Here is a 57,223-nt window from a genome sequence, read left to right as displayed (position 1 = left end):
TGATATATAGTAATACAGAGAATTTTCATTTTCAATGATATTAAATTATTGAAGTATTCTTTAAACAAAAAGAAAAGGCTTGTTTTGTCAAACAAACCTTTAATATATTCAATTGGATTATGATTGTTGAAGATCTTTTTCAAATAAAACCCCTTAGTATAGGAATGATAAATTAGGTATACAGGTTAATAAATTATCTGTATATACCGGTATTCTCACACTTTCATTTGGAAAATTATTCGTATGTATTGTATAAACATATTACTAGTTAATTAGAAATAATTTAGTTTAAAAAAGGCTTAACTTTTCTTTTATTTCTTGAATGATTACAATGATACTAGCCTTTTCTGTATCTATATACTCTCCAAAATCATATTGATTGTAGGCCTCTAAACATTTATCGGTTTGTTGAAAACACCAGTTGCCTTCTTCCTCTCCACGTAATCTTAACCTTTCGTAAATTGTCTCTTTACTTGCACTCAAACAAAAATGATAGGTTTGATCATCAATACTTTTAAATCCGTTGTAAATGAAACGAAAGTATTCTATTTTCCTAATCGTCATTGGCACGATAAGATTAATCTTATATTTTGTAATTAACCTTTTTGCCACATCAACAGTTAACTCTTTCCATAATTCTAAATCTTGAAAGTCTCCTGTAATGGATTCTGTTCTCTTTATATCAATAGGAATAACATTTCTTAACATATAACCTATCTCTTCAGGGTCATATATCATACTATGTTCAATTTCGTTTTGAAGCGTATTTGCAATAGTGGTCTTACCCACACCAAATGCTCCATTTATCATTATAATCATTACATCATCTCCTCACTTTCTATTTGTTAATCAAATTATAATTATTTATAAAAATGAATACTAATCTTATTTAAGGCAGGTCTGCTTTTTTGCTTTTTAATTGCTGTTTCTGGGTACTTATTCTATAAATAAGTCCTTGGAAAAATAAATTTGTCCAATTTGTGAATGAATTGTTGACATTTTGTGTCCGACTAGCGTATTATATAGACATAAAGTTGTCACAATTGAACGTTTAAATTAAAGGGGGATGCCAAAATGAATTTTAATGATCTTATCCTAATAGCCGTATATTGCATGAGCATTCCGTTGGTTTGCGCAGTATTCTTCGATGCGTTTTACGCAGAGAAAAAGAGACGTAGCTTTTCATTGAAAAGAGTCTCTGGCTGGTATGCTTTATTCTTTGTTTTATCATTTGTTCCAACAGTTATGTTTTTTGCATCATAAATATGATTTTAAGTAGGGAGCCATTAAAAATGGCTCCTTTTTTAATGATTGTTACCTAAAACACTATGTAAATAGTGTAAAAAAACTAGATATAAAGTTGTATTAAAGTGGTGGGAACTCCATTATAATAAGGGGAATACGTTCCCTATAGACATAATTTCTTGTTGCTTTTGAATAAATATATAGGGTGTGTTGCTGAAAACCGAAGGAGGATCATCTTATGTTTCCAAAGTTAAAAAAACACTATCAATATTTCTCTTCCACACCTGGTACCGATCTTGTCGCCAATGAAAGATTTCAGCGCAAACTTGATTTTTTGGGACTTTCCTCTATTAGGAGGGAAGCGGTAAAAGATTTATGCGACCTGTATATTGAACATCACGAAAAAATCTTGACGAGCTTCTACGAACATTTAATGGCTATTCCAGAGTTTAAAGAAATAATCGATACGTATTCACATGTTGATCGTCTAAAAATAACCTTTGACCGGCACTTCCGTAGCCTTTTCCAGGACGACTTGGATTTACAATATATTTTTGATCGCCGTAAAATCGCGCATACACATGCGAAAATTGGTGTATTGCCAGATTGGATGATTTCAGCATATACCTATATCAATCAAATGATTATTCCACTGATTATTAAAAAGTATAGCCGAGACATTGAAAAGGCAATGGATGTCCTTTTAGCTTATGAAACGTTAGTAAGTATAGACCAGCAAATCATTGTTGAGACCTATATAGAAATACAAGCAAACTCTATTGTAGATGGATTAGGCGAGATTATTTCCTATAATACTAGGCTTGATCAGATTAAGGATTTGAGGGATTTTCAAGAAATTCAAATGCAAGACGTCATGGTTGTAAATGAAGCGATGGAACAATTAGAAGCGGGTATAGAAGAAGCATCTTCATCTATCCAACACATCACCTATGACACGCAAACAGCATTGAAGGAATTGAATAAAGGTATTAGCTCGTTACAATCAGTACAAGAGTTGCTAGCAGTAACAGATGAAGGTCAAGGAAGCGTTAATGAACATGTCTCAGATTTGGTTAGTACAGTCAATAATGTCTCTCAGCTGGTAAAATTTATTCAAGACCTAGCGGAACAGACAAACCTACTTGCATTAAATGCATCGATTGAAGCCGCAAGAGCAGGAGAGGCTGGTAAAGGTTTTGCCATTGTAGCAGAGGAAGTAAGAAAACTGGCAGATCATACAAAGACCTCTGTTAAGTCTGTGCATGAAGACATTCAAAAGCTCTTAATTACTACAAAAAAGATTAATGAATTAACAACTAAATCAGCAGAAGATTTACATATTGGCTCCCTTGAAGCAACAGGCATTACAAAGACATTAGCTGCTTTGAATGAAAACCTACAAGATCAAGGTGAAAATATCGAAGATGTCGCTTCAGCCTCTAAGCAGCAAGCTACCGCTGCTAATGAAATCGCGGACAGGATACGCAATATTGCTGAGCATGCTGTGAAAAGCAAAGAATTATCCCACACAACGGGAGAAATCATTTATACACTTAGCAAAATGATTATTGATTATCGTACAAATACCATTTCAAAGAACTTTATTATCAGCCAAGAAGATGTGATATCACTAGCTATTACCGATCATCTGCTCTGGCGTTGGCGTATCTACAATCTACTTAGCGGTTTTGAACAATTGAGCGTCGAGGATATTGGAACGCACAAAGAATCACGGCTTGGTGAATGGTATGATGGAATGGGCAGAGAATTGCTTGGAGATGAACCTGCATTTAAGGAATTAAAAGTACCACATGAACAAGTACATGAAATCGCAAAATTGGCCATAAATGCTTATAACGCTAACAAGAATCAACTTGCAGAAAAATATTTAGCTGAATTGGAAGCTTGTTCGCAAACTGTGATTGAAAAATTAGAATCACTTAAAGAGGTAATTCTTTCAAGAAAAGCCCCATACCTAACAAAATAAAATAGTAGGAAGTTAGTGCTGTAACGTAGGGAAGTAGTTCTATCTTTCTTAAAAATCCAATTTTATTAGAGATATTTATGGTGAGCACGCAACCTAATGTTATATAATTTGTCCTGTTAGATAGAGAGAAATGAGTGAAGAAGTTGTCTTATATACTTCAATACACACTTGATATGCTAATTGTTATGATGATTGCTGTACCCTTTGTTATTTTCATTCGTTTACGGATGAAAAGAAAACAAAAGGCCTCTCAACGTAATCCGCTTCGTGAAGCAGGAATAATTATTTTTGGGATTTATTTAGTGGGCTTGTTTTATGAAACCATAATCCCTAAAAATGGCGTTAGCTTTAGCTATGCGGAAAAGCGAATCACGGATACCGATTCTTTAGGAATCAATCTCCATTTGTTTCGTGTATTCACAGATGTATATAACGCCATCCATTATTTAGGTTTATGGCAACCGTTTTTTATTAACTTTCTCGGGAATATCGCTATTTTTATGCCCATTGGATTTCTTCTTCCGATGTTATGGCGGAAAATGGAAAAATTCTTCTATTTATTGATCGTCGGATTTTGTTTATCCCTTTTTATTGAAACGATGCAACTTCCCCAGTACCGAAGCACAGATGTTGATGATTTATGGCTTAATACGTTAGGCGCTCTATTGGGTTTTCTGGTTTATCACCAACTAGTTAAAAGAATGCCTTGGCTGAAAGAAAAATTCAAAAGAAGAGTTTAAATAAACTTCAAGATGGGGAAAGTTTAAATGGCATTAATGTTAAGAGGAGATACAGCATGAATAAGCAATCAACAATCGAAGAAGAACAAAAAAAAGATGATCTAATAGATAACCTAATGAAGCTTGGTGTATTCAAGCTGCAAGATCTGCAACTTTACCAAGTTTCATTGGAAGTTTTGAAGAAAGAATATAAAAAACGGACAAATTAACGGATTGCTACTCAGTGGCAATCTTTTTCGGTATGTAAGGGTACATATAAATGGAAAAATAGAGTATAATCAAGAGATGTCGAAAGTTGTCAATGACATTTGCTAAAACATGAATTAAAGTGAATTGATATAGATAGGAGATATTAAATATGTGTGGATTTACAGGATTTATCGGTGAGGTTTCAAACCCTGGCCTTGTACTAGAAAATATGATGAACCAAATTATACACCGCGGCCCGGATTCAGCGGGAGACTTTACAGATGGACTAGCAGCTCTTGGATTCCGTCGTCTTAGTATTATTGATGTAGAGCACGGCAGCCAACCGCTTTATAATGAAGACCAATCATTAGTATTAATTTTTAATGGTGAAATCTATAACTTCCAGGAAATTAGAGAAGATCTTCTTGCTTGTGGTCATACGTTTAAAACGGATACAGATAGTGAAGTATTGATCCATGGGTATGAAGAATACGGCCCTAAGCTTGTCCAAAAGCTACGTGGTATGTTTGCTTTTGTGATCTGGGATCGCAATAAAAAGCGCTTATTCGCTGCACGTGATATGTTCGGTATTAAACCTTTCTATTATGCACATATGAATGGAACGCTATTATTTGGCTCTGAAATTAAGAGTTTCTTGCCTCATCCGCATTTTGAGAAAACATTGAATGAAAAAGCATTAAAACCTTATTTAACATTCCAATTCCCTGTATTGAATGAAACTTTCTTTAAAGGTGTATTCAAATTGCCAGCAGCTCATTATTTGACTTTTGAAGATGGCAAGTTAGAAGTGACACGTTATTGGGAACCAAAATTCCATCCGGAAGAACGTCCTCTTGATGAGATTGTCGATGAGATCGATGACACTGTCCGCGACTCTATTAAAGCACATGAATTTTCAGATCCAAATGTTCAAGTGGGTTCATTCTTATCATCTGGTGTTGACTCAAGCTATGTAGCTTCTGTTTTAAAACCAGATAAAACATTCTCAGTTGGTTTCAGTGCACAAAACTTCTCTGAAATTGATAATGCAAAAGAATTATCAACTGAATTAGGCATCGAAAATATTAATGAAGTACTTGATCCTGAAGTTTGCTTCAATAAATTAGATGAAATTCAATATATGATGGATGAACCACATTCTAATCCATCTATCGTTCCACTTTATTTCTTAGCAGAATTAGCACGTAAACACGTGACAGTTGTATTGTCTGGGGAAGGTGCAGATGAATTATTCGGTGGTTATGCAGAGTATGATGAAACACCTTCTATGCGTAAATATAAAAAAATACCTCAATTAATTCGTCGTCCAATTGCAGAAGTAGCTAAAGTTTTGCCTGAACTTAGAGGCAAACACTTCTTAATGCGCGGAGGTCTACCAGTAGAGCAAACATTTATTGGACAAGCGCATATCTTTGAAGAAAAAGAAGCGACTGAGATATTGGCAGATCGTTACAATCATGCGCCTACTGTAGAAGACTTAGTAATGCCTGTTTATAAAAAAGCTGCGGGTGAAGATGATTTAACGAAAAAACAATTGCTAGATTTGAATTTATGGTTAGTAGACGACATTTTATTGAAAGCAGATAAAATGAGTATGGCGCATTCTATTGAATTGCGTGTACCATTCCTTGACCGTGAAGTTATGAAAGTAGCATCTAAAGTGCCATCACGCTACCGTGTCAATGAACAAGATACAAAATTTGCTTTCCGTAAAGCTTCAGAACGTGCATTACCATCAGAATGGGCAAACCGCAAAAAAATCGGGTTCCCTGTGCCTATCAGACTTTGGCTGCAAGAAGACAAATACTTCAACAAAATTAAAGAGGCTTTTGAATCGCCAGTTGCAGCACAATTCTTTGATCAACAAGCAATCGTTCAATTATTAACAGACCATTACGAAGGAAAAGCGAAAAACCAACGTAAAGTATGGACAATCTATATGTTCTTAGTATGGTACAACAAATATTTTGGCTAATATTCCCTTTCCCTATAAATTGCAATCTAATCAGTGTACCTGATTGAGTGTTCCAGTTGGGCATACAGGCAACAATTCACCGACCCTTATCATTAGCTTAAATGGTAGGGGTCGGTCCCTGATGCCTGTTATCCGGGATATAAAAGGATGTTATGCATGTTAAAGAGAAGTATAATGCCTCGGCATGTGCTCCTCTTTTGCTTTATATTGCTTTTTTCCGTTTATCTAAGCGGTTGCAGCAGTGTATTTCCAGCAAAAGAGGGAGAGCAGGATGAGGGCATAAAAGTGTTGACCGTCGCCTTTGGGAGCAGAGAACCCATACCCAATACAAAGGTAATCGTCCGTGACTTAGAAACAGACAAATTAATTACCACTGCAATTGGGAACAGTGAAGGCGAATTGACGTTACATTTGGAGAGGAATCGCAGGTATTTGTTCATCCCCTCACATGAGGATTTTAAGAACGAAGAAACAGCGAATGTCTCCAAAGTGATTAAGATTAAAGATGATACAACTTATGTGGTTCTGGAAACCTACAATCAAGAAGATAAAGCAATGGACGTGCCTGTTGTTCTGCAAAAACCTGAGCTTCCTCACGGATGTGAAATAACTGCAATGACCGCAGCATTCAATTATTATGGTCTAAACTTGTCTAAAGTAAAGATGGCTCGCAATTACTTGCCTACACAGCCATTAATTAATCGTGACGGCAAACGAATAGGCCCTGACCCGGCAAAAGCATATGCTGGTGATCCAGCTAATGTGAATACAGGTACCTATGTGTTTGCTAAAGTAATTGAAAAAGCAGCGAAGAAAGTATCAAAGGATTATCATGCAGATATTCAGGTACAAAACCTCACAGGCGCAAGCAAGCAGAAGATTATTGGTACTGTCAAACAGGGCATCCCTGTCATGATGTGGGTAACACTCGATTTAACTAAGCCACAAACAAAGGAAGGCTGGTATATCGAGGGAACCATGAAAAAAATGTCCATGTACCGTAATCTGCATGTTGTGGTGCTTACAGGTTACGATGATGGAAAGGTCATTGTAATGGATCCATTGCACGGTTATGTATCACATTCCGCGTCCAAGTTTTTTGCGAGTTATAAAGACTTAGGCAAGCAAGCAATAGCTCTTAAGAAACACTAAAGCAAATCTATTCGTATATTCGTGATATAAATGAAAATATGGTACACTAATGGCATTAAAATAAGAAATTAAGTGAGATGATCAGCGTTGGCAAAACAACCATTTTTACCTATATTAATCGGCTCAGATATGAACGCCTATGGCATGGCTCGCTCATTCTATGAAGCATACGGCATTAAGCCCATTGTGGTCGGCCGAGCACATTTAACAGCAACACAAAATAGCCGTATACTCCATTTCAGACAAGTTCCCAATCTAAAAGAGAACTTCCTAGAAGAGATGAAGAAAATTGCAAAAGAATATAGAGACCAAAAATTGCTTCTTATGGGATGCGGCGATGACTATGTCAAACTTATTATTAAAAATAAACCTGCCCTAGAGGAGCATTTTACCGTTCCATATATTGATGAAGCGTTGATGGACCGTATTTTGTTAAAAGAAAACTTTTATAAAATATGCGATCAATATCAATTTAGTTATCCGAAAACAGACACATGCACATATGAAACGCATGAAAACTTTGAAGTGAAATTCAACTACCCCATTATTATCAAGGCATCAAACTCAGTCGCATATTGGGCTTGCGAATTCCCGGGCAAAAAGAAAGTATTCTTAGCACAGGATGAAGCGGAAAAAGATGCGATTTTAAAAGCGATATACAGTTCGTCGTATAAAGATCATTTAATCATCCAAGAATACATTCCAGGTGATGATTCCTATATGCGTGTTTTAAATGCTTATGTTGCAACAGACGGCAAAGTAAAATTAATGTGTTTAGGAAATCCAATTTTAGAAGAGCATACACCAGAAGGAATTGGAAGCTATGCAGCAATCATTTCGACATATGATAAAGAGCTTCTTGACCAAGTGCGTTATTTCTTAGAGGATATCGGCTTTACTGGTATCGCCAACTTTGATATGAAGTATGATGAACGTGACGGCAAGTATAAATTATTTGAAATCAATTTACGTAACGGACGAAGCAGCTACTATGTGACTGCTGCTGGCTACAACTTAATGCAATATGTAGCAGATGACCGAATGCTGCATCTTGAACAAGAGTGCACATATGCGCAAAATGAGCATCTTTGGACCATTATTCCAAATGGCGTACTGTTCAAATATGCAGAAAATAAAGAGCTTAAAGCAAAAGCGCGTAAGCTAATCCAAGAGGGCAAATCAACCAACTCGCTGTTCTACAAAGAGGACATGAACTGGAAACGCTGGATCAAACTAACGTTGAACAGTCTGAATTATTATCGCAAGTACAAAAAATACTTTAACAAAAAAGGTTTGTCATAAGAAATGGACAAGTTAGTACTGGGGATTATTGGCGGGGTTGGGCCGCTTGCAACGATGCTACTCGGAGAAACCATTGTAAGAAGAACAAAGGCGTTTAGCGACCAAGAGCATATGCACTTTATTATCGATAATGATACGCGCATTCCAGACCGGACAGCATTTATCCTTGATCAGACACAGGCTAGTCCGCTTCCTTTTATGGCGGAAGATGCAAAAAAACTAGTGAATGCTGGAGCGGAACGAATTGTTATTCCTTGCAACACAGCACACTACTTTTACGATGAATTGCAAAAGGAAACAAAGGTACCGATTTTGCATATGATTCGGGAGACAGCTAAAAAGGCAAAGCAGCTTCAAGCAAAACGTGTGGGGATACTTGCTACAACAGGAACACTTTCGTCGAACTTATATCAAGAAGCTTTAGTCCAAGAAGGTCTTGAGCCGGTTGTTCCAGATGAAAAATTGCAAAAGCGCTTGATGTCTATTATCTACGATCATGTGAAAGCGGGCAAAATGATATCAAAATCAGTTTGGCAGCCAATCGAGGATGAGATGAAGAAAGCAGCTTGTGATTATATCATTCTAGGATGTACGGAGCTGTCGGTTGTAAACCGTTCTTTAGCGCTTGATAATCGATATATCGATGCGCTTGTCGTGCTTGCAGAGCGTGCAATCGAAAGCTGCGGTTATGAGTTAGCGGATTAGTATAAAACTTTTCTCAGGAATAAAGGGCCCGTCTACATAAGAGGCGGGCGTTACATACATTAGAAAAAGAAAGAAGGTGCAGGCATTATGGCATTTTTAGATTTATTAAATGAAGATTTACAGCAAAAATGGAAGTTTCCATCTACAATGCCCATTCAAGAGCAGATGGTAGAAGCATTTTTGGAGGGGAAAGATGTAGTAGCTGAGTCTCCTACAGGAACAGGTAAAACGTTAGCGTATCTGTTGCCGATTTTACAAAAGGTAGATGGTGCTAAAAAGGCAACTCAAGCCCTTATTGTAGCTCCATCGCAAGAGTTGTGCATGCAAATCGTAGAGGTGATCCGTACATGGATTGCTGGCACAAATATTACTGTAGTCCCTTTGATTGGCGGTGCAAATCCACAACGCCAAATTGAAAAGCTAAAGAAAAAGCCAACGATAGTTGTAGGAACGCCAGGACGTTTAAATGAACTTATTACAAGTAAAAAACTAAAACTGCATGAAATTAACATGATTGTTTTAGATGAAGGGGACCAACTATTAAGTCGGGATTATCGTGTTATCGTAAAAGGCTTTATAGATGGAGCAGCTCATGGCAGACAAGTAGCTGTGGTGTCTGCAACGGTAACAGAAGAAATTGAGCTTGTGGCGAATAGAATGCTTCATGATCCGGTACGCATTAAAATAGCAGCAACAGAGGTTCCAGCAAGCGGTAAGGTCGAACATTCCTTCATAAAAATAGAGGAACGAGATAAGACAGAACTATTGCGAAAACTGTCAAACCTTTCAGGGCTGCGTGGACTAGCTTTTATCAATAACTTAGACCAAGTGATGATGAAAGAATCAAAGCTAGGTTTTCGCAATGCGCCGATTGTAGCCTTGCATTCTGAGATGAAAAAAGAGGAAAGAAAATCAGCGATTGAACGTTTCCGCAAAGGTGACGCGCGCGTCCTTCTCGCTACAGATATTGCCGCAAGGGGCTTAGATATAGAGGGGCTAACACATGTTATTCATGTCAACGTGCCATTCACAAAAGAGCAGTATATCCACCGTTCAGGCAGAACAGGAAGAGCTGGCAATAGCGGGGAAGTACTTACATTACTTGCACATCATGAAGAACAGGCATATCTAAAACGCATGAGAGAATTAGAAATTGAGCCAGTTGAGAAAAATTGGGCAAATGGCCAATTAAAAGAGGGTAAGGCAGAAGCCAAACCTAACAAAGGGAATAAACGCTATTCAACGAATGGTACAAATGCAAACAGAAAAAACAAGGGCGATGGGAAGAAACCTTATCACGCAAAGAAAAGAGGGAAATAATATGACGTTTGAAGAGAAGCTAGAACAATTTGCTGAGCTTGCAGTAAGAGTGGGTGCAAATATCCAAAAAGGTCAAACCATGTTAATCAATACAACTACAGAGACAGTTGAATTTACAAGATTAGTGGCAAAAAAAGCGTATGAAGCAGGGGCTGCACGCGTAACGGTTAATTTTTCAGATGATGTGATTGACCGCGCTTTTTACGACAATGCACCAGCTGATGAATTTGCTAAATTTCCACGCTGGATCAGTGAACAACGAGATGAGTTGATTGAGCGCGGGGGTGCTCTTTTGTGGATTGATGCACAAGATCCGGATAACCTTACGGGAGTGCCAGTTGAAAAACTATCCGCACAGCAAAAAGCATCAGGCAAAGCGCTTGAAAACTATCGCGATGCAGTGATGAACGACAAGATTGCGTGGTCTATTATTGCTGTACCATCGAAGAAATGGGCTGCAAAAGTATTTTCTGATTTAAAAGAAGAAGAGCAGCTCCCAGCATTATGGGAAGCGATCTTCAAAACGGTTCATATTGGTGAAGGAAATGCTGTAGACAACTGGGAACAACATTTGAAAAACCTAGATGCGCGAGCAGATCTTTTAAACGCAAAACGTTATCAAAAGCTGCATTATAAAGCGCCTGGCACTGATTTAACAATTGAATTGCCAGATAAGCATATTTGGTGCACAGGTGCGAGCCATACACCTGCTGGTTCTTCGTTTGTAGCAAATATGCCAACAGAAGAAGTGTACACAATGCCATCAAAATACGGGGTGAACGGCTTTGTATCGAATACAAAACCGCTTGTTTTCCAAGGTAATGTTATCGATCAATTTAAGCTGACATTCGAAGGTGGAAAGATTGTAAAAGCTGAAGCAGAGGTTGGTCATGATTTGCTGCAAGAATTAGTCAAAGCGGATGAAGGTTCTAAGTACCTTGGCGAAGTTGCTCTTGTACCACATGAGTCGCCTATCTCTGCATCAAATATTCTTTACTACAATACGCTTTTCGATGAAAATGCCTCTAACCACCTGGCGATTGGCGAAGCTTATCCGACATGCTATGAAGGTGGAAGCAGCCTGACAAAAGAGGAGCTCGAAGAAAAAGGTATTAATACATCAATTACTCATGAAGACTTCATGATTGGTAGCGGAGAAATGGATATCGACGGCGTTCTAGCAGACGGTACAGTTGAGCCTATTTTCCGCAATGGCAGCTGGGCATTTTAAGTAGTCATGCTTATGTGTTGCTATACCTTTTAATCTCAACTTAAAGTTCATATAAAAAAACGCCGTATTCCACAGAGAATACGGCGTTTTTAGTGATTATTTTTTCATTGCTTTTTTATCATGTCTTGCATCAATCACTTTTAAGATGATTGGATAAACAACTGGTGCGATTTTGATTACAGTTTTTATTACTTTTCGTAATTGCATATAGTAGCACTCCATTCATTGATGAGCTTGTGTATATTTAACTAATAGCCATATTAACAGTATTTTAAACTTTGAGTACTTTAATTCCTTGTACAATATTCCAAATGAACACGCCTAGCGAAAGGATAGCTTCTACAACAATAAAGATAAGCCATGCTCCCATAATCCACATACCATCATTGGACGATGCATCTGGGCTCCCTGTTTCAAATGAATAACTGTAAAAACCGGCTCCAGCCACCACGGCCATAAATATAATGACGCCAATAATGGTAGGGACCAGAAGAAGAAGGTGAGAGAGTAAGGCGCGCTTAGCATGCCTTTTCACTTCTTGTTCCTTTACAGCAAAATACACGATGACGGGCAAGATAAATCCAGCAAAAAATATACTAAAATAACACAAAGAAGAGATTACACGGTTATTATTGTTTTCCAATTCCAATTTTGACACCTCCATATATCTATACATACGCACAGGGCTCACTGAAAGATTCAGAAAGATGAAAATTACCATGGCAATTTAAAATCAAATCAAGTACAATAAATGTGTTCAATTAAATACTGATGTATCGACCACGAGGGGAGCCGCAAATGGGCGGCTGAGAGTGAATCCGAAATTCTAACCCTTTGAACCTGTAAGTTAATGCTTGCGTAGGAATGTGGATAGAGACCGACTTATTTCGATGTTAGGGCTATCCTAATGTCGTTTTTTATTTGGGTGGAAATCTTCTGGAATACTTGTTTACGGGAATACGCTTTAGGCAAGAGTGGGCTGCATCGAAATACGGGAGGAAGTATATTGAATAAGAAACGTTTATTAATGATGATTGAAATCGCCATATTTGCAGCGATCGGATTTGTACTGGATAAGCTGTCCTTTAGTCTATGGCCACAGGGCGGTTCTATTAGCCTTGTAATGGTTCCGATTGTACTGATGGCATTTCGTTGGGGGACAATGGCTGGACTCGTTACAGGGCTATTAATTGGCGGATTGCAAGTGTTAATAGGGGGCGCCTATGTGTTAACGCCTTTGCAAGGCTTCATCGATTATTTCTTTGCATTTACAGCTGTAGGCTTAGCTGGTGTGATGCGAGGCATGATGATTGCTGCCAACCGACGTGGCCAAACTGGCAAAATGATCGTTGCTATAACAATTGGAACATTTATTGGCGGATTATTAAAATATGCAGCACATACATTGGCGGGAATCGTGTTCTTTGCTGAATATGCAGGAAAGCAAAATGTATATTGGTACTCTATTGTGTACAACGGCTCTTATATGATTCCTGCTATTATTTTAACGATTATTGTCGTTGCGCTGCTCTTTAAGTCTGCGCCACGAATAGCTAACCCGAAAAATTAATGAGGGAAGACTGCTAATTACATTAAGAATTCGTCTTGGTATTAGCAATACAATGAACAAACGCTCAGATACATTCTGAGCGTTTTTATTTATTAGGTTATTTTCCTAAAGAGAAGCCTTCAAATAATCTTCCACCAAATGGTTGAAGGACTTGATCAGTCAGGCATACAATCTTACAAATATCATTTGATTTATAATATGCGTCGAATGCTTCAACAAATTCGTTTGCAAGTTTCTTGTCATGATGAACTAATGAACGATAAACCCATTTTGATGTACCAATCCATTTGCCATTACTTCGAAGGATGAATTCACTAACTAATTCGCTGAGTGTGCTCGCAATAAAAATGCCTTCAGCTCTATTTTGACAACCAATTAAATCATCTAACACATCCGTAACAAAATATCGCTTTATGTCCATTGTTTCTTTTGTCCAATCTTCTGGCCCTTGTTCTATTAAGTCTTTGGCTTCCTTTCTAATAGCCGATAATACTCCTGTATCTTTTAAAATTTTGCCCTCACTTACCATTCTTGGCATTGTAGGCCTTCCTTCTTTACAATCACTTACAAAAAAGAAACGATAAGACTTCAAATTATGAACAAACAGTTCAATATTCCATCCAAATACAATAAGGGATTCACGATAAGAAAAAGGAAAACTTTTGTCAAATATGATGATATCTAAATCAGAAGTTTCAGTTGCTTGTCCTCGAACAACACTCCCAGCTAAGATAGCTCCCTGACAATTATGAAAATGTTTTTCAACAAACTGTAAGGCTGCTTCTAGTGGATCAAGTCTATTCTTCATATAATTTCCACCCTTCTTGTTTTAAGGTATCTTCTTCGGCAGAAGCTAAAAGTTTATAAGATTTGATTACCTAAAAATTCTATAACAATTTTATCGTATTTATTCCGATCTTCTTTAATATAGTTTGCTAATACTAGCGAATCGTAACGGAACTCAATTCGTTTTTTTAGTTTCATGACTGGGTATGGATTGTAATAAATCTACATACTAATAATTGATTGCGGGGTGAATCTGTTGGAGATGCTTTTACTAATTATTATTATCAATATTGTTTATATGACACTGGTAACATTGCGTATGATTCTTGTGATAAAAGGATATCGAATTGTAGCATCACTGATGTCTGTAGCTGAGGTCTTTATCTATTTGATGGGGTTGAAGATTGTGCTGGATAATTTAGACCGTCCGCTCAATATATTAGCTTATTGCGTAGGATGGGGATTAGGCGTTTATTCTGGTGGTCTCATTGAAAGCAAACTAGCGCTAGGTTATATGATCTTTGATGTGATTGTTGACAGAGAACAGCAGGGGTTGGTTAGCAAATTGAGGGATGAAGGCTTTGGCGTCACAGCATGGATTGGTAATGGTAAAGATGGGGAACGTCTCTGTTTGAAAGTGATTGCCAAGAGAAAAGAGGAAAGGTATTTCCGAGATTGCATTACAAAAATAGCCCCATCTGCTTTTGTTGTTTCCTATGAGCCGAACATTTTGAACGGCGGTTTTTTCTTAAAGCGCAAGCACTTATTTTTATAGAAACGCATATGTTAATTTAGAAAAGTACACTTAATTTACCTCGCATTTTCAAATTCTAAGTAGCTGTTTGGTTAGCAGGTTATGAGGGGGAATAGAGAAACCTCCACTGAGCCGGTTTTCACTTCATCACAGAATTTTGTGGTATAGTTAAATAGCGAGATTAATCAGAAGGGATCGTTTTACATGATTGCAAAAACGCAAGAAGAAATAGATGCTTTGATGAAAGCTGGCCGTGCTATGGCCGAAATTCGTGAGGCTTTAAAAGAAGCGGCTAAGCCAGGCGTAACGACTAAAGAATTGGATGATTTGGCTGGAAAGCTATTTGACGAGAAAGGTGCGGTTTCTGGACCTAAAGCAGAATATGATTTTCCAGGATACACATGCTTAAGCGTCAATGAACAAGTAGCACACGGCATCCCGAACAATTATAAATTAAAAGCAGGCGATTTGATTAACATTGATGTGTCTGGACATGTGGATGGTTATTATGCAGATACCGGCATTTCGTTTATCGTAGGAGATGTGGATAATGCAGATATCCAAAAAATCTGTGATGTAGCATCAAGTGCATTCGAACGTGCTATGACGAAAGTTAAAGCAGGTTCTAAACTAAACCAAATCGGCAAAGCAGTAGAGCGTGAGGCGCGTGATCACGGCTTAAACGTCATCATGAATCTGACAGGACATGGTATTGGACGCTCTCTTCATGAAGAACCACAACACGTTCTTAACTATTTTGATGCTTGGGAACGTACTATGTTGAAAGAAGGTATGGTTTTAGCTGTAGAACCATTTATCTCACAAAAAGCGGAGCATATTGTTGAAGCAGGTGATGGCTGGACATTTGTAACGCCAGACAAATCTCTTGTTGCTCAGCTTGAACATACTATTATTGTCACTAATGGCGTGCCTATTATTACAACAAAGTTAGATTAAAAAACAAAGCCCATCTGATTATTCAGAGGGCTTTGTTTTTTTAATTAGTAAAATTCCAACGAGCAGGACGCCACTTAAAAATAAAGCAGCAGTCGAAACGAGCAATTCATCAAAGCCGTTCTTAAATGCTATACCGATAAATGTCCAAATATATACGATAGGAAAAACATAGTCGTCATGGTGATATCGCAAATGGAGTGCTGCTGCTGTGCCAACAGTAAGTGCGATAACTGTCCATAAAGGATCGCTTAAACTTAAGAAATTCCAGTGATTATGTGTAAATAGAAATGCAATATTCATAAATGCAATGATACTTTCCCAAGCTAGGAATAAAGAAATAGGAATTCTCCCACTCCAAGTATTTTGCCAATTAGGATATGTAAAATATAGCCCAATTAACGACAAAACCATCAACAATATGGCAATAATAGACCATGTGAAATATTCATAATGCCACAAGTAAAGCCATAAAATATTAAATAGAGCACTGAAAGAAAATAAGGCTGTTTGCACTCCCGTTATGTTCTGCTGTGCCTGCCGTTTTTTCCATTGCAGGTAAACCCACAAACCTAAAATAATATAAATAAAGATTTTAATTACAGAAACATATCCAGCAGGGCTAAAAAGGACGGTATAGCGGTTGGAGATTTCACTTGTTGTATAACCGTTCAATGGCATCAAATTTGCCATAATGCTAAAAACGGTCATTGCGATAAAGCTAAGCGAAATGATGAGTAGCCTGCCCATTAAAATCTCCCCCTTTAACATAAACTGTAGAATAACAATATGCCCAAAACTAATATTTTTACAAATGATAGAAGTGAGCTGTAATAATAACAAAAAACCACTATCTTTAAGTATACATTCGTTTTGCTTTAACAACAAATATCATTTTCGTGAAATTTCCAGTAAAATAAAAAAGAGAGCATTCGGAAATTTTAGGAAAGGATACATATTTAGTGAAAATGCACAGTATTTCTTATTATGGGGTACATAACTCTTATAAGTTGCGAAAAAGATTCTAACACAATAGAGATTTTTAAAAGAGGGTGAGAAGTAACATGATTGTTATAGAGGGGCAACGATGTTTTCTACGGGTATTAATGGAGTCAGATGTCACGCCATTTACGAATATGGTTGCGCGCAATATGCGTTATTGGTCAGTACATGAACCACTGCATCCGCCCGAATATTATACTGAAAAGGTTCAATTAAAAAAAATACAAGAATCAATTCAGCAAATGCGTCTAAACCGTGAGTATAGCTTTGGCATATTTGATATACAAACCAAGGAAATGGTAGGGCATATCTCTTTGTATTCGATAAAGCGTATGCCATTTTCAAGCGCATTTGTGGGTTATTCAATGGATGAATCCCATACTGGCAGAGGAATTGTGACGGAAGCTCTTTCACTTGTTGTCAAATTTGCTTTTAATGATTTATGCCTGCATCGTTTAGAAGCTTATGTTTCTCCTAAAAATATAGCTTCAGTCCGTGTACTTGAAAAAGCAAAATTTAACCGAGAAGGATTACTCCGAAGTCTTCTATATATTAATGGGAAATGGGAAGATCATTATTTATATTCTTATTTAGAGGAAGATTATTGAAAGGGTAAGGCCCGGTGGAGGAAATGGTCGAATAACGCCCGCAAATTACTGAGGGGATTGTAGGAAAATGTCGTGCTATTTCCCGGGGAATAAGTCGAATAATAAAAGAAAACACATGGCAGCTTCGATAAAAAGCGCGCCATGTGTTTTTGTGTAAATTATTTCTTAAGGAAATGAATGGTATCAATCGATCTACCTGTGCCGACAGCAACAGATTCAAGAGGTTCTGGCGCAAGATGAACAGGTACATCCAATTCATTTGAAAGCCATTCTGTCATACCTTTTAACAGTGATACACCGCCAGTCAATATCACACCTTGATCTACAATATCACCCGATAGTTCTGGAGGGCAGCATTCAAGGGTCCTACTAATTAATTCTAATATCGCTAAAAGGTTCTCTTTTAAACAATTTTGTATATCATACGAATTCACAGAGATAATCTTAGGTAAACCAGTAACGATATCGCGTCCTCTGATTTCCATTGTTTCGACAGGATGGTCAATCAGCGCGTAACCAATTTCCTGTTTTACTTTTTCAGCAGTAGGCTCACCAATCAGGACGTTGAATTCCTTGCGTGCATATTGAATAATTTCTTCATTCATATGGTCGCCGCCAAGTTTCAATGTGTTAGAGGTTACAATTCCGCCGAATGATATAATACCGACTTCTGTTGTACCGCCACCAATGTCTACAATAACGCTCGCAATAGGATCGCTTACAGGAAGATCAGCACCTATAGCAGCTGCCACAGATTCTTCAATTAAAAATACTTCCTTAGCGCCGCATTGTCTTACCGCATCTTGAATCGCCAGTCTTTCAACGGATGTTGCTCCTGCGGGAGTACAAACCACAACGTTTGGTTTGCGTAGAGAAGAGCCCATTACTTTTGCAGCCTTTTCCATCATTGACTTGATTAAAGCAGTAGTCATATCAAAGTCAGCGATCACACCGTCTTTTAGAGGACGAACTGCCTGAATAGCTATCGGCGTTTTGCCGACCATTTCCTTTGCTTCAGTACCTGTCGCTATCACTTGGTTTGTATTCACATTATAAGCTACGACAGAAGGTTCATTTATGATAATTCCTTTATTTTTTGTATATATTAATGTATTGGCAGTGCCCAAATCGATTCCAATAGTTGTTGGCGAAAACATGCGTACAATTCCTCCTCGAATAACCTTAGGTTCTATAAGTATATGATATTTTTAGAGGGATCAGCATGTTATATTATGGTATGTAACAATCATTACAGAGGTAGATAGATAGAAGGTTGATATATAAACCCAATAAATGGTAGTTTAAAGGAGTTAAAGATACAAATAAAAGTGAAATTGTGATGAAAATGTTAATAGATTGTGAAATAAAAAGAGCAGCCTGCTAGATTACAGGCTGCTCCTTTTTATTAGAACTTAGTTTCTGGTTTTGGATCGATAATATGAGAAGTTGAAGAATTAAGCCCATCACGCAAAAAGTGAACAAGAATAGCGCCAGTGCCCATAATTGCGAAGAATACGCCTAATACAGTAACCATAAAAGTTGCCATTATCATAGCCCTCCATGTATTAAATAATTTTATTCCGCATTAGCGGATGGTAAACCCCAAAACGAAAGTAAGTGCAAACGGGAAGTTTAGACTGGGGTTTATTGCCCGTAACCGCCCGATTGGTAAAACTAACAATTAGTAGGGAATAACCTACTAATTGTAGTTTCACTTTATATAAATAGTATACATGATTTTTTCTTGAATTATAAGGTTAAAACAGGTTTCTATAAGATTAATAGAACACTATTATTATACCACTTTTACGTGAAAATAAATTGGTTATTTATGGGGAGCTTAGAATGCCCAGTTTCCATTGCGGAAGACAGCTTCTGAACGTCCATCTTCTGTAATGCCTTCAATGTCCATATCTTTGGAGCCAACCATAAAATCAACATGCATAATGCTTTGGTTTATACCGTGTTTTTCGAGTTCTGCAGCAGTCATTGTTGTGCCATTTTCAATACAGAATGCATATGCGCTACCGATTGCTAGATGGTTAGAAGCATTTTCATCGAATAGCGTATTATAGAATAGTAAACCGGAGTTGGAGATTGGCGAATCATGCGGAACAAGAGCTACTTCACCTAGATAATGTGAACCCTCATCTGTTTCAACTAGATTTTTTAAGACATCTTCGCCTTCTTCTGCTTTTACATCCACAATTCTTCCATTTTCAAATGTTAAGGTAAAGTGATCGATAATTGTGCCTGCGTAGCTAAGTGGCTTTGTGCATGTGATGTAGCCATTAACACCATCTTTATGAGGCGCAGTGAACACTTCCTCTGTCGGAATATTGGCCATGAAAGGTTTGCCATTTTGATTTTTGCTTCCGCCACCACTCCACACATGTCCCTTCGGCAATTCGATCGTTAAATCTGTACCTGGGGCAGTGTAGTGAAGTTTTTGATATTTTTTACCGTTTAGATGTTTTACTTTTTCATGTAATACTTCATCATGAGCTTCCCAAGCTTCAAGCGGATTGTCTAAGTCAGCGCGGACTGTTTTAAAGATAGCCTCCCATAGGGCTGGTACTTGTTTATCTTCCTCTAGCTCAGGAAAAACCTTTGCAGCCCATTCTTTAGAAGGCGTACCTATAATGTTCCAACTGATTTTATTAGATTGGGAAGCTTGGCGGAAGTGCTGCAATGCCTGACCTGCCGCCTTTTGTTGAAGTGCGATTTTTTTAGGGTCAACACCTTTTAAAAGATCAGGGCTTTGTGATTTGATGGTCATAAATGCTGCACCATGGTCAGCTAACCAGTTTTTCTCTTCTGCGTGCCAAGGGGCAAAGAAACCAAAGGCATCCTCTGGTGCCATGTCATAATGCATGCGTGTCAGCAAATCATCTGAATAGTGGACAAAGACTTCTTTTGCTTCTGCTTCGTAAGCCTTCTTCACGACTAATCGAACAAACTCAGCTTGGTCAATTGATGCTTGGATAAACAGATATTGGCTCGGTTGAAGGTTCACCCCCACCTTTACTGCCAATTCGGCATAACTATCTAACTTCTCTTGAAACGTTTTCATAAAAGATCTCCTCCAAAATTGCTCATTTACAAATCAGTGGAATAGAAAGCATCCCTAGATACTTCTATGCCAACATAGTTTGAAGATGAACTTTAAATTCTATGATAATTTTATCAATTTAAAATAGTTTTGCAAATACTCGCATCATAATTGTAGCGAACAATATTTGTCTACAAATATTTTATAATTCACGAAGTTTTTGGATTTTAGTCAAATATTCTAGTTTGTTCACGGTAGAATATTAACATTAGAGAGAAGTAACCGAAATAATAACAAGAATGACACTTTGGAGGTACAGAAATGGATTTATCATCAATTGTTGGTCTTATTATGGGGGTCGTTGCCTTAATCGTTGGGATGTACTTTAAAGGTGTAACACCCGATGCCTTAATGAATCCAGCAGCTATATTCATAATTATTTTAGGGACAATGGCAACCGTAACAATTGCCTTCCCAATGAGTGAATTAAAAAGATTGCCAAAACTTTTTAAAATATTGTTTACTGAACAAAAGTTAGGTAAAGACACGGACATTATTAAATTATTTTCAGAATGGGCAGACCTGGCAAGAAGAGAAGGCTTGCTTGCACTGGAAGGAAAAGTAGCAGAAATCGATGATCCTTTCCTTAAGAACGGCCTGTCACTCGCAATTGACGGACAAAATGCTGATTATATCCGCGATGTCTTATCAGAAGAAGTAGAGGCTATGGAAGAACGCCACAGTGCTGGCGCTGGGATGTTCACACAAGCAGGTACATACGCTCCTACTTTAGGGGTTTTAGGGGCGGTTGTCGGTCTGGTTGCCGCACTAAAAGATATGAATGATATTGAAAAGCTCGGCCATGCGATTTCGGCTGCGTTCATTGCAACATTACTCGGGATTTTTACAGGGTATGTTCTTTGGCATCCGTTTGCCAACAAGCTTAAACGAAAATCGAGCAATGAAGTACGTCAAAAAATGCTAATGATTGAAGGGATTCTTTCCGTATTAGAGGGAGAGGCGCCGCGTGTCATTGAACAAAAGCTTGCTTCTTACTTAACAAAAGAAGACCGTAAAAAAATATTGGGCGAAAGCGGGGCGAGCGGCCTTGGCGAAGAGAGCTAAAAAGCATAAAAAGGAGCATGAGGAAATTCCAGAAGCATGGCTGCTTCCTTATTCAGATTTATTAACTTTATTACTGGCATTGTTTATCGTACTTTTTGCCTCGAGTACAGTCGATAATCAAAAGCTGCATGAGCTTTCATCGGTATTTAATGCAGTATTTGACGGGGGAAAAGGCGTTATGGACTATCCGTCTGATACAATGCCGAACGATCCGAAGAGCGATGAGACGAGCAAAAATTCAGCTTATCTGGAAGACCAAAAATCTTTATCCAAGATTAAAGGTAATGTTGATGATTTTATAGCGGTCAATGAACTAGAAAAACAATTTGAAACCAAGTTAACTGACGAAGGGCTTCTGGTGACGATACGAGACAGCGTATTATTTGATCCAGGGAAAGCGGTAGTTAAAAGCGAGTATGAGAAAACAGCGAGGGAATTATCGAAGCTTCTTGTATTTGATCCAAAACGTAGTGTTGTCATTACGGGATATACGGATAATGTGCCGATGCATACCGCCGAGTTTTCATCGAACTGGGAACTAAGTGTAATGCGTGCTGTAAACTTTTTGAAGCTAATCGTGGATCAAAACCCTAAATTAGATTCTTCTTTCTTTAGTGCAAAAGGATATGGAGAAAATAATCCAATCGCGTCTAATAATTCTGATGAGGGGCGTTCCAAAAACCGGCGGGTTGAAGTTCTTATCCAACCTTTAGTGAAAAAAGATGGCTCTTCAACAAATCCTACAATCAATAAAGATGCCTCCGTTAATGAATCGAAAACTGGAGAATAGAAAAATAGCTTTAGCTGATTCAAAAGTAAAATAATAAAAAGAAACCGAACCAATGTGAAATTAAATTAAATTTCACATATAGTTCGGTTTTTTCATTAGCCTATTTTTAGTCACGCAATGAGCCAAGTTCTGCTACAATTGCTTGCATTTCGCTTGGACTAAAAGCATCGCGCTTCATCACCATATCATATAAGTAAACCAAATCTTCATAATGATTGGTGCTGAAATGTTCGGGCTTCATCGCATCTGCATTGACCATGCGAAGCTTTTCTTTTATGGCCTCAATCATGAAAGTTACATTTTCTGTTGTCGGTTCTGTAAGATTCAAAGGGATTCCTCCTGCTTTTGATAGATGTATACTATAGTATCATTCCACTTATAGCCTATGATTGTCAATTCCTTTTACGATTGGGCCAGCATTTTATACTAGTATCAGCTCGCTTTTTTAGAATCAGGCATATCCATCTGTTTTGCTAGAGCTTTTTCTTCTTTTAGTTTATTTTGAATCCGCTTCGTTTCATAAACTACAATGCCAGAAAGACCTAATAAGCCGATCAGGTTAGGAATAGCCATTAATCCGTTTGCGATATCTGAGAATGTCCAAATAAGATCCAATGCAACGGTAGAACCGACGAATACGAAAGCAACAAATATCACGCGGTAAATATATATAGCTGTTTGACCCTTGAAGAGATATTGTAAACATTTTTCTCCATAATAAGCCCAACCTAAAATTGTAGATGAGGCAAAGAAAATAAGACCAATCGCTACAACATAAGGACCCCAACCACCCAAGAAGTGACTGAATGCTGCTGTTGTCAGTTCATTTGCTTGCAAACCTTTATTTGTATAAACACCAGACATGACAATTGTGATTCCTGTAATTGAACAAATAAGGAATGTATCTAAAAACACTTGCGTCATTGAAACCAAAGCTTGTCGTCCCGGCAGATCCGTTTTAGCAGCTGCTGCTGCGATTGGTGCAGAACCAAGACCTGCTTCATTCGAGAATACCCCACGTGCAACACCATAACGTATAGCTGCACCAACGGCTCCGCCAAGAGCAGCTTCGCCTGTAAAGGCCATTTTAATAATTGTAAGGAAAGCAGCTGGTATTTCGGTAATATTCATAATCATAATTATAAGTCCTGCTGCAAGATAAAAGACCGCCATAATAGGTACAAAAATAGCTGTTACATTTCCGATAGATTTAATGCCGCCCAAAATGACAAGCGCGACAAAGGCAGTTAGAATGAGGCCAGTGACCCAAGTAGGTACACTAAATGTAGCATTAACAACGCCTGCAACTGAATTAGATTGTGTTCCATTCCCAATGCCAAAAGAAGCTAGTACGCCAAAACAGGCAAACAAAACAGCCAGCCATTTTTGTTTTAGGCCGTGTTCCAAATAATACATCGGACCGCCAGCCATTTGCCCTTTCGCATCTTTTACACGATAGCGAACAGCTAGTATAGCCTCACTATACTTAGTCGCCATGCCGAAGAAAGCCGACACCCACATCCAAAAGACAGCTCCTGGTCCACCTAAAATAACGGCTGTTGCTACACCAACAATGTTTCCGGTTCCAACTGTAGCAGCAAGAGCTGTTGTAAGTGCTTGAAACTGGGAGATATCACCATCTGCCGTTTTGTCGTGTTTTTTCGAGAATACTAATCTCAAAGCTTGTGGAAGAAGTCTGATTTGCAAAAAGCTGATTCGAAGTGTGAGAAAAATGCCTGTGCCAACAATTAAGACAATAAGCGGTATTCCCCAAAGCATTGATGAAAAATCTCCTAAGACCTCGTTCAGCTTTGCTAAAAAATTGGTCATTCCATTACCCCCTTTTTGAATTTAAATTTCTATAGTTAAGAAATTCCATAAAACAACAATTAAAAATCCTTTTAAATAGGTAAGGAGTTTTTTAACGGGCAAACTGTTTTACATATAAATCAGTAGGGTATAATAGGCATATAACATTGTAAAAGTATGGAGGAGGATTATTATGTCAAATAAATTAGTTACAGGATTAGCATTAGGAGCAGTAGCAGGTGCAGCACTTAGTATGGCAGACCGCAATACACGTCAAACAACAAAAAAAGTACTGAAGCGCTATTGGGTAGACATGCAATATTTTGCAAATAACCGAGATGAATTAATGAATAGTATCCAAGCAAGAACAGGGAAAGTTAAATCTCTATACAATACATTTATGAAAGACAAAGACTTCTATATGAAAAAAGTAGAAGAAATCCAAGAACTTACACCGAAAGTTAAAAACATTGTGATGGAAACGAAAGATACATTTTCATCTAATATCAAAGATGTAAAACAACAATTACCTTCAACCAATACCGAATCAAATGAATCTGTTATTCATCTATAAGTTGAAGAAGATAAAGGGGCGGGATTATGGAGAAGGGACACGAATTTGGTCTTTCAGCAGATTCCGAGACAACCAAAACACGGAAAGGCGATGCTGCTGAATACATCGATAAAGATACATTTGTGCAATTAGAAAACGAAGAAAACCTGGATAAAAAAGAAAAGAAGAAGAAAAAGAAAGAGCGTCACTTTGATATTACAACAAATAAGGGTTTTATCATGGGGCTTATCGAGAAAGTGAAGAAAGAAGACATCGGGGGATTTGGAGCGCAATTAGCTTATTTCTTTTTACTCTCCTTATTCCCGATGCTGCTTTTTATCGTGACATTGCTGCCGTATCTTCATTTATCCGTTAGCCAAGTATATACACTTTTAGAAGAAGTTATGCCTGACCAAATCTATTCTCTTACGTCTGATACACTTTCTGAAGTTTTAAAGAATCGTCATGGCGGCTTATTGTCGATCGGTATTCTTGGTACGTTATGGTCAGCATCTAATGGTGTAAATGCGCTAAATAAATCATTGAATCGCTCTTATGACCAAGAAGAGACGCGGCCATTTCTTAAAGTAAGGCTTTACTCTTTAATATTCACGATTCTATTAATCGGCTTAGTTGTAGTGGCACTTGTATTGCCTGTATTCGGTGAGCAAATTGGTAAACTATTATTCTCTGCATTTGGATTAGAGAATGGTTTCCTCGCCGTTTGGAACAAGTTCCGTTATATTTTGCCTCCCGTTGTTATATTTATTGTCCTCACGCTTATGTATTGGTTGATGCCAAACATGAAGTTGGATTTAAAAAGCGTATGGGTAGGCGCCTTGTTCTCTACATTGGCTTGGTTAATCGTTTCATATGGTTTTTCTTTCTATATCAACAACTTCTCAAATTATTCCGCTACTTACGGAAGTATCGGTGGTATTATCATTCTAATGCTTTGGCTATACATCACTGGTATTATCCTGATGGTTGGCGGACAAGTGAATGCGCTTGTCCAAAAGAGAAGAGAAATACAGGAATCAAAAAGTCATAGAACAGCTTAATGAAAAAGCGGCAGGTCATTCTATATTGAATGACCTGCCGCTTTTTAAATGTTTTATTTTAATATGCTTCTACGGGCAGCTAAATGTGGGATAACTGCCCGTAGAAGTCCGATTGGAACACTCACCATCAGCAGGGAAGAGAAAAATCCCCTACTGAGTCAAGCTTACTTTATTTTCTTTAGTAGGCGTAAGCCGTTTAAGATAACCAGGATAGTGCTACCCTCATGTCCGACAACTCCAAGAGGCAAATCGACTGCCTGCATGAAATTCGAGATAATTAATAGGGCAATAACAGCGATGGAGAAGAACATATTTTGTTTTACAATTCTTTGCATTTTTCGTGAAAGCTTCACTGCATAAGCAATCTTGGTCAAGTCATTCTTCATAAGGACCACATCGGCTGTTTCTAGGGCCACATCTGTACCTTCGCCCATAGCGATACCAGATGTAGCAGTTGCTAGGGCGGGGGCATCATTAATGCCATCTCCCACCATGGCAACATGGTGATAGGAGCCCATCAATTCTTTAATATGATTTACTTTTGTCTCAGGCAAGCATTCGGCAATATATGAATCTACTGCCGCTTCCTTTGCAATAGCTTTTGCCGTTACTTCATTATCACCTGTTAGCATGACAGTCTGGATTCCCATACTTTTTAAAAGAGAGATAGCATGCTTTGCTTCCGGGCGAACGGTATCCTTCATGGCAGCAAGTGCTAGGATTCTAGTATCATCTGAAAGAAAGATTACAGTTTTACCTTGTTCGGCTAGCTCTAGTGCAATATTATTTTCAAATTCCCGAGCCAATTGTTCTCCAACAAAATCTGCTTTTCCGACTTTATAGGCTTTTCCTGCAACAATTCCTTTCAAGCCAAAGCCAGGCAAATCTTCAATTTGTGCTTGTGGATAGTTTGTAAGCTCATTGGCTACAGCGTATTTTGTAATAGCTTGCGCAAGCGGGTGGTTAGACTTCGCTTCAATTCCGGCAAGAAGCGAAAGTAAAGCCTTCCCATTTTCGCCTTTGGCTGCAACGAAGTCAGTTACAATAGGTTTACCTTGCGTAAGTGTGCCAGTTTTATCAAAGGCAATTGCTTTTAATACACTTAAATGTTCAATATGGAGTCCGCCTTTAAATAGAATCCCATTTTTTGCACCGTTTGAAATGGCGGATAGAGTAGCGGGCATAATGGACGCTACGAGCGCACATGGTGAAGCTACTACAAGTAGAACCATTGCACGGTAGAAGGTAGTTTGGAAACTCCAATCAAGTAAAAAGTGTGGAATAAACATCATCAAAGCTACTGCTAGGAGCACACATTTCACATAGGTACCTTCAAAACGTTCAATGAATTGCTGAGAAGGTGATTTTTCGCTCTGTGCTGATTGAACGAGGTCAATTATTTTTTGAAATAATGACTCCATATTCGATTTTGTCATCTTCATTGTAATAGCACCTGAGAGGTTTACAGTACCAGCAAATACATCTGTTTTAATGCCTTTAGAGACTGGAATGGATTCGCCAGTAATGGCTGCTTCATCGAGAGTCGTCATCCCATCGATGATTACACCATCTGCAGGGACACGTTCACCTGGTTTAACAAGTAAATGGTCGCCGACTTGTAGAGTGGAAATCCCAACTCTTTCAATCTCGCCATTATCTTTTACAAGCCATGCTTCCTCCGGCTGCAAATCCATCAATGCGGAGATTTCTTTATGGCTTTTGTTCATGGCATAAGTTTCTAATGCACCGCTCACTGCAAATATAAAGATGAGGATCGCGCCTTCTGTCCAATAGCCAATGATTGCTGATCCAATAGCTGCTAATATCATTAGAAATTCTACATTTAACTCTTTGTTTGCAATCGTTTCTTCTACGCCTTCTTTTGCTTTCGCAAAGCCGCCTACAATAAATGCGATCACATAGAAAACGATAGAAGCTGCCGTATGCCCATCTTTTCCTAGTAACCAAGCAATTAATATGAACAATCCTGAGAAAATAGCTGCTATCAGTTCACCATGTTCTTTTGTTTTCTCAATTAGATGAGTATTATTCTCTTTTGTAATTTCCAACATTCATCCCTCCTGATAATGAAAATCAATATCAAAACCTTTATTAAAGGTGATTATTCAACCTTTAGTAATTAATTAATAGTAATTACTTATTTATAATTATTATAACATAAGGGTACAAAGAGAGGAAGAGTATTAATTCAAAAATAAAATGATTAACTAGTTATTTTTTGTATGGCGTTTTACTGAGGTTGGTACAGAACTAAAGTAGCTTCTTTCAAAGGTAAAAAAGGTGAATCTCATTTAGTATGGTGTGTATAGAGGACGGCGACTCCTGCGGGAATAGCTTGAGCTGAAAGCCCCGCAGGAACGTAGGGACGAGGAGATTGAAGCCAAGCTTGCGGGTGCGCCGTCTGGAACGGAACACAAGAAAGTCTTTATTATAAGAATGAATTTGAAAGAGAATTAATAAATAGAACTAATTTGAAATAACATTTTGTCCGAGTCTCTTACCCGGCTACTACTTTCACAGTGTATGCAAGGGAAGAAGAAGCGGGAAACAAAAAGGGTATTAAGCAATTGTTGCTTAATACCCTTTTTTATACTATTTTATTCTATTTAAAGACGGGCTCTGCATGTGCCGCCAGTTTTTCTAATGAAGATTTTTGGACATCAGCATGCAATGAGTTGCCGTGCGAATCCATTGTCACAACAGCTGTGAAATCTTCTACACTTAAATGCCACATGGCTTCTGGAATACCGAATTCCATTAGATCAACACCATCGACAGACTTGATACAGTCTGCATAATACTGTGCAGCTCCGCCAATTGCATTTAAATAAACACCACCGTGTTCTTTAAGCGCCTGTAATGTTTTTGGACCCATGCCGCCTTTACCCATAACAGCACGAATGCCGAATTTTTTCATAATGTCGCCTTGGTATGGTTCTTCGCGAATAGATGTAGTAGGGCCAGCTGCTTTCACTACCCAGCGATCGTCTTCATCCTTTGCCATAACAGGGCCACAGTGGTAAATGATTTGACCATTTAAATCAACCGGTGCATCATGTGATGTCAAATGATGGTGGATGGCGTCACGGCCTGTGTACATGCGTCCTGTAATTTTAACTACGTCTCCAACTTTAAGTGAACGGATTTGTTCCTCTGTAATTGGTGCGCGCAGCTCAATCACTTCTTTAGATGGTTGATCGTCTTGTGTTGCTGCTGTTTCGTCAAAGGCAATTTTTTCGCCATCTTGATAATGCCAATTTTTGATTTCGCCAGAATTAGCATCAAGATCGATAGCCATACGACGGTATGCCCAACAGTTATATGCAACAGATACAAAGAAGGAAGCAGGGATACGGTGCATCACACCGATTTTACAGCCTAGTAGTGTCGCTTCACCGCCAAATCCCATAGTTCCAATGCCCAATGTATTTGCTTTTTCTAGTATGTAATCTTCCAATTTTGCTAGTTCAGGATTTGGATTTACGTCGTCTACATGGCGGAATAACTGTTCTTTGGCAAGATCATATCCGGAAGAGCGATCGCCTCCAATACCTACTCCGATGAATCCGGCTGCACAGCCTTGTCCTTGTGCTTGATACACTGAGTGTAAAATGCATTTTCGAATGCCTTCTAGGTCGCGGCCAGCACGGCCAAGTCCTTCTAATTCGCATGGAAGGCTATATTGAATATTTTTGTTCTCACAGCCGCCACCTTTTAGAATTAACTTCATCTCAATATAATCTTTTTCCCATTGCTCAAATTTAATAACAGGCACGCCTTCGCCTAAATTATCGCCGCTGTTTTTACCTGTTAGGGAGTCAACTGCATTTGGGCGTAGCTTCGCATCTTTTGTAGCGCGGATAATCGCATTTTTGATGCATTCTTTAATTTCAAGCTGATTAACGCCAACCGGTGTTTTAATTTTAAATGTAGGTAGACCGGTATCCTGGCAGATAGGTGATACTTGATCATCCGCCATAAAAATGTTGTTGGCAATTGTATCTAAGCTCATAGCAGCGCGAGTTCCTGCATTTTCTGCATCTTTCGCTTTTTTAATTGCACGTCTGACATCCTTCGGCAAATTTGTCGATGTTTCAGTTACTAAATCATAGATGCTTTGTTCGAGCACTTCGAGATTCATAGCTTTCAGCTCCCTATAAAATGTTGTCAAGCATGCTTATTATAACCTGCTTAAAATATGAAAAAAAGAGCACAATTATGCGCTCTTTGATTTTTATCCATTCGGGAGTAATTTATTTGTTAAATTTCAGGACGGTCTTTAAATTGTTCCATCTTATCTTCTAAATCGTCCATCATTCCAATAAGGCGATCGATATCCTGTAAATCGGCAGTTTCTGGATCAATAGCATCCAATACTTCCATAAAGATTTGAAGGCGCTCTTTTAAGTAAGTTACTTGTTGCTCTTTGTCTGTGATTGACTTGCTCATTGTACCACCTCATTTCGTCCTATCAATCGTATACGAAATGAGATAATAATTCAAATCAAAAACAGAATTAGGAATAAAGTATGATTTAAGTATTTTGTCGATTATGAAAATTTACAAAATTAAAGTTATATGTTATTCTATTTTTAATTTAAAAGAAAGGAGGCCCGATGAGGAATCAGTTTTCCTTCTCAATACTTCTGGAGGGAACATTGGAAGAAGAGCTGGTTGAAATCATCGAGAGATTGGAGGGATTAATGAAAGAAACATATAGCGTTCTTACTAAAAATCCTAATTTTGTGAAGGGAGGGCAGTTCCGTTAGCCAAAGCGCCTGATTGTTGGTGTAAATGTAAATCACAATGAGCCTACTTATAACTAAATGCCTTAGGATAAATCTAAAGAAAGGATGTATACTTTTTAGACAGCAGTGAAAGGCAACGAAGATTATTGAACAAGCGATTCTTCAAGTTTAGCGTGTAGGAAATGTTGTTTACGAGTTTGCGAGATCAAGCTTTATCAATAAAATGAATTAGCTTAAAAAAAGACATGTGAAAAGATGTTGTCATGCAAATGTTGGCTACGGAGTTAAACAGTTCTCAGAATAAGGCTGAAAATTGTTTAAAACCAAGAAAAATATGATATTAACAGATTGAAGGGCCCAGTACACGTATCGTTAAAGTGGACTGGGTCTTTTTGTGTTGTTTTTTAAAAGGAAAAAATAATAGTAAACTAGATTCCCTACTTTCTGTTTAAATGTTACTATTATTTTTAAGCGATGCTAGAGGATTTCAAAGGCACAAAGTACTTATAAGAAAAGTAAGTTGAAAATTCTGTTTCAGGGCATGCTTAATGGATGTAGAAGGTCTCCCGCACGAACCTATCAAGAATGTAAAATCCCAATCAGACTTAACGGAAACAGTAAGTTGAGAAGGTGTTTTATTAATCAAAAGCCGGTTGGGGATAGGGAAATACATAGAATATTATTAACTAGCAAAGGAGTTTAGATTTGTGGAATTAAATGAACGAATGGCCCAAAAGAGATTCTGGATCCTTGTGATCATTGTGTCGATTTCTGGGTTCTCACAAGGCATGCTGATGCCGCTCATCTCTGTTATTTTTGAACAGGACGGTGTATCATCGTCCATAAATGGATTAAATGCAACGGGTCTTTATATCGGAACACTACTTATTGCACCATTTGTCGAGCAGCCGCTTAGAAAATTTGGCTACAAGCCAATTATTATTATAGGCGGTGCACTAGTTTTTAGTAGTTTGTTATTATTTCCTTTTTGGAAGAATGTATGGTTTTGGTTTATCCTACGATTGCTAATCGGCATTGGAGATCATTCTCTCCATTATTCAACCCAAACATGGATTACAAGCTCTGCACCTGCTAATCGCTTAGGTAAAAATATTGCCATATATGGCTTGTCATTTGGGATTGGTTTTGCAGTTGGTCCTTTCTTTGTACCGCTTACGAAGATTTCTGAAGCATTTCCATTCATCTTATCCTCGATTCTTTGTTTAATTGCATGGTCATTTATTTTCTTTGTGAAAAACGAAAAACCAGAGCCTATTCAAACAAAAGAAAACGGGAAGATGCTCAAACGATATGCCGTTACTTTAAAGTATGCTTGGGTCGCATTTTTGCCACCGCTTTGCTATGGCTTTTTAGAATCTACATTGAATTCCTTATTTCCTGTCTATGCATTAAGAAAGGAAATAGACGTATCAATGGTTTCTGTTATATTGGCGGCCTTCTCCATCGGAGGCATCCTCACACAATTCCCGCTAGGCACGCTTGGAGACAAAATCGGCCGGCGGAAGGTAGTGTTAATGGCCTTTTTAGGAGGCAGCTTATTCTTTGGGGTAGGTAGTTTCTTGGAATCCAATAGTATACTTGTAGCAGTTTGTTTCTTTTTAGCGGGTACGTTTGTAGGGTCCATCTTCTCTCTTGGTATTTCCTACATGAGTGATTTGACACCGCGAGAGCTGTTACCAACTGGGAACTTACTCTGCAGTATTTTCTTTAGCTTCGGTAGTTTGTCCGGTCCACTCTTCGGAGGAATCTATCTACAATATGTGCATTTCAGCTTCCTACTGCTCATATCTATAATATTGCTGCTCATTTTTACAGTTAGTGCTGTATTTGGAAAAGAGCAAAAGAAAGAGGAACTGGCATAGGAGAGTTCTTTTATCCGGTGAACAAGGTGGAGTAGTGTAAATGGTTCGTATGAAGTCTGTTTGTTTATACGCCACCATTCGTTGCGTTTTCAATATAGATGGATGATAAGCATGGATCGATGCTGGGTTATCTACTGATGACTGTTGCTATGTTGTTCAATCTAGCATAATAAAAGGCTCCAACCATCGAGATTCGATGTTGGAGCCTTTTTTCATTTCTGCTTTCGATTTGTACAAACAAATTAGATGAACTAATTAGTATGCAATCCAGCCGCCGTCAGCAGCGATAATTTGTCCATTTATAAAGCTTGATTCATCAGAACCTAAGAAAACAGCTAGTTGTGCAATTTCCTCTGGTTTACCTGTCCGTGGCATTGTATCTGAGCCAGTCATTTGACGCCCCATACCAAATTGAGACACATTTGTCATAGATGAACCGATGTTTGTTTCCACGCCACCCGGAGCGATTCCGTTGCAGCGGATGCCTGAAAGAGCATACATATAGGCAGTATTTTTTGTAAGCCCCGTAACAGCATGTTTAGAAGCCGTATAGGCTGCACCTGCACGTGCACCTTGTAATCCGCCTGCTGAAATATTGTTCACAATGACGCCGTGTCCTTGTTCTAAGAAGATGTTTGTTGCGATGCGCATTGCACGCATAACGCCTGTCGTATTAACAGCAAATACGCGATCCCATTTTTCATCTGAGATTTCACCAACTGGTTCCATGCCGTCCATGATGCCTGCGTTGTTAACTAAGATATCTAACTTGCCATATTCTTTTTTAGTTTCTGCGAATAACTGTTCTAAATCTGCTAATTCAGCAACATTCGTTCTGTTGGCGATGGCTGTACCGCCAGTTGCATTAATTGCTTCAGCCACAGCTTGAGCACCTTCAAAATTGTAGTCAGAAACAACTACTTTAGCACCTTCTTTTGCGTAATGCTCTGCAATTGCCTTCCCCATACCTGAAGCCGCACCTGTGACGATCGCTACTTTATCCATTAATCTCATTCTAAACATCCTCCCCTTAATCTTATTTTACAACTGTTCAATAAAATAATAATATTGAATCATAGCAGCTTCAATAAACAAAAAAATTCAAAACGTACAATATTGAACAGAAAACGTAAAAGTGTTTGATAAAGGGGAAATGCTAGATGAATAAAAATGATTTGCGTGTATTAAAAACAAAGCAAAGTATACATTTAGCTTTAATTAAACTGCTTAAAAAGAAACCTTTAACACATATCAAGGTCACTGAGCTTTGCAGAGAAGCAAATATAAATCGAGGGACATTCTATTTTCATTACCAAGAGGTAGGGGATGTGTTTAAAGAATTTTATGAAGAGATTATGGTAGATTTAAAAGAATCCTACCAAGCACCTTATCTCCATACGAATTTTCTTGACGTAGCAAATTTGGATCCTAAAACAGTTCGGATTTTTCATCATATAAAAAAATATGAGGATTTTTATAAGATAGTATTTTCTCAAGATGTCTCCACACATTATTATTTCATGTTATTTGATGAAATACGTTCTATTTGTATAGAAGATCAGAATACGCTTCAACAATATGGAGAATTGAACGATTATTTATATTCTTACTCGGCGAATGCAATTATGGGCTTGATCATAGAGTGGCACCGCCATGACTTTAAAGATTCTGCTGATGACATGAATGTACATCTAATCAATATCCTTAAATTAAGAGAAGCCTGAATGAAAAAACGGCAAAAAAGAAAAGGCGTAACATAGGTTAGGCCTTTTTCATTTTGCCGTCTAATCTAATCATAGCAGCTATTTCAATGTCAGTAGTGTGATGGATTCAACGTGTGCTATCATTTAAAGGTTTCTACGTTTCGAAGAGTATCTTGATTTTTACAACACCATTTATTTATTGACTTGATCAACTCGGTCCTTAAAAATAATGGTCGATTTCATACCTTTAGAAATGTAATGTTACACATGAACTCTTTTAATAAATAGACTAACAATTAAACCAATAATCGCCACGATAATCGCAAAGATAAAGGCATCTTGAACTCCTGAAGTGAAAGCAAGTAATTTATTTAGTGGGTTTGTTGCATCTGTTACGTTTTTTAGATACTTTTCAGTTCCAGAAGATAAAATAGAAATCGCTACCGCCGTACCAATTGCACCGGCGACTTGTTGAAGTGTGTTCATGATTGCCGTTCCATCAGGATAAAGCTCACGTGGTAATTCGTTTAAACCGTTTGTTTGAGCTGGCATCATGATCATCGAAACACCAATCATCATGCAGATATGCATAGCAATCAAGAATCCAGAAGATGTATCTAAATCAATCGTTGAAAAGCCAATTAAGGAACCTGTGACTATAATAATGCCAAGGATAACTAACCATTTTGGTCCGAATTTATCAAATAAGCTACCCATAACAGGTGACAATAACCCGTTTACAATTCCACCTGGTAATAGCAGAAGTCCTGCAGCAAACGTACCTAAAGCTAGCGAATTTTGCAAATACAGTGGCAATACAATCATTGAAGAAAGAATAACCATCATACATATTAGTACGAGTATTAACCCAACAACAAACATAGGGTATTTGAATACACGAAGTTTTAACATTGGTTGTTCCATTTTTGTTTGGCGAATGCAAAAGAGCAGTAACCCAATTACACCAAAAATAATAGCAGTAATTACAGTTGAATCTCCCCAACCACCATCACCTGCAATACTAAAACCATAAACCACCCCACCAAATCCAATTGTTGATAAAATAATGGATAAGATATCAATTTTAGGCTTCGTTGGTATTGAAACATTTTGCATATACACTATTCCAAAAACAAGGGCGATCACTAGAACCGGTAAGGAAAACCAGAAAATATAATGCCATGTAAGTGTTTTTAAAATCAACCCAGAAAGTGTTGGGCCAACAGCGGGAGAAAAGGAAATAACAAGACCCATTAATCCCATGATTTTACCCCTTTTATAGGGTGGAACAATTAATAAAATGGTATTAAACATGAGAGGTAACATTAATGCCGTACCCATTGCTTGAACTACACGCGCCAACATTAAGAAAGCGAATGTTGGGGCAATAGCAGCTATAAATGTTCCGATAATAGATAATGTAATGGAAACAATAAACAATTGCCTTGTTGTAAACCATTGTAAAATTAAACCAGAAACAGGAACAAGAATCCCTAAAGTTAATAAATAGCCAGTTGTAAGCCATTGAACGGTAGTCTCATGAATATTAAAGTCTACAATTAAAGTACCTAATGCCATATTTAAAGCTGTTTCGCTAAATAAACCAATAAATCCAGCAATCAAAAAAGAGACGATAATGGGAACTACTTTATATTGCTCCGATTCCTCGTCCTTTGTTTGATTCATTTGAGCATCGATATTCATTTTTTGCCTCCTTTTAGTTTGTGAATGTATTATTAGAATACTATATAAATCTAACTATATGGCAAGTATGATTGAAAGAAATTATGTTAGTTATTCTTCTTTCCAATCCCCAGTTTATTAAGCAAGCACTATAATTGCCACAATATAAAATTCCTAAGCTGCTTATTTCATCGATGTATTCAAAAGAGGCCTACAGAAAAGATTCTGCAGGTCATATTTTTTATTTGGAAGCTTCGAAAAAGGGTTCTTCAAATAAATCGCGAAACATTCTTCGTAATTCCTCTTCACGTAATTGCCAGAATATATTTTATTGATGGTTCAGCTCATCATCCCGTATATTTTAATCCCATGTAAAAAATACGCTCCTAGGCAAAAAAAACCCCCGAACCATTAGTCCGAGGGAGCATACAAAACACTAATATTGGAGACAAGCTATTTCAATGTCAGCAAAGTCACGGACTCAACATGCGCCGTTTGTGGGAACATATCCAATGGTTGAATATATTCTACGTTGTAGACTTTCATTAATTCCTGCAGATCTTTTGCTAACGTAGAAGGGTTGCAGGATGTGTAAACAATTCGCTTTGGCTTTACTTGTAGCAATGTGTTGATTAGGCTTGGCGCTAATCCTGTACGCGGTGGATCGACTGTTAAAACATCTGGTATGAAGCCTTCTTTTTGCCAGATGTCCAGCCATTTTTCTGCTGTGCCTGCCACATATTTTGTATGCGTGAAACCATGCTTCTTCGCATTTTTTTTCGCATCCTCAATGCTTTCAGGGATGATATCCATGCCGCGCACTTCTTTGGCCTGATCTGCAAGCCAAAGACCAATAGTACCAACGCCGCAATAAGCATCTACAATCTTTTCCTTGCCTGTAAGCCCTGCTGCTTGTTTGATTTCATTATACAGATGTACTGTTTGGCTTGGGTTTAGTTGGAAGAATGCGCGTGCTGATAAGTCAAAAGCCAGCTCACCCAGTTCTTCGTGAATTGTATCTTGCCCATAAAGAGTAATCGTTTGATCACCGAATATAAGGGAAGTTTGGTCGTTGTTGATATTTTGAACAATCGACACAATCGATGCGTCTATTCCTTTTAATTTTTCAAGAAGTACTTCTTTATTTGGGAAATTTTTGCGTGCCGTGATAAGGACAAGTTGAATTTCTCCCGTTTGAAGACCTACCCGCACAACAATTGTTCTGACAATGCCTTTATGTGTTTTGCTATTGTACACAGGAATATCGAGTTCTTCAATAATCTTCTTTGCTTTATTCGTAATAGCAGTAGTTCTAGTATCTTGGACAAGGCAATCGTCAATATCGAGTAGCTTATGACTGTTTTCCGTATAAAGTCCAGCAGCTACATGGCTACCGATTTTACGAACTTGAAATTGGCTTTTATTCCGGTAATGCCATGGATCACTCATACCGATTGTTTTTCTGATGTCTATCTGCTTTGCGGTATTTTTCACATACTTATGCAGAGCTTGTACAATGACATCTCGCTTTGCCTTCAGCTGGTCTCCATATTTCATGTGCTGTAATTGGCATCCACCGCATAAATCATACACTGGGCATGGCGGTGTTTGTCTTGCTTTTGACTGTTTATGAATTTTGATGATCTTAGCTTCGGCAAAATTGCGGTTGATTTTAGTTAGTTCGGCATAAATGTCTTCGCCGGGCAAAGCACCTTTAACAAAAACAACATTGCGTTTATAGTAGCCGATACCTTCACCATTAATGCCTAATCGTTTTATCGAAAGCGGGATTCGTTGTCCCAGCTTCATTATCGTCGCTTGTTGATTCAAGAATTACACGTCCTTTTTTCGCTTCATTTCTCATTATAACGAAAATAGACGCAGCAGCAAAGAATCAAGAAGCATCCTTTTTCTTGTCTTTTGAAGAGGAGCCAGTACCAGAGTTCATCAAATTGTTGATGGATTCAAAACGGTAGCCTTTTTTCTTAGCGTCTTTAATAAATCGTGGCAGTGCTTCAGCGTTATCAGGTGAAACGGTATGCATTAATATAATTGCGCCTGGATGCATTTGAGACATCAAGTTATCGTATGAATATTTCCAGCCTTGTGGTTGATCCTTAAGCCAGTCTTTAAATGCGACAGACCAGAAAATATGACGATATCCTGCCTCATTTCCGACCCGCAATAACTCTTCACTAAATACTCCTTCAGGCGGTCTTGCATATACCGTACGCTCTACATCTGTAATTTCAGCGAGCTTTTTATCAAAATTAGCCCATTCGTCTTTCATTTGTTGTTCAGTTAGACGAGCCATATTCGGGTGCTTATCTGAATGGTTGCCGATTTCATGACCTTCTTTTACCATACGTTTAACTAGCGGTGTTGCGCTCGATAAGTAATGGCCTGTTAAGAAGAATGTGCCTTGTATATTTTCTTTTTTCAATGTATCTAAAATGGATGCTGTATAGCCATTTTCATAACCACAGTCAAATGTCAGATACATAATTTTTTCTTCTGGGCTGCCTTTATAGACAGCATCATATTTTTTGAGTAGTGCATCATACTCTGCACCAGCTTCTGTAGGAACTTCATTTGTTGTTTTTTTAAAACCCCAACCATATTCTTTTGCGAATGCATCAAACGGATTTGTTGTGATGCCTGTTGCTAAAATAGTGGCTGCAATGGCAATGCCGGCGAGATGTTGTTTAAACATTTTTCACGCATCCTTTCTTTTTGTGTTAGCTTGTGTGGAATACCGCGAATTATGCAGTTAGGGATAATTGTTTTTAAACGAAGTCTTGTTATACTTATATAATGGAGGTGGACCGAATGTCTCGTGTAATTACAAAAATAAGCGCCCAAAAAAGGAACCAAGAGCGTTATAATATATTTCTTAATGAAGAATATGCATTTAGCGTGGACGAGGGTATTCTTATTCAATATGGTCTGACAAAAGGAAAGGTACTCGATTCATTAACGGTTGAGGAAATTGCATTCGACGATGAAATTCAACGAGCTTTCAATCGATCACTTTCCTATTTGAGTTATCAAATGCGCAGCGAACATGAAGTCCGCCAAAAATTGAAGGGTTTAGAATTTGGAGATGCGGTGATCCAAGAAGCACTGCAAAAGCTAAAAAAGCTTGGCTTCTTAAATGATGAAAGCTACTCCAGGGCTTTAGTCGAAACAAAAAAGAAAACAGCCAAAAAAGGGCCAAGAGCGATTAAGATGGACCTGAAAAAAAGGGGCATCGAAGAAAATCTGCAGCAGAGAGTACTCGATGAATTTTCTGAAGATGAGCAAGCCAAGATTGCTAAACAGCTGGCGGAAAAGGTTGTGCGAAGTGAGCATCGCAAGACACCCGTCCAAATTAAGCAAAAAATACAGGATTTGCTACTGCGCAAAGGCTACTCCTATTCAATTTGCGAAAGAGTAATCGAGCAACTGGATTTATCCAAAGAAGATGAAGAATGGCAAGATATGATAGAACTGCAAGGTGAAAAGGCGTGGAAGAAATACGCCTCAAAATATACAGGATATGAATTGCATATGCGGGTGAAACAAGCTCTATATCAAAAAGGTTTCCCTGCAGATGTGATTGATGATTTTATTGAACAAAAGGAGCAGGACAATGGAGAAGAAATTTAGCGAAATGAACCCTACTGAATTACGGGAAACAATTGCCACACTAAAAGAAAAAGCAAGAAAAGCGGAGCAGCTCGGTATTCTAAATGAGTTTGCTGTGTATGAACGGAAAGCATTAGTGGCACAGTCGTATTTGTTAAACCCAGAAGATTTTAAATCAGGTGAGATGTATCGGATTGCAAACGACCCAGGGATGTTCTTTAAGGTCGATTATTTAAAAGGTGTGTATGCATGGGGCTATCGCTTAGGCGGCAATCATTATGAAGAAGCCCTTCCGATTGCTATGCTAACACTTGTAAAGGAGAGCTAAAAGATGGAACGAATTATCAATGAATTAGTTGCAAAACTGCAAGAGAAAAATCCGAAAATATCAGAGGAGAAAGCGCGTGTTTGGGTGGAACTTCTTTGGTCTGATTTTGAAGCCACCTATGCTAAAGCAGGCTACGACTATCAAGGAGCTGAAATGTCGGAGAAAATCATCTCACAATGGATAGACAGCTACGGCAGCCAGTTAAATGAATTTGTAGCTCGTAATCCAAAATATGCGCACCTTTTAAATGAAGAATAGATTTTTGGCTAAAATGGACATGTTAAACTATTGCTTAGGTTGTCCGTTTATACAAAAAGAATGACCGTTTCTTTTATAGAAACGGTCATTTTGATGGCCTTTTAACGGATGCCTTCTGATTTTACTACTAATTTTTTCTGTAGTTTGTCTTCGCTGAAAATCCAACCTGTAAAGGATTTGACGATGGTTAGATCTTTTGTCAGATGTGCGATTGCAACAAATGGATAATAATTATTGCTGCGATACCTCAGATCTATGAGACGTACTTCTGTTTTCCCATCACCCAATTGGTTGACCTCCCACCTATAGAGTGGAGAGAAAGAAACAAACGTTTTAAAATTCGGGTCTTCCAATACTTTATGGAAAAGTGGCGTATCCGGCAATGGTTCAATTTTAAATTTGTCGTAAATGGTAATTGAACGCCCATAAGCACGTCCCACATAGTGATGTGTAGCAGAATTGGCTGCTACTCTATATTGGAAGAAACGTGACGTAGGCGATAAAATAATTCTCTTAGCATCAGGTATTGTATTATGGACCGCTTTCTTGACTGATAGTTGAAGAAAGAAACGTACCACATAATAGATAAATACCACACTATACAACGAAAACATGGTAGGTACTGGGTTCGCTCCGAACGCCCAAAACATTAAGGCGATCACATGCAAGGCGAAAATAATAGGATCAAACGTATTAATCCAGCCAAGTGCTACCCATCGCTTAGAGAAGGGGCGTAGTGCCTGTGTACCATACGCATTGAAAATATCTACAAACACATGTAAAAAGACTGCAAGGAATGTCCAAAGCCAGAGATGCAAAAAATTAGTATGCGGGAATACTAAAAAAAAGACAGACGAAATTAAAATTGGCCATAATAGAACCGCTGGAATGGAGTGTGTAATTCCTCGGTGATGGCGTATATATATAGCATTGCTACGCAATTTCAAAACAGTATCAATATCAGGTGCTTGGGAACCAATAATTACGCTTGTAATGACGGCCATAGAAGTGGACGAGCTGCCGGCAACAACTGGATCTACCATAGCCAAGCCACCTAGCGCAATCCCCATTACTAGATGTGTTCCAGAATCCAAAATGATCAACTCCTTATAACATGGGAGTATTGCTTATACTTACTGTTTACCCTTTTAGGCAACAGTTTACACTATAATGCCCACTTTGTATGTGAATTAAAAATGAATTAAAAAGGTGGAAAATATGAATTTTCATTATCAATATAAAAAACAATTCCAAGAAGAATTAGTTCAATGGTTTATTCGAGAAAAAAGAGATTTGCCTTGGAGACACACGCATGATCCGTACAAAATATGGGTTTCAGAAGTTATGCTACAGCAAACAAGAGTAGATACTGTCATCCCTTATTACAATCGTTTTATCGAAGAATTTCCTACTCCGGAGGATTTAGCGCAAGCACCTGAAGAAAAACTATTAAAGCAATGGGAAGGTCTTGGTTATTATTCGAGAGCTAGAAATCTGCAAGCAGGCGTCAGAGAGGTTGTAGAAAAGTATAGTAGTACAGTGCCTGACAATCGCCCGGAAATTATCAAATTAAAAGGTGTTGGCCCTTATACCGCGGGTGCTATTCTAAGTATTGCCTATAATAAAGCCGAACATGCAGTCGATGGCAATGTAATGCGCGTGCTCAGCAGAGTTCTTTTGATTAAAGAAGATATCGCTTTACCTAAAACGAAAAAAATATTTGAACAAGCCGTTATGGAATTAATTGATCCAGCGTATCCTTCTGAATTCAACCAAGGGTTAATGGAATTAGGAGCGCTGATTTGTACGCCAACTTCACCCAAATGCCTCCTTTGCCCGGTACGCGAATTTTGCACTGCTTTCCAGGAAGGCCGTCCAGAAGAATTGCCGATTAAAACAAAAAAAACGAAAATGAAAGACCTTTTTTATGATGTGTTTGTTGTGCAAAATGAAAAGAAACAGTTCTTATTAGAAAAAAGACCTGGTAAAGGTCTGCTTGCAAACATGTGGCAATTCCCAATGATAGAAAAGTCAACAACTCCAAAAACAAGTGAAGGATCCCTAGCAGACACCTACAATGTTGAACTTGTAAACCGCGAAAATTTATTGTCCTTCAAGCATATTTTTTCACATCTAACATGGAATATGGAGAGTTACTATTTGAATGTAGAACAGAACGGACAACCGACAAAATCCAGCGTTTGGTTTACAGAGGAAGAAATAAAAGCACTGCCACTGCCTGTACCTATGCAAAAGATTTGGGCTGCATGGAAAGAAACCGAAGCAAAACATTAAAATGCTTAAATTTTACCTTGTACACAGTTTATTCTCCTAGTGAATATTAGTGTGGGTCCCTTGCGGAATTTAATAACCATTGTATAAAAAACATCATACTGCACAACTTATAGTCGTGGAGGTGATTACATTGAGAAAAAAATTCAACGGCGAAACAGATGTTCAAGGTGTGAAAAAATTAAACCAACAAGCTGAAGCTAAAAAGCAACAAGCTTCTGGGCGTCTTGCGGGGCAAAACACTGAGGAGTTTGGTGCTGAGACAGATGTTCAAGCTGTCAAAAAGCAAAACCAACAAGCTGAACGCGCTAAGCAGCAAGCTTCTGGTCTTTATGGACAAAACAATCCAAATCAAAATCAATAGCTTTTAACAAACAAATTGGTGGAGGTTTATCCTTCACCAGTTTTTTTGCTACACGTTTTTGGCGAGGATTGTTATAATGTTACAAAAGAACGCTCATAAGGGGTGTTTGAAAGGTGGTCTTTCAATGGCAATTCCGTCAGAAGGGGAAATCATACAAATACATAGTTATAAACACAACGGCAAGATCCACCGAGTTTGGCAGGAAACGATGGTATTAAAGGCTACTAAAAATATCGTAATCGGTGCGAATGATAAAACATTAGTCATTGAGTCAGATGGGCGTACATGGGTCACCCGGGAACCGTCCATATGTTATTTCCATGCAGAGCATTGGTTTAATATTATTTGTATGTTAAGGGAAGATGGAGTATATTACTATTGTAATATGAGCTCACCATTTGTATTTGACCATAATGCTGTAAAGTATATTGATTATGATTTGGATATCAAAGTATTCTCGGACATGTCGTATACACTACTTGATGAGGATGAGTATGAGCAGCATAAAAAGGCAATGGGCTATCCACTAGTGATAGACCATATCCTTAAATCCAATGTTGACAAATTAATCAGCTGGATAGATAAACGTAAAGGGCCATTTGCGCCAGACTTTATTGAAGCGTGGACAAGCCGCTATAAGTTCCAAAAAGAACTGCATAATCCTAAGTAGCTTTCGCTTGTCTTAAACGCAATGCAAAAATTGAAAAGGAGTTGCCCGGCGGATCAGGGCAGCTTTTTTTCGTTTGAAAGGAACGTGATGTGAATGGGCAGTATGAAACGCTATTTGCGCTTCGTTAAACCATATAGAGTGAATATATTTGTCACTTTTATACTCGGAGTTATTAAATTTGCTATACCACTTTTTACTCCAGTGCTTATTAAAATTGTCATAGACGATATTATAGGCGCGAAAGACCTCTCGACTGAAATGAAAACAAAGGAACTGTTTTATTGGCTTGGCGGTACCGCAATTCTTTTCTTCATAATTCGTCCGCCAATTGAGTACTATCGTCAATATTTAGCTCAAAAATTAAGTAATAATATTCTGTACGATATTCGCCAAAAATTATATGTTCACCTGCAAAAGTTGGGTTTAAAATTCTATTCCAATAATCGGGTAGGAGACGTCATTTCTCGAACAATCAATGATGTCGAGCAAACAAAAGAATTTGTCATGACTGGGTTAATGAATGTGTGGATTGACTTATCTACCATTATTATTGCCATCGTTGTCATGATGAAATTGGATGTAAAGTTAACGCTTGTATCTTTAATCGCCTTTCCATTCTACGCGATTAGTGTACGATATTTCTTTAGCCGTCTGCGTTCACTAACAAGGGAAAGATCAAAGGCATTGGCAGGTGTTCAAAGTTACCTGCATGAGCGTGTTCAAGGCATGAATATTATTAAAAGCTTTACATTAGAAAAACATGAACAAAAGATATTCAGCGGTACAAACGGAGAATTCTTAAACAAAGCATTAGACCAAACAAGATGGAATGCGAAGACCTTTGCAGTAGTTAATACGATTACAGGAATTGCTCCATTAATTGTTATCGGCTTTGCAGGCTATGAAGTAATTAATGGACATCTTTCTGTCGGTACGATGGCTGCTTTTGTTGCTTATATAGATAGCTTGTACAATCCATTGCGTCGATTAGTTAATTCATCCACAACATTAACACAAGCCGTTGCATCAATGGACCGCATGTTTGAGCTTTTTGACCAAACCTATGAAGTAGAAGATGCGAAGGATGCTAAACCATTACCACAGGTAAAGGGTAAAATTGAATTCGACCATGTGTCTTTCCGCTATAATGATGACGGGCAAGATGTACTGAAAAATGTTAACTTTGACATTGTTCCGGGCCAAACGGTAGCGCTTGTCGGTATGAGTGGCGGTGGTAAGTCGACGATCATCAGCTTGATTCCTCGTTTTTATGATGTCCAAAAGGGCGCTGTAAAAATCGATGGGGTAGATATTCGGAAAACGACACTCCTATCATTGCGTTCCCAAATCGGTATTGTTATGCAGGATAATATATTGTTTAGCGATTCTGTGAAAGCGAATATCTTAATGGGTAATCCAGATGCGTCAGACGAGGAAGTCATTGAAGCGGCCAAAGCTGCCAATGCCCATGAATTTATATTGTCTCTTCCTGAGGGTTATGATACAAAAGTAGGTGAAAGAGGCGTAAAACTATCCGGCGGACAAAAACAACGGATTGCCATCGCGAGAGTGTTCTTAAAGAACCCGCCTATCCTTATTTTGGATGAAGCTACTTCTGCCCTTGACCTAGAAAGTGAAGCATTGATTCAAGAATCTCTTGACAGGCTAGCGCATAATCGTACAACGGTTATTGTGGCGCACCGTCTATCTACGATTACACATGCAGATCAGATTTTAGTCATTGATCATGGGGAGTTGAAAGAACAAGGCACCCATCAAGAACTTCTAGAAAAACAGGATGGAATTTATCATAACTTGTTCCACATCCAAACATTAGAATAACGTTCAATCGGCCTCCATTTTTGATAAGGCCTAAGACTGTAGACAAACTCATGGGTTTAGAGTTTGCCTGCAGTCTTTTTTTTTATAGAATCACCACTAAAACTGTTGATTTCCGTTACGAGCGGACGCTTTCCGGGAGGCACGACTTCAGCCGCTTCCTTCGCTTCGCTCCGTCCAGGCTCTTCAGCTCGTGCTGATCTCCCAGGAGTCGCCGCTCTCCTCTCCAATCAACAAGTGTCTTCTACTACTCGATGAGGTGATAGATATGATGAGAAAAATCAAGTCAACGAACATGAACAGATAGAGATTTTGACCATTGAGCAGACGCAAAGTAAAAACAAACAAAAGATGATCAGCAGAATATTTGGCAGGACTACCTGGACGTTGCAGAAGACTTGAGATACTACTATGAGATCCAAGCTATCTATGAGAAACGGAAAGAAAAGGTTGAATGTATCGTTTCAGGTGTGAAAGAGAATTGGAATGCAATGTATAACCCTGAGGGGCCTTAAAGACTTGCCATACCTTCAAAGAAGACACCTAGTTGATTGGAGTGCATGGCGGCGACTCCAGGGGGATCAGCGCAGCGCGAAGACCCCGCAGGAGCAACGCGACGAGGAGGCTAAGGGCAAGCCCCCGGAAAGCGTCCGCCAGGAACGGAAATCAACGTTGATTTCTCCTCTGCTGATTTAGAAGCAGAAAACACAGAAGGGGTTAGAGTCATTTCGATTTCCAACCATTCTCTTCACAGTCTGCGGCCTCCATTTTGTGGAGGCCTTTTTGTATACAGTCGAAAATGAGTGTCTAATCTCATATGTATAGGAATCTAGCAGAAGCTCAAAAGTAAAAATACTATTGACAAAATATTATGATTAATAGATAATTCAGAAATATATTGCAATTAATTATGCAATACGACCTAAAACAGTTTAGGGTACCTTTAATCACTCTATTAAGTTTTAGAGCGAGGAAGGAACGAGCTTTTAAGCGCATATATATAAAATAGAAGATAAGACTCTTGAGGGAGTGATGGGATGGAACGGAAGGAGCTATTACAGGTTAAGGGTTTAGAAACAACATTCTTTACAGAGGATGGAGCAATTCCTGCAGTTGATAACATTGATTTTTCGCTAAGGGAAGGTGAAATTCTTGGCATAGTAGGAGAATCAGGCTGCGGCAAAAGCGTAACGTCCCTTTCTATTATGGGGCTTGTACCATCACCGCCAGGAAAGGTCACAAACGGTGAAATTCTCTTAGAAGGCACGGATTTAGCAAAGTTTTCGGATAAAGAAATGCGAAAAATTAGAGGGAAAGAAGTAGCGATGATTTTCCAAGAGCCTATGACATCGTTGAATCCCCTTTTTACAATAGGTAATCAATTAACGGAAGCCATTTTGATTCACAATAAAAAATGGTCCAAGAAAAAAGCAGAAGAACGTGCCATTGAAATGATGAAGTTAGTGGGGCTTCCCCGTTCGGAAGAGCTGTTGAAAGAATATCCCCACCAATTATCAGGAGGAATGCGGCAAAGGGTCATGATTGCAATGGCTTTAGTTTGCGATCCAAAAATCTTGATAGCAGATGAACCTACAACTGCACTGGATGTCACGATACAAGCCCAAATCCTCCAGCTTATGAGGGATTTAAATAAACGGCTTAATACAGCTGTTATGCTAATCACGCATGATTTAGGCGTAGTGGCTGAAACGTGTGAAAGAGTTGTGGTTATGTATAGCGGGCAAATTGTGGAGGAAGGGCCTGTTGATTTGATCTTTAAGGATCCACAGCATCCCTATACAAAAGGATTAATCCAATCTGTACCTGATATGAGGTTTAAGAAAGATCGCTTATATTCCATTCGAGGAAATGTTCCAAAACCCGGAAGCATTAAGCAGGGTTGCCGTTTTGCTGCACGCTGCGAATGGGCGCATGAACGCTGCTTACAGGAGAACCCTCCTCTCTATCAGACAGGTGAGCACCATAAGACAAGATGCTTTTTAGTAAGCGGCAAGGAGGCACACATTGATGACAGAGCCATTGTTGAAAGTAAATAACTTAAAAAAGTATTTTCCTATTCGCAAAGGAATCCTAGGCAAAGAACAAGGAAACGTCAAAGCCGTAGATGATGTGTCGTTTTATGTATATGAGGGAGAAACCTTAGGCATAGTAGGAGAATCCGGCTGCGGGAAATCCACTACAGGGCGAATGATTATGAAACTGCTTGATCCGACAGAGGGCTCCATTGAGTTTGAAGGAAAAGATTTAACAAAACTATCGAATGCTGAGATGAGAAAGGCGCGCCGTGAAATTCAAATGGTCTTCCAGGATCCTTTTGCATCACTTAATCCGCGGCACACTATTGGCAAAATACTAGAAGAGCCTTTGATCGTCCATGGATTAGGCAATGCCAAGGAACGAAAGAAAAAGGTGCTCGAACTCTTAGAAATCGTAGGGTTATCAAGTTATCACGCCAATCGTTATCCGCATCAGTTTAGTGGTGGGCAAAGGCAACGAATCGGCATCGCTCGAGCACTTATGACCAATCCGAAGCTCATTATTGCAGATGAGCCTGTTTCAGCACTAGACGTATCGATTCAAGCACAAGTATTAAATCTTATGCAAGATTTGCAAAAAGATTTAAAGCTTACTTATATATTTATCGCGCATGATTTGGGGGTTGTACGGCATATCAGTGATCGAGTGGGTGTGATGTATTTAGGAAAGATGGTTGAACTCGCTGTAAGCGAAAAGCTTTATGCCAATCCGCTTCACCCATATGCAAAGGGCCTGCTTTCTGCAGTACCTGTACCTGATCCAGATTTCAAGCGAGAGCATGTATTGTTATCGGGCGATATTCCAAGCCCCTCTAATCCACCGAAAGGGTGTACTTTCCATACAAGATGTCCTTTCAAGATGGAGCAATGTACCTCAATTGTTCCAACATTAGTAGAAGTTGAAGAAGGTCATTCTGTAGCCTGCCATCTATATGACGAAGGCTATGTTAATGATAAATAAAAAGGGAAATTGGGGGTTATTCAATGAGAAAAAGGAAATTATTATCTTTCGGCGTATTGTTGATCGTGTTCCTTTCGACCATCCTTGCAGCTTGCGGGTCAAACAGCAAAGAAGGTGGAAGCGGGGATACGGGCAAAAGCGGCAATGAAAAAGAGAAAACATTGATTTTTGGGCGCGGGGGAGATTCCGTATCGCTTGACCCGATTGCAGTAACAGATGGCGAATCCTATAAAGTAACGAAAAATATTTTTGAAACACTGATTGAATTCGGGGAGCAAGATACTACACTACATCCCGGTCTTGCGACAAAATGGGAAGCCTCTAAAGATGGCTTGACTTATACATTGGATTTACAAGAAGGCGTTAAATTCCATGATGGCACTGATTTCAATGCAGAGGCAGTTGTGAAAAACTTTGAACGCTGGATGAACGGGAATGCAGATAAATTCCCTTACTTCATTTCTATGTTTGGCGGCTTTAAAGGCGACAAGGATGCTGTCATCAAAGAAGTAAAAGCTGATGGAGATTATAATGTAGTATTTACGCTAAACAAACCTCAGGCACCATTCTTGAAAAACCTTGCGATGAGCTCATTTGGTATTGCGAGCCCAACAGCATTTGAAAAAGATGGAGATAAGTTTGGCGATAACCCTGTAGGTACAGGGCCTTTCAAATTTGTTTCTTGGAAACGCAATGATTCTATTACAATCGAAAAAAATAAAGAGTATTGGAAAGATGGCGAACCTAAATTAGATAAAGTTGTCTTCCGTACGTACCCTGATAACTCAGCTCGTTTGAATGCATTAAATACAGGTGAGATTGATTTGGCAGATGGCATTAATCCATCTGATGCTGCTTCCATCAAGGGCAACAATCAATTGCAAATTTTTGAACGTCCATCTATGAACGTTGGATACCTTGGATTAACAGTTACTAGACCTCCTTTTGACAATGTGAAAGTGCGTCAAGCTGTTAACTATGCAATCGATAAGAAAGCAATCATCGATGCATTTTTCGAAGGTCAAGCTGAAGTGGCGAAAAACCCAATGCCACCGTCAATTGAAGGCTACAACGATGATGTGAAGGAATATACGTATGATCCTAAAAAAGCGAAAGAATTGTTAAAAGAAGCTGGCTATGATGGCAAACAAATCGAATTATGGGCAATGCCAGTACCACGTCCTTACATGCCGGATGGCCAAAAAGTGGCTGAAGCAATCCAAAAGAACCTGGAAGATGTAGGCATGAAAGCAAAAATTGTAACGTATGAATGGGCTACTTACTTAGATAAAGCATCTAAAGGAGAAGCAGATGCATTCTTGCTAGGTTGGACCGGCGACAATGGAGACCCGGATAACTTCCTATACACATTACTAGATGAAAGCAATATCGGAAGCAACAACTATACGTACTTTAAAAATAGCGAAACGCATAAAATAATGCTTGAAGCACAAAAAGAAACAGATCAGGAAAAACGTAATGAATTGTACAAAAAGGCGCAAGACATTATTGCAGAACAAGCGCCATGGGTACCGCTTGCTCACTCAACACCATTATTAGCGGGCAAAGCTGATCTTGAAGGCTTCAAGCCGCACCCAACGGGATCTGATCTATTATCTCAAGTTGATTTTAAATAATACAAAATGGCATTTTGAAAGAGTAGACTCACCTTCCCTTCTGTTAATGGAAGGTGAGTTTTTATAAATCAGCCATGACAACATGATAAAGAGGTGAGGATATGCTTCGGTATATAGGCAGAAGGCTGCTACAATTAATCCCTGTTTTGCTCGGAATGACATTTATCGTATTTTTAATAATCCGCGCAATTCCTGGTGATCCTGCCCAAGTGATATTAGGCCAACAAGCAACAAAAGAAGCCGTTGCGGCATTGCGAGCAAGCCTAGGATTGGACAACCCATGGTATATACAGTATTTCCACTACTTAGGTGATTTGATAACGGGCGATTTAGGTGAGTCAATGCGTACCAAAACACCAGTAGCCGACGAATTATGGCCATACTTAGCTGCAACGCTGGAATTATCCCTATGCGCTATGATTTTAGCCGTAATCATAGGCGTCAATGCAGGTATTATTTCTGCTTGGTTCCAAAATTCTTGGTTCGATTACGCAGCAATGATCATTGCATTGATTGGTGTGTCTATGCCAATTTTCTGGCTAGGATTAATGGGACAATGGATTTTCGGCATTCAATTAGACTTTTTACCAACTTCAGGACGTGAAGACCCTCGTAACCCGGTCAATCCGATTACATCCTTGTATATTATTGATACCTTGATTCAGGGTCGTTTTGATCAGTTTATAGTGGTCATACAGCATTTAATTCTGCCAGCTTTTGCTTTAGCGACCATTCCAATGGCGATTATTGCACGGATGACACGCTCAAGCATGCTTGAAGTAATGCGTTCTGATTATGTACGTACAGCTCGTTCAAAAGGACAAAAAATGTTTTTTGTTGTCTACAAACATGCGTTAAAAAATGCCATTATTCCTGTATTGACAGTAATTGGTCTACAAACAGGTCTCTTGCTTGGGGGCGCGATTTTAACGGAGACTATCTTCAGCTGGCCAGGAATCGGAAGGTATATCTATGACGCCATCGGATTCCGTGATTATCCAGTGATACAGTCAGGTATTCTTATTGTAGCGTTTATATTTATAATGATTAATTTAGTTGTGGACATTCTGTATAGCATTATTGATCCGCGAATCAAATACAACTAAGAAGGAGGCGTATTTTATGACTCAAATAGCGCCTAATGCAGCGCCAAATACCAACGAACCAGTCGACCAAACAGTAGGCCCATGGAAAGAAGCATGGCGAAGCTTTAGAAAAAACAAAATAGCAGTCGTTGGTGCCATCATTGTCGTGTTCTTTATTTTACTTGCCTTTATTGGTCCACTGATCGTATCGCAGGGAATAAACGAACAACAATTGAGCCAGCGCCTGCAAGCTCCATCTGCAGATCATTGGTTTGGCACAGATGACTTCGGACGAGATATCTTTTCACGTGTGGTGCATGGTGCAAGGCTTTCACTTATGGTTGGTTTCTTATCAGTTATTGGCTCCGTCATTGTCGGCAGTCTATTAGGCATCATTGCCGGCTATTATGGACGTTTTGTTGATACTGTTATTTCCCGCCTTTTTGATATTATTCTAGCATTTCCTAGTATTCTATTAGCCATTGCAATCGTTTCTATTTTAGGACCATCTTTAAAAAATGCCCTAATCGCTATTGGCATTATCAATATACCGAACTTCGGCCGATTAATTCGCTCAAAGGTATTGAGCGTGAAGCAAGAGGAATATATAACAGCGGCAAAAGCAATTGGGATGAGTGATAAACGACTTCTATTCTCCCATGTATTGCCGAATTCAATGACACCTGTTATTGTTCAGGGTACGCTTGCTATTGCTTCTGCAATTATCGAAGCAGCAGCCCTCGGTTTCCTTGGACTTGGCGCACAAGCCCCTCAGCCGGAATGGGGGAAAATGCTTGCAGATGCAAGGATTTACCTCATCAATGCTCCATGGACTATGATTTTCCCAGGTCTTGCAATTATGCTGACAGTTCTAGGCTTCAATTTAATGGGGGATGGCTTACGCGATGCGCTAGACCCAAAAATGAAAAACTAAAAAAGAAGTGGTTCAGCAGATTATGCTAACCACTTCTTTTTTAGTTGTTTATTCTATACGGTTATCAAGCTCCACTTTCAAAAGCTCATCTGCATGGTGATTTTGATAGGCCATAATAATCGTATCCAACTGCTCAAGGTTTTCTTCGTAATCTAATATGCGAGACAAAATGTGAAGCAGGTGGTAGCTTGAAAATTCTTCATCACCCTCATCGGCATGAGCAAAGACAATGTGCTTCGCAAAGATATCCATTACTTCATTGCGCTGTAAATACTCTTCTTGTCCCACCCATGTTGTCGGTTCAGACTTTAATTTACCTGAATATTTCAAGAAGAGCTGTTCATGATACGTTAATAAGTAATCCAATCTTTCTTGAATGATAATACGAAATCTCTCAGGGAGATTGGCGATTTCATTTTCATGAAGATGCAATCGATTTAGCACTTCTATACTTTTTAATGTGGTCGCAATCATCTGGCGATAGACCACAAGCTTTCTAGCTTTAATATATTTGCTTTTGCCTATATGTGCACGCTCTTCTTTAAATAAATAGTATAAAGAATTAATGCGCTCATAGCGTTGTTTCAGCCCACGCAATGATTGTTTCGTAGAAGAGTGCTCAGATGCTTGGCGCACTGCTAACCGAATCCAACGAATGATATCATCTTGTACGATATTAATGGCAGAAAAGAGCCGTGTTTCGTATCGCGGAGGAAGAAAAATTAAATTGACAATAAAAGCGGCAAATACGCCAACCATTACGGTAGCAAATCGAATGAGTGCAAAGGTGATAAAATTTGCGCCTTGGGCCTCCATGATGACAATCATCGTGACCAAGGCAAGGGAAATGCTGCTTTCCAACTTAAGTCTGATCATTAATGCTAAGGTGACGATTGCTGCCAACCCGACGGCTACATACTCATGGCCAAAGATGAAAACAAAAAGGACAGCTATGACTGCACCAATAATATTCCCTTGTATTTGTTCAATAATTGTACGATAAGACCGGTAAAGTGATGGCTGCATCGCAAAGATAGCCGCAATACCTGCAAATATGGGAGTTGGGCAATGCAAGGCTTTGGCCACATACAGTGCAGTGATTATTGCCAATCCAGTTTTTAAAATACGGGCACCTAATTTCATTTGAAGTTAGTTCCCTCTCTTTCTTTACGTTATTAAATAAATAATCCATTCTTGATGTTCAAGTTTTCTTCTTCCTCTAACTCATACCCGCCAAAAGATATTGAAAATCAAAACGTGTCCTTATTAAAGGTTATGCAGATATGAACAGAACCAATCGGGCTTTCGAAATAAGCAGTTGAAAGCAAATTCATACTGCTCCTTAAAGCAGACAATTTATATCATCTTATTGTAGTCAAACTTTCTACAAAATACCATAGAAATTGTTACAATGAGAATAGAAAATATTATTAAAATCGGAGGGAATACAATGAACAATCTAGAAGGCAAGATCGCACCAGTTTTTACCTTGAAAGATGAAAGCGGAAATATGGTCTCACTGGAAGCGTTTAAAGGAGAAAAATCAGTGGTACTTTATTTTTATCCGAAAGACATGACACCGGGATGTACCACAGAGGCATGTGATTTCCGAGACGCACATCAAGATTTCTCGGATTTAGATGTAGTTATACTTGGTGTCAGTCCAGATAACGAAGGAAAACATTCGAAGTTTATTGAAAAACACGGCCTTCCATTTTCCTTGCTTGTAGATGAGAATCACACAGTTGCAGAAAAGTATGGCGTGTGGAAGTTAAAGAAAATGTATGGCAAAGAGTATATGGGCATCGAGCGTTCTACCTTCTTTATTAACAAAGAGGGGATCATTGAGAAAGAATGGCGCAAAGTCCGTGTTAAAAACCATATCGAAGACGTGTTAAAAACCATATCGAAGACGTGTTAAAAACTATAAGCGGCAAAGGGGAATAGATTATGAACATTTATTTTACATTCGATCCACGGCCTGATTTAAAGGAAGACTTAGTAAAGAGCTTTCCAGACCAAGAATTTGTCTTTCAAAACCGAATTGACGATGGCCTGAAAAACGCAGATATAGTAGTAACTTATGGTGAAGACCTGACGGTAAAAAATGTTGATGAAGCAGAACACTTACAATGGATTATGGTGTGCTCAGCAGGTTTGGAAAAAATGCCTCTTAAAGAAATTGCAGAGAAGGGGATTGTTGTTTCCAATGTACGCGGCATACATAAAACGCCAATGGCAGAATCGGTACTTGCTCATCTTTTAAGCTATCATCGTTCACTACCTTGGATATACGATAAACAAAAACAGCGGGAATGGAGCCGAAAGCATAAATCTACGGAAATTCAAGGCACTACAGCACTCATACTTGGTCCAGGTGCGATAGGCGGGGAAATTGGCAGGTTATTACAAGCCTTTGGAGTCAAGACAATCGGGTGTAACCGTTCTGGTCGTACAGCAGCCTATATGGATGAAATGGTTGAGTTTGAGAACCTAGAATCAGTGCTGCCAAAAGTGGATACGGTCATTTCTGTTCTGCCAAGCACGGAAGAAACGCATTATCTGCTTAAAGACAACCATTTTAAAGCAATGAAAGATACCGCTTTATTTATGAATTTTGGACGTGGTGATTTGGTTGAAACTGATGTGTTGAAAAGAGCCTTGGAGCAAAAAGAAATAGCTTATGCAGTCTGTGATGTGTTTGAAGATGAACCATTGCCGGAAGAACATCCTTTCTGGACGATGGATAATATAACTGTTTCGCCCCATATCTCAAGCCAATCATCCCGCTATCTGGAGAGAAGCATGGAGATCTTCAAGCCAAATCTAGAAAAGTGGCTAAAAGGAGAGCAAGACGTAACAAATAAGATTGATCCATTGAAAGGATATTAACGTTTTGAACGCGCTTTGAGAATAGCCGAAATAGGATTCGACAGTTAGAAATATTGACAATTGCATCTCACTTTAAGTAAACTATTTATAACGATTATAAATAAATAATACTTATGAAGTGAGGTGCATGGCGATGTCCGACACACAACTTAAGAGCGCGCTAGACACGTTAAAGACTACCGGCGTAAGGATTACTCCTCAACGTCATGCGATTTTAGAATATTTGATAGAGACGATGTCGCATCCTACTGCCGATGACATTTATAAAGCATTAGAGCATAAATTCCCTAATATGAGTGTAGCAACTGTATATAATAATTTACGTGTATTTCGTGAATCAGGACTTGTTAGAGAATTGACTTATGGTGATAATGCAAGCCGTTTTGATTTTGTGACGACAAAGCATTATCACATTATTTGTGAGTCATGCGGCAAGATTGTGGATTTTCATTATCCTGGCCTTGATGAAGTGGAGCATTTAGCTGCACACGTGACAGGATTCAAAGTGAATTCCCATCGTTTAGAAGTCTACGGCACATGCCCAGACTGCGAAGAAAAAGCAACAAAATTACAATAGAACGATAAGTGGAATGCTGCACCCCAATCGCGTGCGGCTTTTTTTTATTCCTGTAATGGAAAATCTCGAGTGTCGTTTCACTTTAAAGAGTGCAATATGGTAGACTATTAAAATAAATAGAAGAAAACCCCTGTTCCATTGGAAACAAGGGTTGTCTAATTAAAGCTCAGGTTTATGGCCATGTTTTGACTTGTTGTTATAATCTTGGTCGAACTCTTTACCCTCTAATGACTTGTCTATTGTTAAAGGTTCACTACAGAACATGCACATATCGACGCGGCCCAACATCTTTGTATGTTTATGGCAACTAGGGCATTCAACCATCACGGCTTGGGTAGATAAAAAACCAATCCATGCATAGACGACTGTGCTTCCTATAATACACAGTATACCGAGTGTCATAAAAATGATAACGAGCCAAAGATGTTCTTTAAATATAATGGCGCCATACATAATTATAAAACCGGCAAAGATTAGCATAAGAGCGAACGAACGAATTTTATTGATTTTACTTTTATAAGGTTTTTTATTGGATGTCATTTTACAAGCCTCCTAACGTCAAGGATACTAAAATCCTACATGTAAGGCAATATGAATTGGTAATCCAAGGAGGAATATGAATGAATGATGTCGAATTAAACTATAACTTTTCTGAGGAGGATTTTTTATGGAGCAGTTACTTCGTCCAATCTACCAGGAACGCGCAAGTAGGCCAAACACACTCGGTGTTATTATAGTAGGAAAGAAAGAAGACGTAAGCCCGAAGACAGATACATTTGATACGATATTATTGATTATTACAAAAGAAAATAAGGTGCCTGTTTTCACCAAGCATTATACATTTGATGGCAAAAAAGCGGCAATGCATATTATTACAGAAAAGCAGCTGCATAAATGGCTACTAGTCGGTACAAACAAGAAGTTAATAGATTGGATTCTTTTCGGCAAAATTTTGTTTGACCGCAATGAGTATCTAACCAATCTAAAGCAAACGGTAAAGGATTTCCCGTTCTATGGAAGAAATATTAAGATGGGCATTGAGTTTGCTAAACTTGTTCGCCAGTATTTAGAAGGAAAAGTATGTTTTGAAAAAAACAATCATTTAGATGCTTATGATCATATGATAGAGTCATTGCATCATTTTGCTCGGTTAGCTATTTTGGATAAAGGATTATATCCAGAAATAACTGTGTGGTCTCAAGTTAAATTGATTGATGCAGAAATTTATAAACTATATAAAGAGTTGATTGGCAGTGATGAATCAATTGAAAAAAGGCTAGAGCTTTTGTTTTTAGCAAGTGAATTTCTAATTCACTCCCGCACGGCAGATGGAGCACGTCATATTTTAAATGTCATGGCTCAGCAAGATTTTTGGACAATTCAAGAGTTGCATGAACACGAAGAGCTGAAGAATTACTCAGTGGATCTTGAGGTATTTATAGAGTTCTTAATCAGCAAAGGTTTTATTCAGGTAGAAACGGTTGAAACAAAAGGCAATGGTCTATATCATAGACACTATAAGATTGACCCAACAACCATTTAATTGATTTTGGTCGTTTTTAAATTTATTTAGAAAACATGTTGACATTGTTTTGTATGTTATTGTATTATATTAATTGTCATTAAGAGATGACGAGATTACTTCACTAAAACTTGATAAAAACTTTTTCACAAAAGTTGTTGACAAGAAAAAATGAAGATGATAAGATAGATAAGTCGTTAAGGCGACAACA

General features: G+C 38.5%; 58 protein-coding genes and 1 riboswitch. Of the genes, 37 read left to right on the top strand and 21 right to left on the bottom strand.

Annotation, left to right across the window (positions count from 1 at the left end; genetic code table 11):
- Positions 1-288 precede the first annotated feature (288 nt).
- Positions 289-819 carry an AAA family ATPase gene (locus AC6CHJ_RS12650; RefSeq protein WP_498288801.1) on the bottom strand — a complete coding sequence of 177 codons (531 nt, stop codon included), beginning with the start codon at positions 817-819 and terminating at the stop codon, positions 289-291.
- A 255-nt stretch (positions 820-1,074) separates the two neighbouring features.
- Here AC6CHJ_RS12650 and AC6CHJ_RS12645 point away from each other — a divergent pair, with 255 nt between their 5' ends.
- The 10 genes from AC6CHJ_RS12645 to AC6CHJ_RS12600 all read left to right on the top strand — a co-directional run bounded on the left by AC6CHJ_RS12645 (position 1,075) and on the right by AC6CHJ_RS12600 (position 11,867).
- Positions 1,075-1,263 carry a hypothetical protein gene (locus AC6CHJ_RS12645; protein WP_066789788.1) on the top strand — a complete coding sequence of 63 codons (189 nt, stop codon included), beginning with the start codon at positions 1,075-1,077 and terminating at the stop codon, positions 1,261-1,263.
- Positions 1,264-1,483: 220 nt separating this feature from the next.
- On the top strand, positions 1,484-3,232 hold the full coding sequence (locus AC6CHJ_RS12640) for a protoglobin domain-containing protein (RefSeq protein WP_498288799.1): 1,749 nt from the start codon (positions 1,484-1,486) through the stop codon (positions 3,230-3,232).
- Between the two features lie 134 nt (positions 3,233-3,366).
- Positions 3,367-3,972, top strand: coding sequence for a VanZ family protein (locus AC6CHJ_RS12635; RefSeq protein WP_244946718.1), 606 nt, complete (start codon positions 3,367-3,369; stop codon positions 3,970-3,972).
- Between the two features lie 56 nt (positions 3,973-4,028).
- Positions 4,029-4,181 (top strand): Fur-regulated basic protein FbpA, encoded by a 153-nt coding sequence (locus tag AC6CHJ_RS12630; protein ID WP_084246948.1) that lies wholly within the window; start codon positions 4,029-4,031, stop codon positions 4,179-4,181.
- Positions 4,182-4,330: 149 nt separating this feature from the next.
- Entirely contained in the window at positions 4,331-6,157 is a 1,827-nt protein-coding gene (gene asnB, locus AC6CHJ_RS12625) for an asparagine synthase (glutamine-hydrolyzing) (RefSeq protein ID WP_066789777.1), read from the top strand.
- Between the two features lie 156 nt (positions 6,158-6,313).
- Positions 6,314-7,309: a C39 family peptidase gene (locus AC6CHJ_RS12620; protein ID WP_498288797.1), complete on the top strand. Its 996-nt coding sequence runs from the start codon at positions 6,314-6,316 to the stop codon at positions 7,307-7,309.
- 129 nt (positions 7,310-7,438) lie between these two features.
- Positions 7,439-8,611 (top strand): carboxylate--amine ligase, encoded by a 1,173-nt coding sequence (locus AC6CHJ_RS12615; protein ID WP_066791933.1) that lies wholly within the window; start codon positions 7,439-7,441, stop codon positions 8,609-8,611.
- A 3-nt stretch (positions 8,612-8,614) separates the two neighbouring features.
- Entirely contained in the window at positions 8,615-9,316 is a 702-nt protein-coding gene (gene cuyB, locus AC6CHJ_RS12610) for a cysteate racemase (protein WP_249774780.1), read from the top strand.
- 87 nt (positions 9,317-9,403) lie between these two features.
- Positions 9,404-10,636: a DEAD/DEAH box helicase gene (locus tag AC6CHJ_RS12605; protein WP_147197228.1), complete on the top strand. Its 1,233-nt coding sequence runs from the start codon at positions 9,404-9,406 to the stop codon at positions 10,634-10,636.
- Position 10,637: 1 nt separating this feature from the next.
- Positions 10,638-11,867, top strand: a complete 1,230-nt coding sequence (locus AC6CHJ_RS12600) for an aminopeptidase (protein WP_066789769.1) — start codon at positions 10,638-10,640, stop codon at positions 11,865-11,867.
- 96 nt (positions 11,868-11,963) lie between these two features.
- Here AC6CHJ_RS12600 and yxzF read toward each other — a convergent pair whose 3' ends face one another.
- Positions 11,964-12,074, bottom strand: a complete 111-nt coding sequence (gene yxzF / locus AC6CHJ_RS12595) for a small protein YxzF (protein WP_490722674.1) — start codon at positions 12,072-12,074, stop codon at positions 11,964-11,966.
- Positions 12,075-12,138: 64 nt separating this feature from the next.
- On the bottom strand, positions 12,139-12,516 hold the full coding sequence (locus AC6CHJ_RS12590; RefSeq protein WP_066789768.1) for a magnetosome magnetite crystal formation protein family: 378 nt from the start codon (positions 12,514-12,516) through the stop codon (positions 12,139-12,141).
- A 126-nt stretch (positions 12,517-12,642) separates the two neighbouring features.
- Positions 12,643-12,749, top strand: a riboswitch (TPP riboswitch).
- 124 nt (positions 12,750-12,873) lie between these two features.
- On the opposite strand from AC6CHJ_RS12590, the gene thiT reads away from it, so the two are divergent.
- Positions 12,874-13,437 (top strand): energy-coupled thiamine transporter ThiT, encoded by a 564-nt coding sequence (gene thiT / locus AC6CHJ_RS12585; RefSeq protein ID WP_147197224.1) that lies wholly within the window; start codon positions 12,874-12,876, stop codon positions 13,435-13,437.
- A 97-nt stretch (positions 13,438-13,534) separates the two neighbouring features.
- Here thiT and AC6CHJ_RS12580 read toward each other — a convergent pair whose 3' ends face one another.
- A complete protein-coding gene (locus AC6CHJ_RS12580; protein ID WP_498288795.1) occupies positions 13,535-14,245 on the bottom strand; it encodes a nucleotidyltransferase domain-containing protein in 711 nt (236 codons plus the stop codon).
- 240 nt (positions 14,246-14,485) lie between these two features.
- Here AC6CHJ_RS12580 and AC6CHJ_RS12575 point away from each other — a divergent pair, with 240 nt between their 5' ends.
- Entirely contained in the window at positions 14,486-14,998 is a 513-nt protein-coding gene (locus tag AC6CHJ_RS12575) for a DUF2179 domain-containing protein (RefSeq protein ID WP_147197348.1), read from the top strand.
- A gap of 183 nt (positions 14,999-15,181) precedes the next feature.
- The gene (map, locus tag AC6CHJ_RS12570; protein ID WP_249774776.1) at positions 15,182-15,934 is read left to right on the top strand and encodes a type I methionyl aminopeptidase; all 753 of its coding nucleotides are present in this window, start codon (positions 15,182-15,184) and stop codon (positions 15,932-15,934) included.
- A gap of 18 nt (positions 15,935-15,952) precedes the next feature.
- Here the strand turns inward: map and AC6CHJ_RS12565 are convergent, their stop codons facing one another.
- A complete protein-coding gene (locus AC6CHJ_RS12565; RefSeq protein ID WP_244946717.1) occupies positions 15,953-16,681 on the bottom strand; it encodes a TspO-related membrane protein in 729 nt (242 codons plus the stop codon).
- Between the two features lie 314 nt (positions 16,682-16,995).
- On the opposite strand from AC6CHJ_RS12565, the gene AC6CHJ_RS12560 reads away from it, so the two are divergent.
- Positions 16,996-17,541, top strand: a complete 546-nt coding sequence (locus AC6CHJ_RS12560) for a GNAT family N-acetyltransferase (RefSeq protein ID WP_147197218.1) — start codon at positions 16,996-16,998, stop codon at positions 17,539-17,541.
- A 158-nt stretch (positions 17,542-17,699) separates the two neighbouring features.
- Here the strand turns inward: AC6CHJ_RS12560 and mreBH are convergent, their stop codons facing one another.
- From mreBH to AC6CHJ_RS12545, 3 genes are all read right to left on the bottom strand, one after another.
- A complete protein-coding gene (mreBH, locus tag AC6CHJ_RS12555) occupies positions 17,700-18,698 on the bottom strand; it encodes a rod-share determining protein MreBH (protein WP_066789759.1) in 999 nt (332 codons plus the stop codon).
- Between the two features lie 248 nt (positions 18,699-18,946).
- On the bottom strand, positions 18,947-19,087 hold the full coding sequence (locus tag AC6CHJ_RS12550) for a hypothetical protein (protein ID WP_158512599.1): 141 nt from the start codon (positions 19,085-19,087) through the stop codon (positions 18,947-18,949).
- A gap of 294 nt (positions 19,088-19,381) precedes the next feature.
- Positions 19,382-20,614 carry an aminopeptidase gene (locus tag AC6CHJ_RS12545; protein ID WP_147197216.1) on the bottom strand — a complete coding sequence of 411 codons (1,233 nt, stop codon included), beginning with the start codon at positions 20,612-20,614 and terminating at the stop codon, positions 19,382-19,384.
- Between the two features lie 300 nt (positions 20,615-20,914).
- Here AC6CHJ_RS12545 and motA point away from each other — a divergent pair, with 300 nt between their 5' ends.
- Positions 20,915-21,718, top strand: a complete 804-nt coding sequence (gene motA / locus AC6CHJ_RS12540) for a flagellar motor stator protein MotA (protein ID WP_147197213.1) — start codon at positions 20,915-20,917, stop codon at positions 21,716-21,718.
- Entirely contained in the window at positions 21,702-22,508 is an 807-nt protein-coding gene (motB, locus tag AC6CHJ_RS12535) for a flagellar motor protein MotB (RefSeq protein ID WP_066789752.1), read from the top strand. The genes motA and motB overlap by 17 nt, the downstream gene beginning before the upstream one ends.
- 106 nt (positions 22,509-22,614) lie before the next feature.
- Here motB and AC6CHJ_RS12530 read toward each other — a convergent pair whose 3' ends face one another.
- Positions 22,615-22,836: a DUF1128 domain-containing protein gene (locus tag AC6CHJ_RS12530; RefSeq protein WP_066789749.1), complete on the bottom strand. Its 222-nt coding sequence runs from the start codon at positions 22,834-22,836 to the stop codon at positions 22,615-22,617.
- A gap of 104 nt (positions 22,837-22,940) precedes the next feature.
- Entirely contained in the window at positions 22,941-24,338 is a 1,398-nt protein-coding gene (locus AC6CHJ_RS12525; RefSeq protein ID WP_147197210.1) for an alanine/glycine:cation symporter family protein, read from the bottom strand.
- A 172-nt stretch (positions 24,339-24,510) separates the two neighbouring features.
- On the opposite strand from AC6CHJ_RS12525, the gene AC6CHJ_RS12520 reads away from it, so the two are divergent.
- Positions 24,511-24,891, top strand: a complete 381-nt coding sequence (locus AC6CHJ_RS12520; protein ID WP_184117573.1) for a YtxH domain-containing protein — start codon at positions 24,511-24,513, stop codon at positions 24,889-24,891.
- A 26-nt stretch (positions 24,892-24,917) separates the two neighbouring features.
- Positions 24,918-25,931 (top strand): YihY/virulence factor BrkB family protein, encoded by a 1,014-nt coding sequence (locus AC6CHJ_RS12515; protein ID WP_498288792.1) that lies wholly within the window; start codon positions 24,918-24,920, stop codon positions 25,929-25,931.
- A 164-nt stretch (positions 25,932-26,095) separates the two neighbouring features.
- On the opposite strand, the gene AC6CHJ_RS12510 is transcribed toward AC6CHJ_RS12515, so the two are convergent.
- The 3 genes from AC6CHJ_RS12510 to AC6CHJ_RS12500 form a co-directional block, all read right to left on the bottom strand.
- The gene (locus tag AC6CHJ_RS12510; RefSeq protein WP_498288790.1) at positions 26,096-28,003 is read right to left on the bottom strand and encodes a heavy metal translocating P-type ATPase; all 1,908 of its coding nucleotides are present in this window, start codon (positions 28,001-28,003) and stop codon (positions 26,096-26,098) included.
- 551 nt (positions 28,004-28,554) lie between these two features.
- Positions 28,555-30,093 carry a fumarate hydratase gene (locus AC6CHJ_RS12505; RefSeq protein WP_498288789.1) on the bottom strand — a complete coding sequence of 513 codons (1,539 nt, stop codon included), beginning with the start codon at positions 30,091-30,093 and terminating at the stop codon, positions 28,555-28,557.
- A gap of 119 nt (positions 30,094-30,212) precedes the next feature.
- Positions 30,213-30,401, bottom strand: a complete 189-nt coding sequence (locus AC6CHJ_RS12500; protein WP_147197203.1) for an SE1561 family protein — start codon at positions 30,399-30,401, stop codon at positions 30,213-30,215.
- 167 nt (positions 30,402-30,568) lie between these two features.
- Between AC6CHJ_RS12500 and AC6CHJ_RS12495 the strand changes: the two genes are divergently transcribed.
- Entirely contained in the window at positions 30,569-30,721 is a 153-nt protein-coding gene (locus tag AC6CHJ_RS12495; RefSeq protein WP_498288787.1) for a hypothetical protein, read from the top strand.
- A gap of 704 nt (positions 30,722-31,425) precedes the next feature.
- Positions 31,426-32,583: an MFS transporter gene (locus tag AC6CHJ_RS12490; protein WP_498288971.1), complete on the top strand. Its 1,158-nt coding sequence runs from the start codon at positions 31,426-31,428 to the stop codon at positions 32,581-32,583.
- Positions 32,584-32,838: 255 nt separating this feature from the next.
- On the opposite strand, the gene AC6CHJ_RS12485 is transcribed toward AC6CHJ_RS12490, so the two are convergent.
- Complete coding sequence (locus AC6CHJ_RS12485; protein ID WP_498288785.1) at positions 32,839-33,597, bottom strand: SDR family oxidoreductase; 759 nt, start codon at positions 33,595-33,597, stop codon at positions 32,839-32,841.
- A 146-nt stretch (positions 33,598-33,743) separates the two neighbouring features.
- On the opposite strand from AC6CHJ_RS12485, the gene AC6CHJ_RS12480 reads away from it, so the two are divergent.
- The gene (locus AC6CHJ_RS12480; protein ID WP_066789737.1) at positions 33,744-34,307 is read left to right on the top strand and encodes a TetR-like C-terminal domain-containing protein; all 564 of its coding nucleotides are present in this window, start codon (positions 33,744-33,746) and stop codon (positions 34,305-34,307) included.
- 240 nt (positions 34,308-34,547) lie between these two features.
- Here the strand turns inward: AC6CHJ_RS12480 and AC6CHJ_RS12475 are convergent, their stop codons facing one another.
- The 3 genes from AC6CHJ_RS12475 to AC6CHJ_RS12465 form a co-directional block, all read right to left on the bottom strand.
- A complete protein-coding gene (locus tag AC6CHJ_RS12475; RefSeq protein WP_498288969.1) occupies positions 34,548-35,972 on the bottom strand; it encodes an MDR family MFS transporter in 1,425 nt (474 codons plus the stop codon).
- Between the two features lie 450 nt (positions 35,973-36,422).
- A complete protein-coding gene (gene rlmD / locus AC6CHJ_RS12470) occupies positions 36,423-37,778 on the bottom strand; it encodes a 23S rRNA (uracil(1939)-C(5))-methyltransferase RlmD (RefSeq protein ID WP_498288967.1) in 1,356 nt (451 codons plus the stop codon).
- Between the two features lie 85 nt (positions 37,779-37,863).
- Positions 37,864-38,682, bottom strand: coding sequence for a polysaccharide deacetylase family protein (locus AC6CHJ_RS12465; protein ID WP_147197193.1), 819 nt, complete (start codon positions 38,680-38,682; stop codon positions 37,864-37,866).
- A gap of 116 nt (positions 38,683-38,798) precedes the next feature.
- On the opposite strand from AC6CHJ_RS12465, the gene recX reads away from it, so the two are divergent.
- From recX to AC6CHJ_RS12450, 3 genes are read left to right on the top strand one after another with little or no spacing between them, the layout of a single operon-like run.
- Complete coding sequence (gene recX, locus AC6CHJ_RS12460; RefSeq protein ID WP_498288784.1) at positions 38,799-39,617, top strand: recombination regulator RecX; 819 nt, start codon at positions 38,799-38,801, stop codon at positions 39,615-39,617.
- Positions 39,601-39,924, top strand: a complete 324-nt coding sequence (locus AC6CHJ_RS12455; protein ID WP_498288782.1) for a YfhH family protein — start codon at positions 39,601-39,603, stop codon at positions 39,922-39,924. Before recX ends, AC6CHJ_RS12455 begins: the two co-directional genes overlap by 17 nt.
- 3 nt (positions 39,925-39,927) lie before the next feature.
- Entirely contained in the window at positions 39,928-40,182 is a 255-nt protein-coding gene (locus tag AC6CHJ_RS12450) for a YfhJ family protein (RefSeq protein WP_150285155.1), read from the top strand.
- Positions 40,183-40,283: 101 nt separating this feature from the next.
- Here AC6CHJ_RS12450 and AC6CHJ_RS12445 read toward each other — a convergent pair whose 3' ends face one another.
- On the bottom strand, positions 40,284-41,276 hold the full coding sequence (locus tag AC6CHJ_RS12445; RefSeq protein ID WP_498288780.1) for a metal-dependent hydrolase: 993 nt from the start codon (positions 41,274-41,276) through the stop codon (positions 40,284-40,286).
- Positions 41,277-41,400: 124 nt separating this feature from the next.
- On the opposite strand from AC6CHJ_RS12445, the gene mutY reads away from it, so the two are divergent.
- The 4 genes from mutY (at position 41,401) to AC6CHJ_RS12425 (ending at position 45,350) form a co-directional block, all read left to right on the top strand.
- The gene (gene mutY / locus AC6CHJ_RS12440) at positions 41,401-42,477 is read left to right on the top strand and encodes an A/G-specific adenine glycosylase (protein WP_498288778.1); all 1,077 of its coding nucleotides are present in this window, start codon (positions 41,401-41,403) and stop codon (positions 42,475-42,477) included.
- A 130-nt stretch (positions 42,478-42,607) separates the two neighbouring features.
- Positions 42,608-42,838, top strand: coding sequence for a gamma-type small acid-soluble spore protein (locus AC6CHJ_RS12435; RefSeq protein WP_066789721.1), 231 nt, complete (start codon positions 42,608-42,610; stop codon positions 42,836-42,838).
- Positions 42,839-42,962: 124 nt separating this feature from the next.
- Positions 42,963-43,508: a nucleoside tri-diphosphate phosphatase gene (gene ntdP, locus AC6CHJ_RS12430; RefSeq protein WP_066789719.1), complete on the top strand. Its 546-nt coding sequence runs from the start codon at positions 42,963-42,965 to the stop codon at positions 43,506-43,508.
- Between the two features lie 93 nt (positions 43,509-43,601).
- Positions 43,602-45,350: an ABC transporter ATP-binding protein gene (locus AC6CHJ_RS12425; protein ID WP_147197181.1), complete on the top strand. Its 1,749-nt coding sequence runs from the start codon at positions 43,602-43,604 to the stop codon at positions 45,348-45,350.
- Between the two features lie 56 nt (positions 45,351-45,406).
- Here the strand turns inward: AC6CHJ_RS12425 and AC6CHJ_RS12420 are convergent, their stop codons facing one another.
- On the bottom strand, positions 45,407-45,577 hold the full coding sequence (locus AC6CHJ_RS12420) for a hypothetical protein (protein WP_498288776.1): 171 nt from the start codon (positions 45,575-45,577) through the stop codon (positions 45,407-45,409).
- A gap of 807 nt (positions 45,578-46,384) precedes the next feature.
- Here AC6CHJ_RS12420 and AC6CHJ_RS12415 point away from each other — a divergent pair.
- From AC6CHJ_RS12415 to AC6CHJ_RS12395, 5 genes are all read left to right on the top strand, one after another.
- Complete coding sequence (locus tag AC6CHJ_RS12415) at positions 46,385-47,404, top strand: ABC transporter ATP-binding protein (RefSeq protein ID WP_150285151.1); 1,020 nt, start codon at positions 46,385-46,387, stop codon at positions 47,402-47,404.
- Complete coding sequence (locus AC6CHJ_RS12410; protein ID WP_150285150.1) at positions 47,376-48,365, top strand: ABC transporter ATP-binding protein; 990 nt, start codon at positions 47,376-47,378, stop codon at positions 48,363-48,365. The genes AC6CHJ_RS12415 and AC6CHJ_RS12410 overlap by 29 nt, the downstream gene beginning before the upstream one ends.
- A gap of 23 nt (positions 48,366-48,388) precedes the next feature.
- Positions 48,389-50,002: an ABC transporter substrate-binding protein gene (locus tag AC6CHJ_RS12405; RefSeq protein ID WP_498288774.1), complete on the top strand. Its 1,614-nt coding sequence runs from the start codon at positions 48,389-48,391 to the stop codon at positions 50,000-50,002.
- A 101-nt stretch (positions 50,003-50,103) separates the two neighbouring features.
- Positions 50,104-51,108, top strand: coding sequence for an ABC transporter permease (locus AC6CHJ_RS12400; RefSeq protein WP_251647736.1), 1,005 nt, complete (start codon positions 50,104-50,106; stop codon positions 51,106-51,108).
- A 16-nt stretch (positions 51,109-51,124) separates the two neighbouring features.
- Positions 51,125-52,021, top strand: a complete 897-nt coding sequence (locus AC6CHJ_RS12395; protein ID WP_066789699.1) for an ABC transporter permease — start codon at positions 51,125-51,127, stop codon at positions 52,019-52,021.
- A 48-nt stretch (positions 52,022-52,069) separates the two neighbouring features.
- On the opposite strand, the gene AC6CHJ_RS12390 is transcribed toward AC6CHJ_RS12395, so the two are convergent.
- Positions 52,070-53,164: an FUSC family protein gene (locus AC6CHJ_RS12390; RefSeq protein WP_066789697.1), complete on the bottom strand. Its 1,095-nt coding sequence runs from the start codon at positions 53,162-53,164 to the stop codon at positions 52,070-52,072.
- Positions 53,165-53,471: 307 nt separating this feature from the next.
- Here AC6CHJ_RS12390 and bcp point away from each other — a divergent pair, with 307 nt between their 5' ends.
- The 3 genes from bcp to perR all read left to right on the top strand — a co-directional run bounded on the left by bcp (position 53,472) and on the right by perR (position 55,490).
- Entirely contained in the window at positions 53,472-53,942 is a 471-nt protein-coding gene (gene bcp, locus AC6CHJ_RS12385; protein WP_498288772.1) for a thioredoxin-dependent thiol peroxidase, read from the top strand.
- Positions 53,943-53,971: 29 nt separating this feature from the next.
- Positions 53,972-54,913: a D-2-hydroxyacid dehydrogenase gene (locus AC6CHJ_RS12380; RefSeq protein ID WP_498288771.1), complete on the top strand. Its 942-nt coding sequence runs from the start codon at positions 53,972-53,974 to the stop codon at positions 54,911-54,913.
- Between the two features lie 133 nt (positions 54,914-55,046).
- Positions 55,047-55,490 (top strand): peroxide-responsive transcriptional repressor PerR, encoded by a 444-nt coding sequence (gene perR, locus AC6CHJ_RS12375; RefSeq protein ID WP_184117575.1) that lies wholly within the window; start codon positions 55,047-55,049, stop codon positions 55,488-55,490.
- 159 nt (positions 55,491-55,649) lie between these two features.
- Here the strand turns inward: perR and AC6CHJ_RS12370 are convergent, their stop codons facing one another.
- Positions 55,650-56,030: a YgzB family protein gene (locus AC6CHJ_RS12370; RefSeq protein ID WP_066789689.1), complete on the bottom strand. Its 381-nt coding sequence runs from the start codon at positions 56,028-56,030 to the stop codon at positions 55,650-55,652.
- Between the two features lie 127 nt (positions 56,031-56,157).
- Between AC6CHJ_RS12370 and AC6CHJ_RS12365 the strand changes: the two genes are divergently transcribed.
- Positions 56,158-57,033 carry a nucleotidyltransferase-like protein gene (locus AC6CHJ_RS12365; protein WP_066789686.1) on the top strand — a complete coding sequence of 292 codons (876 nt, stop codon included), beginning with the start codon at positions 56,158-56,160 and terminating at the stop codon, positions 57,031-57,033.
- The last annotated feature ends 190 nt before the right edge of the window (positions 57,034-57,223 follow it).

Source organism: Rummeliibacillus sp. GQ308 (genome assembly GCF_059759115.1).
This window is presented reverse-complemented; position numbering and strand designations above follow the sequence as displayed.

Excerpts from the sequence above, each read along its gene's own strand:
- AC6CHJ_RS12650 (WP_498288801.1), bottom strand. The coding sequence starts at position 819 with ATGATTATAATGATAAATGGAGCATTTGGTGTGGGTAAGACCACTATT.
- AC6CHJ_RS12645 (WP_066789788.1), top strand. The coding sequence starts at position 1,075 with ATGAATTTTAATGATCTTATCCTAATAGCCGTATATTGCATGAGCATT.
- AC6CHJ_RS12640 (WP_498288799.1), top strand. The coding sequence starts at position 1,484 with ATGTTTCCAAAGTTAAAAAAACACTATCAATATTTCTCTTCCACACCT.
- AC6CHJ_RS12630 (WP_084246948.1), top strand. The coding sequence starts at position 4,029 with ATGAATAAGCAATCAACAATCGAAGAAGAACAAAAAAAAGATGATCTA.
- asnB (WP_066789777.1), top strand. The coding sequence starts at position 4,331 with ATGTGTGGATTTACAGGATTTATCGGTGAGGTTTCAAACCCTGGCCTT.
- AC6CHJ_RS12620 (WP_498288797.1), top strand. The coding sequence starts at position 6,314 with ATGTTAAAGAGAAGTATAATGCCTCGGCATGTGCTCCTCTTTTGCTTT.
- AC6CHJ_RS12615 (WP_066791933.1), top strand. The coding sequence starts at position 7,439 with ATGAACGCCTATGGCATGGCTCGCTCATTCTATGAAGCATACGGCATT.
- cuyB (WP_249774780.1), top strand. The coding sequence starts at position 8,615 with ATGGACAAGTTAGTACTGGGGATTATTGGCGGGGTTGGGCCGCTTGCA.
- AC6CHJ_RS12605 (WP_147197228.1), top strand. The coding sequence starts at position 9,404 with ATGGCATTTTTAGATTTATTAAATGAAGATTTACAGCAAAAATGGAAG.
- AC6CHJ_RS12600 (WP_066789769.1), top strand. The coding sequence starts at position 10,638 with ATGACGTTTGAAGAGAAGCTAGAACAATTTGCTGAGCTTGCAGTAAGA.
- yxzF (WP_490722674.1), bottom strand. The coding sequence starts at position 12,074 with ATGCAATTACGAAAAGTAATAAAAACTGTAATCAAAATCGCACCAGTT.
- AC6CHJ_RS12580 (WP_498288795.1), bottom strand. The coding sequence starts at position 14,245 with ATGAAGAATAGACTTGATCCACTAGAAGCAGCCTTACAGTTTGTTGAA.
- AC6CHJ_RS12575 (WP_147197348.1), top strand. The coding sequence starts at position 14,486 with ATGCTTTTACTAATTATTATTATCAATATTGTTTATATGACACTGGTA.
- map (WP_249774776.1), top strand. The coding sequence starts at position 15,182 with ATGATTGCAAAAACGCAAGAAGAAATAGATGCTTTGATGAAAGCTGGC.
- AC6CHJ_RS12565 (WP_244946717.1), bottom strand. The coding sequence starts at position 16,681 with ATGGGCAGGCTACTCATCATTTCGCTTAGCTTTATCGCAATGACCGTT.
- AC6CHJ_RS12560 (WP_147197218.1), top strand. The coding sequence starts at position 16,996 with ATGATTGTTATAGAGGGGCAACGATGTTTTCTACGGGTATTAATGGAG.
- mreBH (WP_066789759.1), bottom strand. The coding sequence starts at position 18,698 with ATGTTTTCGCCAACAACTATTGGAATCGATTTGGGCACTGCCAATACA.
- AC6CHJ_RS12550 (WP_158512599.1), bottom strand. The coding sequence starts at position 19,087 with ATGGCAACTTTTATGGTTACTGTATTAGGCGTATTCTTCGCAATTATG.
- AC6CHJ_RS12545 (WP_147197216.1), bottom strand. The coding sequence starts at position 20,614 with ATGAAAACGTTTCAAGAGAAGTTAGATAGTTATGCCGAATTGGCAGTA.
- motA (WP_147197213.1), top strand. The coding sequence starts at position 20,915 with ATGGATTTATCATCAATTGTTGGTCTTATTATGGGGGTCGTTGCCTTA.
- AC6CHJ_RS12525 (WP_147197210.1), bottom strand. The coding sequence starts at position 24,338 with ATGACCAATTTTTTAGCAAAGCTGAACGAGGTCTTAGGAGATTTTTCA.
- AC6CHJ_RS12520 (WP_184117573.1), top strand. The coding sequence starts at position 24,511 with ATGTCAAATAAATTAGTTACAGGATTAGCATTAGGAGCAGTAGCAGGT.
- AC6CHJ_RS12515 (WP_498288792.1), top strand. The coding sequence starts at position 24,918 with ATGGAGAAGGGACACGAATTTGGTCTTTCAGCAGATTCCGAGACAACC.
- AC6CHJ_RS12510 (WP_498288790.1), bottom strand. The coding sequence starts at position 28,003 with ATGTTGGAAATTACAAAAGAGAATAATACTCATCTAATTGAGAAAACA.
- AC6CHJ_RS12505 (WP_498288789.1), bottom strand. The coding sequence starts at position 30,093 with ATGAATCTCGAAGTGCTCGAACAAAGCATCTATGATTTAGTAACTGAA.
- AC6CHJ_RS12500 (WP_147197203.1), bottom strand. The coding sequence starts at position 30,401 with ATGAGCAAGTCAATCACAGACAAAGAGCAACAAGTAACTTACTTAAAA.
- AC6CHJ_RS12495 (WP_498288787.1), top strand. The coding sequence starts at position 30,569 with ATGAGGAATCAGTTTTCCTTCTCAATACTTCTGGAGGGAACATTGGAA.
- AC6CHJ_RS12490 (WP_498288971.1), top strand. The coding sequence starts at position 31,426 with ATGGCCCAAAAGAGATTCTGGATCCTTGTGATCATTGTGTCGATTTCT.
- AC6CHJ_RS12485 (WP_498288785.1), bottom strand. The coding sequence starts at position 33,597 with ATGAGATTAATGGATAAAGTAGCGATCGTCACAGGTGCGGCTTCAGGT.
- AC6CHJ_RS12480 (WP_066789737.1), top strand. The coding sequence starts at position 33,744 with ATGAATAAAAATGATTTGCGTGTATTAAAAACAAAGCAAAGTATACAT.
- AC6CHJ_RS12475 (WP_498288969.1), bottom strand. The coding sequence starts at position 35,972 with ATGAATCAAACAAAGGACGAGGAATCGGAGCAATATAAAGTAGTTCCC.
- rlmD (WP_498288967.1), bottom strand. The coding sequence starts at position 37,778 with ATGAAGCTGGGACAACGAATCCCGCTTTCGATAAAACGATTAGGCATT.
- AC6CHJ_RS12465 (WP_147197193.1), bottom strand. The coding sequence starts at position 38,682 with ATGTTTAAACAACATCTCGCCGGCATTGCCATTGCAGCCACTATTTTA.
- recX (WP_498288784.1), top strand. The coding sequence starts at position 38,799 with ATGTCTCGTGTAATTACAAAAATAAGCGCCCAAAAAAGGAACCAAGAG.
- AC6CHJ_RS12455 (WP_498288782.1), top strand. The coding sequence starts at position 39,601 with ATGGAGAAGAAATTTAGCGAAATGAACCCTACTGAATTACGGGAAACA.
- AC6CHJ_RS12450 (WP_150285155.1), top strand. The coding sequence starts at position 39,928 with ATGGAACGAATTATCAATGAATTAGTTGCAAAACTGCAAGAGAAAAAT.
- mutY (WP_498288778.1), top strand. The coding sequence starts at position 41,401 with ATGAATTTTCATTATCAATATAAAAAACAATTCCAAGAAGAATTAGTT.
- ntdP (WP_066789719.1), top strand. The coding sequence starts at position 42,963 with ATGGCAATTCCGTCAGAAGGGGAAATCATACAAATACATAGTTATAAA.
- AC6CHJ_RS12425 (WP_147197181.1), top strand. The coding sequence starts at position 43,602 with ATGGGCAGTATGAAACGCTATTTGCGCTTCGTTAAACCATATAGAGTG.
- AC6CHJ_RS12415 (WP_150285151.1), top strand. The coding sequence starts at position 46,385 with ATGGAACGGAAGGAGCTATTACAGGTTAAGGGTTTAGAAACAACATTC.
- AC6CHJ_RS12410 (WP_150285150.1), top strand. The coding sequence starts at position 47,376 with ATGACAGAGCCATTGTTGAAAGTAAATAACTTAAAAAAGTATTTTCCT.
- AC6CHJ_RS12405 (WP_498288774.1), top strand. The coding sequence starts at position 48,389 with ATGAGAAAAAGGAAATTATTATCTTTCGGCGTATTGTTGATCGTGTTC.
- AC6CHJ_RS12400 (WP_251647736.1), top strand. The coding sequence starts at position 50,104 with ATGCTTCGGTATATAGGCAGAAGGCTGCTACAATTAATCCCTGTTTTG.
- AC6CHJ_RS12395 (WP_066789699.1), top strand. The coding sequence starts at position 51,125 with ATGACTCAAATAGCGCCTAATGCAGCGCCAAATACCAACGAACCAGTC.
- AC6CHJ_RS12390 (WP_066789697.1), bottom strand. The coding sequence starts at position 53,164 with ATGAAATTAGGTGCCCGTATTTTAAAAACTGGATTGGCAATAATCACT.
- bcp (WP_498288772.1), top strand. The coding sequence starts at position 53,472 with ATGAACAATCTAGAAGGCAAGATCGCACCAGTTTTTACCTTGAAAGAT.
- AC6CHJ_RS12380 (WP_498288771.1), top strand. The coding sequence starts at position 53,972 with ATGAACATTTATTTTACATTCGATCCACGGCCTGATTTAAAGGAAGAC.
- perR (WP_184117575.1), top strand. The coding sequence starts at position 55,047 with ATGTCCGACACACAACTTAAGAGCGCGCTAGACACGTTAAAGACTACC.
- AC6CHJ_RS12370 (WP_066789689.1), bottom strand. The coding sequence starts at position 56,030 with ATGACATCCAATAAAAAACCTTATAAAAGTAAAATCAATAAAATTCGT.
- AC6CHJ_RS12365 (WP_066789686.1), top strand. The coding sequence starts at position 56,158 with ATGGAGCAGTTACTTCGTCCAATCTACCAGGAACGCGCAAGTAGGCCA.